32 protein-coding genes are annotated in these 43,217 nt (G+C 51.3%); 9 read left to right on the forward strand and 23 right to left on the reverse strand.

Features of this window, described 5'->3' with window-relative positions; genetic code table 11:
* Positions 1-349 precede the first annotated feature (349 nt).
* Both JOD20_RS24405 and JOD20_RS24410 read left to right on the forward strand, forming a co-directional pair.
* Positions 350-1,630, forward strand: a complete 1,281-nt coding sequence (locus tag JOD20_RS24405) for an FG-GAP repeat domain-containing protein (protein WP_204757785.1) — start codon at positions 350-352, stop codon at positions 1,628-1,630.
* A gap of 29 nt (positions 1,631-1,659) precedes the next feature.
* Positions 1,660-2,025, forward strand: coding sequence for a hypothetical protein (locus tag JOD20_RS24410; protein ID WP_204757786.1), 366 nt, complete (start codon positions 1,660-1,662; stop codon positions 2,023-2,025).
* Positions 2,026-2,374: 349 nt separating this feature from the next.
* Here the strand turns inward: JOD20_RS24410 and JOD20_RS24415 are convergent, their stop codons facing one another.
* The 11 genes from JOD20_RS24415 to JOD20_RS24465 all read right to left on the reverse strand — a co-directional run bounded on the left by JOD20_RS24415 (position 2,375) and on the right by JOD20_RS24465 (position 17,466).
* Positions 2,375-2,668 carry a DUF2218 domain-containing protein gene (locus JOD20_RS24415; protein ID WP_204757787.1) on the reverse strand — a complete coding sequence of 98 codons (294 nt, stop codon included), beginning with the start codon at positions 2,666-2,668 and terminating at the stop codon, positions 2,375-2,377.
* A 387-nt stretch (positions 2,669-3,055) separates the two neighbouring features.
* Entirely contained in the window at positions 3,056-3,868 is an 813-nt protein-coding gene (locus JOD20_RS24420) for an ABC transporter ATP-binding protein (protein WP_204757788.1), read from the reverse strand.
* Positions 3,865-4,968: a FecCD family ABC transporter permease gene (locus tag JOD20_RS24425; protein ID WP_204757789.1), complete on the reverse strand. Its 1,104-nt coding sequence runs from the start codon at positions 4,966-4,968 to the stop codon at positions 3,865-3,867. Before JOD20_RS24425 ends, JOD20_RS24420 begins: the two co-directional genes overlap by 4 nt.
* A 9-nt stretch (positions 4,969-4,977) precedes the next feature.
* Positions 4,978-5,988 (reverse strand): FecCD family ABC transporter permease, encoded by a 1,011-nt coding sequence (locus tag JOD20_RS24430; RefSeq protein WP_204757790.1) that lies wholly within the window; start codon positions 5,986-5,988, stop codon positions 4,978-4,980.
* Positions 5,989-6,729: 741 nt separating this feature from the next.
* Positions 6,730-7,806 (reverse strand): ABC transporter substrate-binding protein, encoded by a 1,077-nt coding sequence (locus JOD20_RS24435; protein WP_204757791.1) that lies wholly within the window; start codon positions 7,804-7,806, stop codon positions 6,730-6,732.
* A 29-nt stretch (positions 7,807-7,835) separates the two neighbouring features.
* Positions 7,836-12,077, reverse strand: coding sequence for a non-ribosomal peptide synthetase (locus JOD20_RS24440; RefSeq protein WP_204757792.1), 4,242 nt, complete (start codon positions 12,075-12,077; stop codon positions 7,836-7,838).
* Positions 12,070-12,927, reverse strand: a complete 858-nt coding sequence (locus JOD20_RS24445) for an isochorismatase family protein (RefSeq protein WP_204757793.1) — start codon at positions 12,925-12,927, stop codon at positions 12,070-12,072. Before JOD20_RS24445 ends, JOD20_RS24440 begins: the two co-directional genes overlap by 8 nt.
* Before the next feature lie 14 nt (positions 12,928-12,941).
* Positions 12,942-14,570 carry a (2,3-dihydroxybenzoyl)adenylate synthase gene (locus JOD20_RS24450; RefSeq protein WP_204757794.1) on the reverse strand — a complete coding sequence of 543 codons (1,629 nt, stop codon included), beginning with the start codon at positions 14,568-14,570 and terminating at the stop codon, positions 12,942-12,944.
* The gene (dhbC, locus tag JOD20_RS24455) at positions 14,570-15,757 is read right to left on the reverse strand and encodes an isochorismate synthase DhbC (protein WP_204757795.1); all 1,188 of its coding nucleotides are present in this window, start codon (positions 15,755-15,757) and stop codon (positions 14,570-14,572) included. The genes JOD20_RS24450 and dhbC overlap by 1 nt, the downstream gene beginning before the upstream one ends.
* A gap of 37 nt (positions 15,758-15,794) precedes the next feature.
* Positions 15,795-16,652, reverse strand: coding sequence for a 3-deoxy-7-phosphoheptulonate synthase (gene aroF, locus JOD20_RS24460; protein WP_204757796.1), 858 nt, complete (start codon positions 16,650-16,652; stop codon positions 15,795-15,797).
* A 19-nt stretch (positions 16,653-16,671) separates the two neighbouring features.
* On the reverse strand, positions 16,672-17,466 hold the full coding sequence (locus tag JOD20_RS24465) for a 2,3-dihydro-2,3-dihydroxybenzoate dehydrogenase (protein ID WP_204757797.1): 795 nt from the start codon (positions 17,464-17,466) through the stop codon (positions 16,672-16,674).
* A 474-nt stretch (positions 17,467-17,940) separates the two neighbouring features.
* Here JOD20_RS24465 and JOD20_RS24470 point away from each other — a divergent pair, with 474 nt between their 5' ends.
* Positions 17,941-20,025: a glycosyltransferase family 39 protein gene (locus JOD20_RS24470; RefSeq protein WP_204757798.1), complete on the forward strand. Its 2,085-nt coding sequence runs from the start codon at positions 17,941-17,943 to the stop codon at positions 20,023-20,025.
* Positions 20,026-20,042: 17 nt separating this feature from the next.
* Entirely contained in the window at positions 20,043-21,359 is a 1,317-nt protein-coding gene (locus JOD20_RS24475; protein WP_204757799.1) for a glycoside hydrolase 5 family protein, read from the forward strand.
* On the opposite strand, the gene JOD20_RS24480 is transcribed toward JOD20_RS24475, so the two are convergent.
* From JOD20_RS24480 to JOD20_RS24525, 10 genes are all read right to left on the reverse strand, one after another.
* Positions 21,343-23,214: a hypothetical protein gene (locus tag JOD20_RS24480; RefSeq protein ID WP_204757800.1), complete on the reverse strand. Its 1,872-nt coding sequence runs from the start codon at positions 23,212-23,214 to the stop codon at positions 21,343-21,345. The genes JOD20_RS24475 and JOD20_RS24480 overlap by 17 nt on opposite strands.
* A gap of 31 nt (positions 23,215-23,245) precedes the next feature.
* Positions 23,246-23,392 carry a hypothetical protein gene (locus JOD20_RS24485; protein ID WP_204757801.1) on the reverse strand — a complete coding sequence of 49 codons (147 nt, stop codon included), beginning with the start codon at positions 23,390-23,392 and terminating at the stop codon, positions 23,246-23,248.
* Positions 23,393-23,437: 45 nt separating this feature from the next.
* Complete coding sequence (locus JOD20_RS24490; protein WP_204757802.1) at positions 23,438-24,817, reverse strand: CAP domain-containing protein; 1,380 nt, start codon at positions 24,815-24,817, stop codon at positions 23,438-23,440.
* 31 nt (positions 24,818-24,848) lie between these two features.
* Positions 24,849-25,895, reverse strand: coding sequence for a L,D-transpeptidase (locus JOD20_RS24495; RefSeq protein ID WP_204757803.1), 1,047 nt, complete (start codon positions 25,893-25,895; stop codon positions 24,849-24,851).
* Between the two features lie 9 nt (positions 25,896-25,904).
* Positions 25,905-27,284, reverse strand: coding sequence for a hypothetical protein (locus tag JOD20_RS24500; protein ID WP_204757804.1), 1,380 nt, complete (start codon positions 27,282-27,284; stop codon positions 25,905-25,907).
* A gap of 116 nt (positions 27,285-27,400) precedes the next feature.
* Positions 27,401-28,384: a CAP domain-containing protein gene (locus JOD20_RS24505; RefSeq protein ID WP_204757805.1), complete on the reverse strand. Its 984-nt coding sequence runs from the start codon at positions 28,382-28,384 to the stop codon at positions 27,401-27,403.
* A gap of 20 nt (positions 28,385-28,404) precedes the next feature.
* A complete protein-coding gene (locus JOD20_RS24510) occupies positions 28,405-30,249 on the reverse strand; it encodes a hypothetical protein (RefSeq protein WP_204757806.1) in 1,845 nt (614 codons plus the stop codon).
* 66 nt (positions 30,250-30,315) lie between these two features.
* Positions 30,316-30,621: a hypothetical protein gene (locus JOD20_RS24515; RefSeq protein WP_204757807.1), complete on the reverse strand. Its 306-nt coding sequence runs from the start codon at positions 30,619-30,621 to the stop codon at positions 30,316-30,318.
* Positions 30,622-31,292: 671 nt separating this feature from the next.
* Positions 31,293-32,279 (reverse strand): aldo/keto reductase, encoded by a 987-nt coding sequence (locus tag JOD20_RS24520; RefSeq protein WP_204757808.1) that lies wholly within the window; start codon positions 32,277-32,279, stop codon positions 31,293-31,295.
* A 34-nt stretch (positions 32,280-32,313) separates the two neighbouring features.
* Positions 32,314-32,727 (reverse strand): hypothetical protein, encoded by a 414-nt coding sequence (locus JOD20_RS24525; RefSeq protein ID WP_204757809.1) that lies wholly within the window; start codon positions 32,725-32,727, stop codon positions 32,314-32,316.
* Positions 32,728-32,965: 238 nt separating this feature from the next.
* Here JOD20_RS24525 and JOD20_RS24530 point away from each other — a divergent pair, with 238 nt between their 5' ends.
* The 3 genes from JOD20_RS24530 (at position 32,966) to JOD20_RS24540 (ending at position 38,745) form a co-directional block, all read left to right on the forward strand.
* Positions 32,966-33,460 carry a hypothetical protein gene (locus JOD20_RS24530; protein ID WP_204757810.1) on the forward strand — a complete coding sequence of 165 codons (495 nt, stop codon included), beginning with the start codon at positions 32,966-32,968 and terminating at the stop codon, positions 33,458-33,460.
* 522 nt (positions 33,461-33,982) lie between these two features.
* Positions 33,983-37,075, forward strand: a complete 3,093-nt coding sequence (locus tag JOD20_RS24535; protein ID WP_204757811.1) for a type ISP restriction/modification enzyme — start codon at positions 33,983-33,985, stop codon at positions 37,073-37,075.
* A gap of 227 nt (positions 37,076-37,302) precedes the next feature.
* Positions 37,303-38,745 carry an NOL1/NOP2/sun family putative RNA methylase gene (locus JOD20_RS24540; protein WP_204757812.1) on the forward strand — a complete coding sequence of 481 codons (1,443 nt, stop codon included), beginning with the start codon at positions 37,303-37,305 and terminating at the stop codon, positions 38,743-38,745.
* Between the two features lie 385 nt (positions 38,746-39,130).
* Here JOD20_RS24540 and JOD20_RS24545 read toward each other — a convergent pair whose 3' ends face one another.
* On the reverse strand, positions 39,131-39,571 hold the full coding sequence (locus JOD20_RS24545) for a hypothetical protein (RefSeq protein ID WP_054533264.1): 441 nt from the start codon (positions 39,569-39,571) through the stop codon (positions 39,131-39,133).
* A gap of 212 nt (positions 39,572-39,783) precedes the next feature.
* Complete coding sequence (locus tag JOD20_RS24550) at positions 39,784-40,320, reverse strand: DinB family protein (RefSeq protein ID WP_204757813.1); 537 nt, start codon at positions 40,318-40,320, stop codon at positions 39,784-39,786.
* A 426-nt stretch (positions 40,321-40,746) separates the two neighbouring features.
* On the opposite strand from JOD20_RS24550, the gene JOD20_RS24555 reads away from it, so the two are divergent.
* On the forward strand, positions 40,747-41,394 hold the full coding sequence (locus JOD20_RS24555) for a TetR/AcrR family transcriptional regulator (RefSeq protein ID WP_204757814.1): 648 nt from the start codon (positions 40,747-40,749) through the stop codon (positions 41,392-41,394).
* Between the two features lie 29 nt (positions 41,395-41,423).
* Positions 41,424-42,788 carry a cytochrome P450 gene (locus JOD20_RS24560; RefSeq protein WP_204757815.1) on the forward strand — a complete coding sequence of 455 codons (1,365 nt, stop codon included), beginning with the start codon at positions 41,424-41,426 and terminating at the stop codon, positions 42,786-42,788.
* Positions 42,789-43,217: the final 429 nt, after the last annotated feature.

Consider the following 43,217-nt stretch of genomic DNA (forward strand, 5'->3'; position numbering starts at 1 on the left):
TGGGAGTCATGGTGGTCCTTTCCTTGGTCTGTTGCATTTCCAAGTATAGTCCACCTGGCTCTCGTTAATTTTGCACCACTTTCGTTATACCACCAATAATTCTGTCGGAACCTTTGAAGAACGACGTAAACTGCTCGCTCAACATCTGCAGGAATATAGCAAGCTCTATGAGCATTTTAGCGCTCAATCATATCAAACAGACATCCAAAATCAACACTTAACAGCTCCTTGGGATTTTGTAAGTGCTTGGGTGGCTATTTTTCGCCAAAGCGATCTCTACCAACGGATGCAAACATTGCACATGCCGCTGCCTTTGCATTGGGTGCGGTTAACAGGAGAAGATTGATCAATGAAAAGGTTTTCAAGCAACAAGCTGTGCGCAATTATTGGAATTGTGGGGATGCTCGTGGGCTGCGCATCCAACCAAACAGCTCTTTCGAATGCCAGCAATAGTAGCCCGACCACCCAACCAACAGAGCGTATATACCCAACCGCTTGGCCGACCTCAACTCCTTATATTCAAGCAACCAGCGCAACAGCAAAGCCAACAGCCTTGCCGAGCGACTGGCCGCTGCCACCAACCGCGCCAGTTTCAGTAACCGAATATGTCGATCTGCTGACCGATTTTGTCAATGCACAACCAAGCAATCGCGATCAATTAGGCGCGCTATTAACGGGATGGGCAGAACAAAGCCAATCAACCAACGCAGCTAAACTCATTGGCGAACAATATCGCACTGTTGATTTGAATAATGATGCCCAGGCCGAAATTTTGATTACGCTACCTGTTGGCTATCCAGATCTGCTCATCCTTTTAACTCTGGATGCGAATGGAGTTTATCAACCAAACTGGACATTATTAACTGATCAAGCCAATGGCTATCGGATTTGGCTGGTGCGCGATCTAACGAATGATGGCATGCCAGAAATTGTTGTGCATACTACTGGATGTGGGGCACATACATGCTCCGAATCGATTAATATTGTGCAATGGCAAGCAGCGGAGTTTCATTCAATTTTAGATCTGAATGCAACCAATCCAACCATGAATTGGGCCGATCTCAACGCAGATGGCACGCTGGAATTAATCGTCAATCGCGGCAAAGTTGGCTCAGATGGCGCGGGCATTCAGCGCAAGCAGCTCGAAATCTATGCATGGGATGGGGCGCAATATCAAATAAATTCAATTACCCCCGACCCAATTGATTCGCAGCATCCCTATTGGCTGTTGCTTGATGGATTTAGTGCCTTGGCAAATGCTGATCGGGTGCTCGCTCAAACCTTATTCATTGCTGCGGCCAATGCTCAAGCACCATTCCCAGCAATTGGCATCGAGGGCAGCGAGCTTGAGTTGACTATCGCAATCGCCCGTTTTCAAGCGTTGTACACAGCTTTATTAGCGGGCGATGAGGCAACAGCCCAAACTTTTTATGCTCAAACCCAAAAAAGTGCTGCTGATGATAAACAATGGGCTTCTGCATTTATGTCAACTTATCAACAAATTACTGATCTACAAGCAGCCTGCGCGGCGGCACAGGCCCAAGTTGAAGAAAACCAATATTTGACTGGGTTTAGCTATCAGCATCGCGCTTTACCAATTCGCTCATTGCTTTGTGGGCGCTTACCTTAAACTAAACTTCAGCAGATGAGAGGTGACAAATGGGGTATCAAGTTCCAACCAATAAGCTACGGCTTTGGCCAATGATTGCACGGGTTGTTTGCGTTTTTACAGTGGTTAGTATTGCAAATTTGATCGTGCTACCGTATGAAATATATCATTATCGTGAAACTATCCAGCGAGGAACGAGTTTTAGTCACTATATTCAAATGGAACCTGAAAACCTATATCTTATTCCCTTTATGCTGCTTACTCTGCTCTTTCTGGTAGCAATTATTCAAGATATTCGTCAAACCTTGCGGCGTAAGCAACCGCCTTGGACTTTGTACATTATTGGAGCTGTGATCATTGTACTTGGATTATGTGGTTATGGATTGTATGCTGTGCGATCTATTACACACGTTTAACACTACGATTGATCCACAAAGAGTATAAAAGGAATGGACTATAGGCTAGATATATTGGTTCATTGGATTGGCAATAAGGATTATTCCCTCACCCCCAACCCCGCTCCCACTCAACGCGGGCGAGGGGAGCACCAATGTTCACCACCAATCATGCAAAAACCACGGCGTTAAAGCCCCTCGCCCATCGGATGGGCGAGGGGTTGGGGTGAGGGGATCAGGCGGTGGTTAACCTGATGTACCATTACAGCTATTAACTATCGGAACAATTGTTGTCATTTCAACTCAATTTCCGATAGCCAATAGCCTGTAGCCATATGCTCTATGCTCTCTGTTCTATGCTCTTCATCCTTCAATTGAGGGTTTCGGCTGCTTGCCATTCGATTTTGAGCTTTTCGCGGAAGGCGAATTGTTCAAAATGTTCGTCCATGATGTGTTGGATGGCAGCGATGGCTTCGGGGGTTTCAGCGTTAATTACAAACATTAGTTGCTCAGCTTCAGCGTGCATGGCACACGTGCCCATGGCAAAATAGGCCATGCCTTGCTGATCGTCGTATTCGACCTTGATTTTGTGGGCGTAGTGTTTGCACAGTTTTTTGATGTAGCTTGAGCCAAGTGCGGTTGGAATCGTTGCTTGTGATTGCATGATATGCTCCTTAAAAAAATTGGTTGATTGATCCACGAAGGACACGAAGATACACGAAGGCAAGTAAGGCTTTGGGATTTTGATGGTTGCCTTCATTGCACATGATTTTATTTAGCTGTGATGCAGGTTTGCCTCCCTTCCGTCCCTCCGCTGGAGGGAGACGCAGGGGGTTTTCATCCCCCTGCACCCCCTAATAGTTGTCTGTTGGATTGTTTTTAAGGTTTCTTCACCCTAACCTTCGTGCGCTTCGTGTGCTTCGTGGATCAAACCTTCGCGTTCTTCGTGTTCTTCGCGGTTCCTCGTTGCTGCTCTGCGTCTCTGCGTTAAATCTAGCCCCTGAATCCTGACCCCTATGCTCTATGCTCTATGCTCTATGTTCTCCCTCTCTCATTCTTCTAATTTTTCGATGCTGCGTTGGACACCCACGATAATTGGTGTTCCACTCACAGGATCGGGAATTAATCGGCAGTGAACGCCATAGAGTTGATGAATTAACTCGGGGGTAACGATGGTTTTAGGTGCGCCAGCAGCGATGATCGTGCCAGTTCGCATGGCAATCAGATGATCGGCGTAGCGACAAGCACTGGCCAAATCGTGCACCACCATCACCACAGTTTTGCCCTCGGATGCTAATTGGCGAATCAGTTCGAAAACTTCGATTTGATGACCAAGATCGAGCGCAGCGGTTGGCTCATCGAGCAGCAGCAATGGCGTAGCTTGAGCCAGCGCCATGGCAATCCAAGCCCGTTGGCGTTGGCCACCAGAGAGCGTCGTCAGCGGACGATCGGCCATGCTGCTCAGATCGGCAGTGGCAATCGCCTCGACGACAGCCTGTTGATCATCTTTTGACCATTGGCGCAATAAACCAGTATGTGGATGGCGACCAAAACGCACTAAATCGGCAACAGTCATGCCATCGGGAGCAACCCCATCTTGGGGCAGCAAGGCTAATGATTGGGCCATCTCACGCGGCGAAAGGCGGGCAATATCACGCCCATCAAGCAAAATCTGGCCCTGCTTAGCCGGATGCAATTTAGCCAACCCTGCTAACAAGGTCGATTTGCCACAGCCATTTGGGCCGATAATTGCCGTAACTTGGCCATGAGGAATTTCAGTATTCAGCTGGTCGATAATCGTTGTGCGTTGATAGCCCAAGACCAAATTTTGGGTTTGCAAAGCCGCTGGGGGAAAAACACTCATAATTGTTTGCCTCTCGGGGTTCGCAACAGGAACCATAATAAGTATGGGCCGCCAACCAAGGCGGTTACGATGCCCACCGGAATTTCAGTTGGGCTGAACAAGGTGCGCCCAAGCAAATCGGCGAGCATGGTAAAACATGCACCAGCCAAGGCCGCTGGCACAATCGGCACGGTGCGCGGGCCAGCCAAACGCCGACCCAATTCGGGCGCTGCCAAGCCGATCATGCCAACTGGGCCAGCAACCGCAACTGCAAGCCCGGTCAGACTGCCAGCCAATACAATTGTAAAGAAGCGCAGGCGATTGACCCGCACGCCCAAACTTTGGGCCACCGCGTCGGGCAAGCGCACCAAATTCAGGCGTTTGCCCACAATCACGGCCAGCGGCAGCATCACTACCACGCCCCACGCCAGCAAGTTTACAAATACGCCCGAACGATTATTCAGGCTGCCAACTGTCCAAGGAAAGGCGGTGTTAGCCGCATCGATGGGCGCTCGCGCGAGCATCAAGTTAGTGGCAGCGCCGCAGATTGAGCCTAAGCCAAGCCCGGTAATCAGGAAACGATAGCCACGCGTGCCGGCCCCGCCACTCAAGGCAAACGTCAATGAGAGCATCGTAATCGCGCCAGTTAATGCCATGGCCGAAGGGGCGAGGGTTGTGCTGACTGCCACGACCGAGGCAACCGCAAAGGCCGTTGCCGCATTATCGATCCCAATTGTATCGGGGTTGGCGAGGCGATTGCGGCTGAGCGTTTGCAACAAACAACCAGCCATGCCTAAGGCAGCGCCAGCCATCCCACCGCCCAAAACCCGCGTCAGGCGTAAATCGCGTACAATAAAAATAGTTTTGGTTTCGCCTTGATTGAATAGTGCCGCCAAAGCCTCAAAGGGTGCAATTTTGACCGTGCCACTGCCAAGGCTCAGGCCAACCAAAACAATTGTGGCCAGCAGCAACAGCAAACTCGCCAGCCACGCCCGCCGATCCAACAAGAGGCTGAAACGACCAAAGCGCAGCACCCACAAGCCTGCTGGCCGTCCATTGAATAGTATTGGTGCTGAAACATCGTGAGCAGCACTCGTTGAGGTCATTGAAAGTCGATCCATGACGTTCTCCTAGAGTGCTGGTAAGCGTTGGCTACGCACAATCAAAACCAAAATTGGCGCACCAATCAGGGCTGAAATCACGCCCAGCGGGGTTTCAGTAGGTCGGGCGACAATCCGCGAAAGCACATCAGCCAGCAAAACAAAACTTGGGCCAAGCAATACCGCCACAATCAAGGCGCGCCGAATATCCGGCCCAACAATTGCCCGCGCGGCAATCGGCACAACCAGCCCAACAAAGCCAATCGGGCCAGCCATAGCCGTGGCCGAACCAACTAATAAGGCTACACTAATCATCACGCCTGTTCGCACTAATTTTGGGCGTTGGCCAAGCCCGCTGGCAACTTTTTCGCCCAAAGCGAGCGCTGCCAATGGTCGCGCCAACAGCAAGGCAACCGCCAAACCCAATAATAATACAGGAATCGCAGGCTGGATGCTGCTCAAGTTGCGACCAGCAATCGCGCCAATTGTCCAAAAGCGCACTTCATCGGCAGTTCGTTGATCGGTCAAAAGAATCACCGATGAAACTGCTGCCAACATACTGCTCAAGGCCGCGCCGGCGAGCACCAAACGAATTGGATCATCGCCAAGGCCGCTCATTCGGGCTACGCCTAAGGCTACGCTACAGCCAAGCAACGCCCCAACAATTGCAATCCAAACTTGCAAATTATCGAGGCTTGCGCCAAGCGCAATTGAAATGACGACCGCTGTTGCTGAGCCAGCGCTTACGCCCAACAAACCAGGTTCGGCCAAGGGATTGCGCGCCGCCGATTGCAAGAGCGCGCCAGCAGCGCCAAGCGCAACTCCGACAAAACAGCCAATAATTGTGCGTGGCACACGTAAATCAAGCACAGTCATACGCGATTGATCATCGCCTGCGCCTTGGAGCACCGCCAACACTTGCGCAAAACCAATTGTGTTATCTGAGCCAACGCCGAGGCTCAATAAAACAACAATTGCCAGCAAGCCTAGGGCTGCCAGCACTCCAATGAGCATACGTCGCGAGAGAAAAGTCGTAGCCATGTATCAGTTTCCCAATTTAAATGGGGCAAGAAGAACATAGAGCATAGATGTACTGGTGCATTGTGTTAACGACGGTTGCCCCCTCACTCCCTAGCCCCCTCTCCCGTGGACGGGAGAGGGGGAACCACGAAAACAGTGCTCCCCTCGCCCGCGTTCAGTGGGAGAGGGGCTGGGGGTGAGGGCATGAATCTCGTTGGGAATCGCCGATCGAACCGATCCCCAATCCCCAACAATCACATCTCCAGCAAAGGTTTTCCACCCTTCCGTCCCGCCAGCGGGAGACGCAGGGGGTTTTCATCCCCCTGCACCCCCTAATATTTACATTGAGGATTGTTGCTGTGCATCGCAATCCCCCAGCCTTCTCTTCTTCGCGTGCTTCGCGGTTTCGGCTCTCTAGTCTTTTATTTTCCACCCTTCCGTCCCGCCAGCGGGAGACGCAGGGGGTTTTTATCCCCCTGCACCCCCTAATATTTACATCGAGGATTGTTATCGAACCGATCCCCAATCCCTAACAATCACCATCTCCAGCAAGGGATTTTCCACCCTTCCGTCCCGCCAGCGGGAGACGCAGGGGGTTTTCATCCCCCTGCACCCCCTAATATTTACATTGAGGATTATTTTTGTTTAGCACAATCCCCAATATTTGTACCTTTTACGGTTTCTCGCTCCTGATCATCAACCTTCGTGTTCTCCGCTGTTCCTGTTCTCCTGAACCCTAACCCCTAGCCCCTGATCCCTTGCTTATTGTGCAGCAGGAACGTTGGCTACAATGTCGCTCAAAATGGCATCGGCGGCCAATGGGCCGAACGCGCTGCTCCAGAGTTGAGCATTGACAGCAACAACTTGCTTAGCTTTTTCGGCTTTCAATTGGCTGAATGCTGCTTGGCTGCGAGCGCCAGCCAAAGCGGTGTCGCCTTCGGCATTGAACGTGGCTACAAACAACCAATCGGTATCAACGGTTGCCAATTGTTCCAAGCTCAACACATCGGTGTGCGGTGCGTCGGTGCCCAAGTCGATTGAAACTTGGGGCAAGGTCAAGCCCAATTCTTCAATCAAAACAACGGCTGGCAACAAGCGACCCATCACCAATGGGCCTTGGGGCATCCAGCGAATAACTGCGCCAGTTGTGCCTTCTTTGATTGCCAATTTGGTTTTGGCATCAGCAACTTTAACATCGAACGCTTTCAACCATGCTTCGAGTTCGCTGGTTTTGCCCAACGCTTCGGCATATTCGCCAGCTGCATCTTTCCAAGCGCCGATGCCGTTGGTTGGCACGATGGTTGGAGCAATTGCGCTCAATTTTTTGTAGGTTTCTTCGTCGATGCGGTTGTGGGTCAAAATCAAGTCGGGGGTTGCAGCAATCACTGCTTCGAAGTTGATTTCGCCAGGGTTGCCGACGATTGCAATTCCAGGCACTTTATCGGCGATGTATGGCGCAACGCCATCGCTCAAGCGTGAGCTAATGCCACCAACTGGGATGACACCCAAGGCCACAGCGGTATCCAACGCGCCTTCATCAAGCGTCACCAACCGAGCAGGAGTTGCTGGCACTTCGACCGTGCCATAGCGAGTTTCAATGCTGCGAGTGTCGCTAGCACTGGTTTCTGTAGTTGCTTCGGCGGTTGGCGCTTCGGTTGCAGCAGGAGCCTCGGTCGCAGCTGGGGCTTCGGTTGCTGCCGGAGCCGTAGTTGCCGCAGAAGCTTCGGTAGCCGCTGGGGCAGTGGTGGCGGTTGGAGCCGAGGTCGAGCCACAAGCAGCCAAGGTCACAAGCGCGAGTAAGGCCAATAACGAACGGAAACGAACTGAAAGGGATGTCATTGGTGTAATTCCTTTGTATGCTAAAAATTTTAGCGAATACCAATACTAGTCTGGCGTAAATCGGGTGCGGGCAGTAAGCCCGTTCGAATACACCGCTCAAGATAGCCAAAGAAGCGCTCGCGGTCGATCACAGGCACGGCGATGCCATGCGCTGCCAGCGTTTGCAGCAAGCGTTTGTTTTCAATCGTACCAATTGCGCTCGGCAGTTCCCCGCCATCAGCCTGGCGCTCAAAGAAAGTCAGCGTTGCCTGACTCATCGCATCGTCAGCGTTACGCAACGCTTGGTACCATTGCTCAACACTACACAATTGCACGGCATAGCCATAATCTGCCACCCAGCCCAAAAGTTGGGTAAAGCTCAGCGGCGCGTTGGGTGCAAGGTTATACACTCGCACCCCGCGATGATTACGGCTCAATTGCACGATTGTTTGGGCAGCAAAATCAACTGGATTCCAGATTTCCTCGACAGGCAGGCTGGGCAACAAGCCACGTGGCACACCTGCTTGGACAATCCGCCAGAATAAATCATCTTGATTGACGAAATTGCTTTGAACTGGGCCAACAACGCGGCCCAAGCGATAGACCGCCACTGGCAAACCACGAGTGGCCGCTTGTTCGAGCAAGCGCTCGGCAACCCATTTGCTTTGGCTATAGCCATCGCGCAGGCCAGCATGCGCCGCCACAAAATCTTCGGGAACCCGATGGATCACCCTTTGCGGTGGCGAAACCGCCAAGGTTGAAACGTAATGCACCGGCGTGCAACGCACCGCTGCCAAGCGCACAATTTCGCTGGTCGCGTTGACGTTGACCGCCCGTAAGCTGCTATATTCGCGCACTACGCTGACGACTGCTGCATTGTGATAAATCAAATCGCAGCGGTCAATCAAGCCTTGCCATTGCTGATTATCAAGCCCAAATTGAGGCTTGGACAAATCGCCTTGCCAGGCTTCAACCCGCTCAGCAAGCTGGTCGGTTGTTAATTCGTAGTGATTCAAGCTGGCTCGCAAGCGCTCAAACGCCGCCGCGTTCGAATCAGCCCGCACCAAACAAATCACTTTGGCAATGGTTGTGCTCAGCAATTCGGCTAGCAAATGCGCGCCAACAAAGCCAGTTGCCCCAGTCAAGAGCACGGTTTGAATTGGTCGAGGTTGGGCGGCAAGTTGCTTGGGCACAATTTGCTCAGACAAGTTGGCATCGCTCAAAAATTGCGGCGCTGCCACGCTTGCTTGCGCAAATTCAGGGTCGAGCGCTTGCGCCAAGCCAGCAATCGTGGGATAGCGGAAGATCAAGGCGGCGGTTACTTCGCGGCCCAAGGCCATGCCCAAGCGATTGGCAACCTGAATCGTCTGCAACGATTGGCCGCCCAACGCGAAGAAATCGGCCTCATCGTTTAATTCAGTTTGGCCTAACACTTCGGCCCAAACTTGGCGAATTAATGCTGCGGTATCGTTGACAGCAACCGTGCTGATAACTGGCGCTGGAGCTATGGCCGCCACAGCTTTACGATCAATCTTGCCTGCGCTGCTGCGCGGTAAGCGTTCGACAATGCTAATTGCTGCCGGAATGACCGCTGCTGGCAGATAGTTACTAGCATGATTGCGCAATTCAGCCACACCCAAACTTGGATCGCTAACCACAACCGCCGCAAACAAACGCTTGCTAGCATTACCAAGCTGCTGTCCAATCACCGCAACTTCGCGTACAGCCTCGTGACGCAAAAAGACCGATTCAATCTCGGCGGGCGTAACCCGCTGGCCGCTAATTTTGAATTCGTCGTCGCTACGGCCAACAAACTGCAACTGACCAGCGAGCAAGCGCACCCGATCGCCAGTGCGATAGGCGCGTGGAGCGTTGGGCAATTGGCTCAACTTGCCAAAATTCAGCGCATCCAAATCGGGGCGTTGATAGTAGCCCGTTGCCAAGCCATTGCCCAGCAAATACAAATCGCCAACATCGCCAGCAAAAATCGGTTGCTGGTCGCTGCCGAAAATCGCCGCTTGCACACCAGCCAACGGTTGGCCAATCGTAATTGGTTGGTCAGGGTCGCTCAATTCGGCGACGGTTGCGACCACGGTAGCCTCGGTCGGACCATAGGTGTTGAACAAACGCACGCTTGGCTCAACGACATTCAACCAGCCACGAACCCGCTCTGGCAGTGCTGCCTCGCCGCCGATAATCACCACCCGCAGGCAATTGGGCAATTGCACCACGCCTTGGGCCACGCTATCAGCTAATTCATGCCAGAAAGCGGTCGGTAAATCGAGCACGCTAATCGCATGCTCTTGGCAAGCCGCCACAAAACGCTGCAACGATTCGAGCATGGCATCGTTGCGCAGCACCAAGGTTGCGCCTTGGCAAAGCGTCACGAAAATTTCCTCGACGCTAGCATCAAAAGCAAACGGGGCAAATTGCAGCACCCGATCAGCTTCATTAATCGCGTAGCGCTCAGCCGCCGCCTGCACAAAACCAGCCAAAGCTTGGTGGCTAATCACCACGCCTTTTGGCTCACCAGTCGAGCCAGAGGTATACATGATGTAGGCAGGTTGGGCCAAATCGACCCGCGCCTCGAACCATGCATTCGATTTGCCAAGTTGCTCAACCAGCACCAAATTCGGCACATCAAAAGCTTGTTGGGCCAACACCAAAGTTGGTTGGGCTTGGGCGACGACACTCGCCAAGCGGCTTGCGGGCCATTGTGGGTCAAGTGGCAGGTAGGCAGCGCCACAACAGAGCGTCGCCAACATAGCCACAATCGCCTCGCGGCTCCGGGGCAAGGCCACACCAACCACGCTGCCAGCAGTTACGCCACGCTGCACCAATTGCCCAGCCCACGCATGAACTTGGCTCGCCAACTCGGCATAACTCACTTGTTCGTTATCAGTCACCAAGGCCAAAGCATAGGGTTGCTGCTTGGCGTTGCTCAAAATTTGCTCAATCACGCTGGTCAGTGGCAAGCGCAATTCACCGCCATCAAGCACGATTGGCGCAGGCAAAACTTGGTGCTCAGCTACGGTCTTGGTTGGTTCTGCCAACCAAGTATTCAATAATTGCTGAATCGCAGCAAAATGATAATCAAGCGCTGCTTGGCTGTAGCAAGCGGGATTGGCCTCAAGAGTCAGATACAGCTGATTGCCCCGCAAAATCACGTTGAAAGCCAAATCTTCGACTGGGCCAGCGGTGAGCGTGGTGCTCTGGGCTTGGCACTCGCCAAAATTCAGCGGGTGATCGAAGGGCATAATATTGACGACTGGGCCGAATAAACGCCGCCCAGCGCCGACAAAGCCCAAATCGCGGCGCAACTGCTCGTAGCGATAGCGGCCATGCTTGCGGAAGGCATTGCGTTCGGCTGCAACCACCGCAGTCAATTGGCCTAAATCGTGGTCGGCAGCAACGTTGAGGCACAATGGCACAATATTCATCGCCATACACGGCACGCGCAACGCCACCGAACCCAAACGGCTCATCAAGGGCATGCCCAAAACCACACTCTCGCTGTTATTCCAGCGGGCGAGATAGGCTGCCACCACCGCCATCAAGGCATCAGGCCACGTGCTGCGGCTTGGCTTGGCAATTGCGGTTAATTGTTCGATCAAATCGCTGGCTAAGGCTGTGCTTAAACGAATGCTGCGCGGTTGCGATAAACCAGTTTGCTGGGTCAAGCTAATGATCTGCGGATTTGAGGCAAAGCGATTGACCCAAAATTCGCGATCAAGCGTGGCCTGAATCGAGGCTTGATAGGCTTGATCTTCAGCAATGACTGGCGCTAATGCACCAAAACTTGGGCTTAGCGCAGCCTTGGTTTGCAGCGCCGAGTAAATTTCGGCAACCCGCTTGGTGAGCAAGGCAAAACTATAGCCATCTAAGGCGATGTGATGCGCCCGCAAATACCACCAGACCTGATCATCGGCAATGTGGAAGATTGCGGTTTTGAACAATGGGCCGGTCACCATATCAACCACATTGCTCAAATCGGTCTGCATCCACGCCAAAGCTTGCGCTTCTGCATCTGGCTGAGCGCGCCAATCGTGCAACGCCAAATCAATTGGCTGTGGCTCAATCATGGCATATGGTTGCGCATCTTCAACGCCAAAACGCAAATGCAGGGTTTCGGCTTCGGCAAAGGCCTGCTGAATCGCCACAGTTAAATTGGCTAGCTCAACTGCGCCGCGCAAGCTCACATATTCGGCTGTGTTATACAGCGGACTACTTGGATCAAGCTGTTGACCCAGCCAAATGCCTTGTTGCGCCGCCGATAGCGCCAGCTTAGCCATGAGTTTGCTCCAGGTTTTGAGCGGCGAAACGGCGTTGCCACCATTCGGCTAAGGTTGGGGTTTCGGCCAATTCGGCAAAGCCAACTTCGTAGCCAGCAGCGCGCCAGCGCTCAGCCAAAGTCATCAAGCGCACTGAATCCAAGCCCCAATCGAGCAAGTTATCATCAGCGCCGATGCTCTCAACATCATCAAGTAAATCGTGCAACTCGCTGCGCAACTGGTTGTAGCCCAATTCGCGTACCAATTGCTCGGTCGTCGTGACCACAGCGCAACGCCCAGCAGCATAGTGCAAGGCCATGCGATGCTCATCGAGGCTAAAATCGGCAACTGCATCGGCCACAAAAAATGGCTGAATATCTTGCATAAAGGCATCGCAGGCGGTCAGCAAACAGCCAAGGTGAGCATAAACCCCACACACAATCAGTTGATCGCGGCCAGCTTCACGCAACAATTCGCGTAATGGTGTGCGTTGAAATGCGCTATACCGCCATTTGGTAATCACCTGATCGCCAGCACGCGGCGCGAGTTGAGTGACAATCTCTGGTGGCGTGCCAGTGCTCAAGCCTTTGCCCCAGAACGTGCTCAACAAGCCGCGATCTTCGGGCGTTTGGTCGCCTGGTTGGGCTGAATAAAACACCGGAATGCCCAAGGCATGAGCTTGATCGCGCAAGGTTGCAATCGAACGCAAAACGCTGCTAATTGGCTCTGCGCCAGCAGGAAACGCATCGATAAAATAATTCTGCAAATCGTGAATCAACAAGGCGACGCGCTGCGGCTCGGCGGCCCAAGTGGCGCGGTTAGTTGGTAATTCAGTTGGAATTGCATAGGCTGCAATTGATGGTAACGCCATGGCTCTGTATCCTTCTAGGCTGGCACACGACCAGCACTTAATTGCTCACGTAACAGCCGTTTGTTGATCTTGCCAACGCCAGTTTTGGGCAAACTCGCCACGATTTCGACCCGATCTGGCAATTTGTAGTCGGCAAGTCCCCGGCTGCGCAAAAATTGCACCACCTCGCGGCGGTTGATAGTCGTGCCGTTGCTGACGATCACAGCACACGTGCGTTCGCCCAAGAAACGGTCGGGCAAGCCCACCAGTGCTACATCGTGAATCGCTGGATGATTGAGCAAATGTTGCTCGATCTCTTCGGCAGCAACTTTTTCGCCGCCACGATTGATTTGATCTTTGGCGCGGCCTTCGACCGAGACATAGCCAGCAGCATTCAAGCGAGCCAAATCGCCAGTGCGATAAAAGCCATCGCTGGTGAAGGCGCGTTGATTATGCTCAGCTGCTTGGTAGTAGCCGCGAATCGTGTAGGGGCCACGGGTAATCAGGTGGCCAAGCTCACCAATTGGCAGATCGTTATCTTCATCATCGACGATCCGCACTTCGTCCAAGGGCGAAATTGGGCGGCCTTGAGTGAGGCAAATCAGCTCATTAGGATCATCAAGCCGCGTGTAATTGACCAAGCCCTCAGCCATGCCATAGACTTGCTGCAATTGGCAACCAAGCTCGGGCCGCACGCGGCGGGCTGTATCGGCTCCAAATGGCGCACCACCAACCAAAATTTGCTTGAGGCTGGTCAATTCTGCTTGGCGTTTGGCCCCTGCATCGAGCCACAGCAAAGCCAGCGGCGGCACCATGCCGGTGATCGTTACGCCTTCGCGGGCAATCAGCGGAAAGGCCACATCGGGGCTTGGTTGCGGCGCAAGCACCACCGTGCCGCCCGCGGCCAAGGTTCCCAACGTGCCAGGCGAACTCATTGGAAAGTTGTGAGCCATCGGTAGCACGCACAAATAGACGCTGCTGGCATCCAGCTCGCAGATTTCAGCGCTGGCCCGCACCGAATACAAATAATCGTCGTGGGTGCGAGCAATCAATTTGGGCACGCCGGTGCTGCCGCCAGAAAGCTGAAACAAGGCCACCTCGGCGGGATCAAGCACGGGAAATTGGCGTGGCTCGGCATTAACATCCGCCAAAGCAGTAAACGGCCCAGCCTCGCCAACTACCAACACATGTTCCAGCCTTGGCGCAACCGCTTTGACCTCAGCAGCCAAATTGCGATAATCGAAACTACCAACTTTATCGGCAATCACATAGGCCACCGCCTCGCTGTGCTGGCAAAAATAGCCAATTTCGGCCAAGCGATGGGCTGGCAGCGCCATCAACGGAATTGCGCCAACTCGAAAGAGCGCAAAACAAACCACAAACCACTCAGCACAATTGGGCAATTGCACAACCACCCGTTGTTTGGGTTGGATGCCAAGCTGTTGCAAGCCCGCCGCCAAGCGATCAACCCGTTGATCAAGCTCGCGATAGCTCCAACGACGTTCGCCACACACCACCGCAGTTGCCTCGCCAGAGCGTTGCGCCCACTCGCGGAGGGCCTCGCCAAACGTCTGACCAACCCAGTAGCCAGCCTTGCGATAGCGCTCAGCAAATTCGGCAGGCCATGCGGTCGTGCCAGCGAGGCCAAGCGTTTGCTCAGCCATTAGGCCACCTCGCCTTCGCTATCGAGGCCCATCGCCAACAACATCGTGCGGAATTTCGCGCCAGTTTCGGCCAACTCGGCTTCAGGTGTTGAGCCAAGCACCACCCCAGCGCCAGCAAATAAACGCAACGATTGATCCACAACTTCGGCGCAGCGAATCGTCACAATCCATTCGCCATCACCTTGGGCGTTGCACCAACCAACCATCCCCGTGAAAAAGCCACGATCAAACGGCTCGATTTCGCGGATAGCGGCGCGGGCGGCCTCGGTAGGCGTGCCACACACCGCTGGAGTTGGGTGCAACGCCAATGCCAGACCTAAAGACGAAGGTGCATCAGCGTTTAATTCGCCAACCAAGGTCGTCGAAAGATGCCACATCGTCGCCGTAGAAATAACGGTTGGAGCTGGAACTTCGAGGCTCGTGCAGAAAGGCGCTAACGCCGCTGCCACAGCATCAACCACAACCTTGTGTTCGTGTAAATCTTTGGACGATACCAACAAGCCTGCCGCTCGGCGCGCATCTTCCTCAGGGTCGTTGCTGCGTGGAATCGAGCCAGCCAACGGATTAGCGATCACGTGATTGCCATTGCGCGCCAGCAACAACTCAGGGCTTGCCCCCACCAAAGCGCGGCGGGTTGGCAATGGCACGGCAAAGGTATAGCCAGTTTTGTTGTTGCGGGCTAGGCTTGCCAAAATCAAGTTGACATCAAGCGGCGCATCGGCGGTCAATTGCAACGAGCGCGAGAGCACAACTTTTTGCAAATCGCCAGCCTGCATTTTAGCCAAAGCTTGGGCTACGCCATGTTTGTAGTGCTCAGGGGCAGGCATTGGCTCGATGGTGCAATGCGGCAAGCGTTGGTTATGCCAATAGGGCTGAGTTTCGGCGTGCAACGGGCCAGCCCAAGCCACCCGCGATGGCAGCGCCAAATAGGCCGCAGCATCGGGAGCAAAAGGCAACGCGCCAACCACAACCGGATTAACTTCGCCGCTACGTTCAGCTCGTTGCAAGGCCTCGTGCACCCGTTGCTCAATCTCAGTCAGCGAGGTTTGGCTAATCAAATCGACATAGCTTAATTGCGCCAACAAGGTATGGTTGGGCGAGGCAAAGAAAAAGGCCGATTCTGCTTGATAGTTGTCTAGCAATTGCCACGCCGATTCGCGTAGCCGTTCTTGTTCAAAACTGCTCATGATCGTCATCCTTAATTGCTTGCTACTCGATGGCGGCTTAGTTCAGACCTACTTCGCGCGCCACTGGTTGGGCAGCTTGCTGATTGATTTTTTGCATCAAATCAGCAAAGTGTTCGTGGTTCAACGATTGCGGGCCATCAGAGCTAGCGTGATCAGGATCATGGTGGACTTCGATCATCAAGCCATCGCCACCAACCGCCAAGCCAGCCAAGGCCAAGGGTGCAACCAAATACCATTTGCCAGTGCCATGGCTTGGGTCAACGATCACCGGCAGGTGGCTGCGATGTTTGGCCATCGCCACGGCATTCAAATCAAGCGTGTTGCGGGTAGCATTTTCAAACGTCCGAATGCCACGCTCGCACAAAATCACGTTGGGATTGCCCGTTGCGAGCACATATTCAGCAGCCAGCAACCATTCTTCAATCGTGCCAGCAGGGCCACGTTTGACCATAACTGGGCGGCCAGTGCGGCCAGCAGCTTCAAGCAAAGCAAAATTTTGCATATTGCGAGCGCCAATTTGAATCACATCGGTGTATTCAGCCACCAATTCGACATCGGCGGTATTGAGGGCTTCGGTGATAATCGGCAAGCCAGTTTCGGCGCGGGCTTTGGCCAAAATCTTCAAGCCTGCTTCGCCCAAGCCACGGAAGGCATACGGTGAGGTGCGGGGCTTGAAAGCACCGCCACGCAGCATATGCGCGCCAGCTTCGGCCACAGCATAGGCCGTGTTCAACAATTGGCTTTCCGATTCGACCGAGCATGGGCCAGCCATTACAACTGGTTGACCGCCGCCAATCTTGACCGAGCCAAGATCGACAATTGTGGTTTGAGTGGCATCGCTGCGAGCAGCAAGGCGATACGGCGCGGGCTTGGTCGATGCGTTTGCATTGCTCATGAGCAAAAGATCCTTGTATTTAAGCATCAAGCGTTGCGCCACCATCAATGCGCAAATCGTGCATGGTGATGTGGCGAGCACGCTCGGAGAGTAAAAAAACAACAGCGTTGGCAATATCGGCAGGCTCGGCAATCCGCCCAAGCGGAATCCCCAAGCGAAATGTTTCCAATGAGCCAGCAATCACTCGTTGCGGGCCGGTTTCGTCGTGCCACAACATGCGTTGCATGGCGGTGTCGGTCGAGCCAGGTGAAACGACATTACAGCGAATCTTATGTTGCGCTAATTCAAGGCCCAAGCACATGGTAAAGGCGGTTGCGGCAGCTTTCGAGGCAGCGTAGGCTGCCATCTGCATGCGTGGCACGCCAGCGGCGTTCGAGCCAACCGTCACGATGCTGCCAGCCTGGCGCGGAACCATACGCCGAGCAACCGCCCGCGTCAGGTTGAACACTCCAGTTGCATTGACATCAAGGCTGGTTGCCCAATCGTCGTCGCTTAATTCAACTACGGGAGCCATGCGCAAAATGCCAGCAACATTTACCAGCAGGCCAATCGGCCCCGTCTGATTTTCGATAGCATCGACCATTGCTTCAACTGCTTGGGCATTGCGCACATCAATCACGCGCGGCGTGAGTTGGCCTGCGCCAAGCTCCAAGCGATCTTGCAATGTTTGTAAGCCAGCCGCTTGCACATCTAAAGCAACCACATGCACGCCATGGCGACATAATTCCTCGGCAACTGCGGCTCCAATGCCTTGCGCAGCGCCAGTTACCAGTGCCACTTGGTTTTTCAGTTCGGGGTATTCTGAAAAATGCACACACGCTCCCTAACCGATCAGGCTTTGCCTGCAGTTTGAATGGCAACAACTGACGATGACAGTCGCTATTTTTAACCCATCTGTTGGGCAAAAATTAGGCTCGATCTATCACCATTAATTGAATTATGTCATTAACACAATTTAGTCGGATATAACTGTTTTTATTCAAGGCGCAGTATACGCAACAGGCTGCTATTTGTCAAACGCAGATTAATAGCGGACAGGGATCAGGATTCAAGGATCAGTTGGTGGGGCTAGGAATCGGGTTTTAAGCAGAACAAAGAGCATACCGTGAGGGATCAGGATTCAAGAGCTAGGGATCAGGTTTTGGAAATAGGAGCCTTCGTGCTCTTCGTAGATCGTTTTATAGCATTCCTGGTCAAAAAAATGAGGCCGATCGCATCTAAATCACTATACTATAATCGCTATGAGACAAATGCCATTTTTTAGAAACATTTAATCCAGCGAGGGTGTATGGGCAAAGTCGCTTGGATCACGTCAATTGATCAAGTACGGAGCAAGATAGCTGCAATTAAATGGCAGCAATATCGCCTATCAGGCAGCATTTTTATTGCAGTCTTTATGCTTCGCTGCTACAAGTTGGCAGCGCAAAGCCTCTGGTTTGATGAACTGAGCACATGGTGGGCTGTTTCACAGATGAGTTGGCTTGCTGGGTTTAAGCAACTTTGGGTTCCTCAAGCAGGCTATCCTTTATATCAACTCTTGCTTAAAATATGGATCTCACTGCTTGGCGACAATGAATGGGCATTACGCAGTTTTTCTGCCCTATCAGGCACGGTTGCTGTCATGATTATCACTCAAATCGGGCACCGATTAAGCTTATCACGTTCATTCGTTTTCGGTTTAGTTGTGGTTGCACCATTGCCTTTATGGTATGCCCAAGAAAGCACAGCGTATAGTTTATTCTTTTGTAGCGCAGCCCTACTTGTGTTAAGCCTTATGCGGCTACTTGAAACACCAACAGCGCTTAAACTTGCGCAATCGCTTGGCGCTGGCTTGATCTGCCTGAGTAGTCATCGGCTTGGTAGCCTGCTAGGTATTGGTTGTCTTGTAGCAGGGTTGCTACGCTGGAGTCAACTCAATCGATTGCAAGCATTCAATAGACCAACAAGCAGCTATTGGCTAAACGGCGCGATCGTTGGGCTTAGTTTTTGCACCATCGGATTAATCGGCTATGGAGTCAAAATCTTTAGATTTGATAATCCCTTGGTTAGCCAATCGCATCGCCAAGCCACCCTTATTGATGCCCTTGAAATGACCATCTGGAGCTTTTCTACTAATCAAAATCCAGGGGCGTTTTCATGGGTTTGGCTGTTGCCAAGCCTTGGGCTTTTGAGTTGGGGTTTTATCAAACTACTACTGGATTGTCGAAACCATTGGCAAGCACAAACCTTGCTCTGTTTGATAATCGTGCCACTTGGCTTATTTGCAATCCTATTAGGTTGGACAAAACTCTATGAACCACGCTATATGCTTGGCCTCTACCCACTATGGATTCTCATCCTCGCGTATCCCTCGGTTAATCATTCAAAAAAGCAAAATAACGCTTCAGCAGTGGCTTTGAGCCTGCTTCAACGGGTGCAAGCACGCCAAATGCGCCTGCTGTACTCTAGCCTTGCGCTTGGTGTAATCGGGGTTAATATAGTGATGTTAATTGCACCAAAAACCGGATTATGGAGTAATAATCCAGTCCGCGAACAATATCGCGAAGCGATTGACTATCTAGCCCATCAAATCCATCAAGATGATATTTTTATGGTACATCCAGGGTATTTAGGCTTGGCTTGGTTTTATTATGCCCCAAGGCTTAGCCCTGATCCGCTACCGCATCCATTAACATTTACTGAATTTGACCACCATACAACAACTGCTGCCAACATTGATGGTTATTTGCAAACATTTGGTCAGCAACGGTCTTTTTTGTTGATTGGGCCATTCCACGCCCGCACCATCGATCCATCTACAAACGATCAAGCATATGGAACAGTTGGCAGCTTTTATCAATCAGTCAATTATTCATGGCAACCCTGTGGCCAACGCGATTTCTTAGGGGTTGCGATTCTTTGTAGCATCCAACCAGCCAGCAATCCAACCAATAGCAGTCTAGCAAGCCATTCTCCCGTAACCTTCGGCCACCAGATCGTGTTACACAACTACCAGATAAAACCATTTGCAGGCACATTCAAGGCTGGCGGAAGCGTCCCAATCACACTCTTTTGGCAGTATAGCCAAGCGTTCTCCGAGCCTCACCAGTTAACGTTAGCACTGCGCCGAGTTGGATCTAACGATTTACAGGCATTTGAATGGGGCCTATTGGCTCCAGCCGAATCACACAATCAACGATTGCTTGATCGACGGACAATCACTTTGTCTGATTATCGAAATGGGCAGCCATTAACCGCAGGTCGCTATGAAATTGTATTAATGATTCAACAAGCAACTATTGCACCTAATCCGATCTGGCTTACAGCCCAAAATGCCAATGGAATCCCAACGAACCAAGTCATTCTCGCGACGATCGATGTGAGTAATCCGTGATCAGAAAGAAGCTAAGGATGAAAAAAGTTTTTGCTAGTCTTGGGATTATGCTGCTCCTCCTTGGTATGCAAGCACGATTTTCAAGCATACAAACAGCGCCAGATCTACCAATGCAGGCATTCAAACAACCAAACTTCTGTCAGCCAGCAACGCCATCAACATGTGGTCAATTACGGATCGATGGTTCAGGATTCTATGATCAGTATGGCCCGTGGGTCATGCATGGGGTGCAGTTTTTCCTGCCGCAATATGGGATTAATGGACGAACATTTTGGGATGCTGAATACAACCAAGCAACCCAAAATAGTTCGCTTGATTATTGGCTTGGAAGAAGCCAACAAGCGCTGTATGCCAATTTGCTGCGAATTTTTGTTGATTTACCAGTCGCTACGAGCCAGCAGGTGGTTACCCCAACGAGCTATGCGACACTCTACGATTTTGCCAGTCGGGCGAATGCTCGTGGCATGCGGTTGGGCATATCAATCCACAATAGCGATGAATGGATATTAACCAGCATCCAACAACAGTGGATTGAAGGCATGCTTTCCTATTTTTTAGAACGCGATAGCCTAGCTATGGTGGCGTATATTAACCTTGATAATGAAATCAATAATTATTGCGATCCACAGCATCGACGTGATTGCCTCGCAAATCCAAATCAGGCATATCTTAATCAAGCCATCGATTGGATTCGCCAAACCAGAGCGCTAATCAAAGCGCGTACACCGCAAATGCTTATCACTGTTGGAATGTCGACCGAACTAACAGCAATAGCACCCAAAGGTGGGGTTGCTAATTATTTTCTGCGCGATCAGCATAGTGTTAGTTTGGCAAGTTTGATCGATTTTTTAGCACCGCACAATTATGGTGGCCGCGGTATTGAATTACTCTCCAGCATTCGTGAGTACGGCTATCGTGGCCCGGTTGTGCTCGAAGAATATGGCTTTCCAACCGATCCCTTTCCTGGCAGTGTCCATTGGACAGAAGGGCCTGCCATTTGTCGAATTAATCCACTGCTTGCAGCCTGCTTTGAAACCGCCCCCTTCTATGTCGAAACCAATCTCAATGCCTTGCGCCAAGCTGATTATGCAGGAGGAGTTGCTTGGATGCTTGCTGATATTCAAGAAAAGGAACTTCCAACTGCGTGTGATGGGCATTCAATTCCATCAGATTTATGGACTGGATTGTTTGCGGTTGGCGGCCAGTATTGCAATGGCGGAACGCTGACACACGAATTTGGTCGGCCTAAAGCAACCGCAACGCGCGTCTGCTTTTATCACATAAATAATCTTGAACTTTGTTTGCAGCATGGAGCGTTTACAATCCAACCTTAAAAGCCGCCCAATAGGGCAGAAGTGTACTAATCAAGGCCATACTTGCAAACAACCCTATAAAAACACTCAGCCCAACCAAGCCTTGGCGGCGGAGATGTGGTGGGAGCAAGCTACCCAATCCCACCACCAATATGATCACTGATGGAACAACCGCAACAAACGTATAACGCCCAAAACTCCAGATAAACGCCCCTTGAATCGGTTGTAAATGCACTCGCAGAAAGGCCATACTCCAGCCCAACCCTACAGCCCAGCAACCCATCCACCAAGCCAAACGCTGGATCTGATCGCGATCGCTTGGAATTCGCCTAGCGAATTGATAGCTTTGGCGGATAGCGCCGGCTAAACCAAACCCAACCAATAAGCCAATTGCCGTAAACCAGCCTGCTGAAACACTGATTTCCCCCCAGCCAAAGATGCCCCAAAAGCCTTGAAATAGGGCTAGCCCTTGGCGTGGATAGACAGCCCTAATCCATTGTGGGTTAACCGCTTTTTCCATCATGCGATCAATATTTTGAGCATTAACATGGCGCGCCGTTATCCCACTAATCGCGCTTGGCACACGCGGAATTAGCAACTCTGCATCGCTATTGCGTAAAAAGTTTTGCGGCACGCCTTGGTCAAGCAGGGCTTTTTCAAGCTCGCCATCAGGAATGCTATCGTCGCCCGGAGCATAGCCTACAATCAGCGCCAGCGAATCATAAAAGACGGTAGCTTGACTCAATGGCCCACTTAAGCGCACAGCAAGATAGGTGGTATTGGTTGGGATGCGTGTCGTAATTGAGACATATTTCCACGTTGTTCCAAAATAGATGCTATCTTGCACGACCGTTTGGTTATATTGGAGGGCTGGTGTAAAGCCGAGGATTTCCTCGCGATCAGTGCGCATCCAGCCACTCAACGTCAGCACTTGACCAGCAAGCTCTTTTCGTAAGAACGGCGCAATCTCTTGTTCGAGCATTGGGCCAGGCCCATCAACAGGCCGAGCAAGCTGAAAAGCAGCAGCCCCGCGCCGAACAATAGTTGTCGATTGCAGCTCAAAGCCTGGTTCTGAATTCGCTGCAACGCTTGTCCAAGCAGCTAATTTACTAGGCAGAACCCGACTTGCCCCATAGCAACTAAGCCCCAAACCAACCGCCAACGCAGCCCCGATCCGCCAACGAGAGGGCGGCGGCAAACTCATCAGCCAGCCTAACGGCACAATCAGGGCAAATGGAACAAGCATTCGTTTAACATTCCATGCTAACAGCATCAAACCAAGCCCAACCAACAGCCAGCGCCAACTTGGCCGTTGGGCAAAACGTAGGCTCGCCGCAAATAGCCAAACTGCCACCAGATTGGCCAAAACATCGCTATTAACGCTACTCATCGTATCAGCAAGGGCTGGGTTAAAGGCCAAACTAGCAAGGATTGCCCACCGAACTTCACTAGCAAGTTGCAGCATGGAAACAAGCCGAATACCGCTATAAAAAAAGAGGGTTGCCAACAGCACACTAAGCATGCGAACAGCGCGTAATTGATCAACCACCGGTTTTGATTGGAAGGGCTGCGTGAGAGTTGCTGCAAGCCAATAATAGAACGCAGGATGGGTTCGTTCATTAAAGCCAAGCGATAATTCAGGATCATCAAGCTCAAACGGTTCAAGCTCAGTCCGCGGCGAGGCAAAAAAGCCCTCTTCAAGCATTGAAGCAGCAATTGCCTGCCGCAGGCCACGATCGTGTACATCTAGACTCGGGATTTGGCCAAGCTCGCGAATAAGTGCTATATACTCAAAATGGGTTGGCTCGTCATAGTGTTGCCAGGGTGGAGCAAGAATCGCATAGAGTAATACATGCCCCACCCAAAGCAGCAACATGAGCGCATCGATGTATTTACGCATAGCCAGTTTATTTAAATGAGATTGGTAGATAGGCGTAATAGCGACTCAAAACTGGTTCAATTGGAGTGACGAAAAAAACAATTGCCACCAAGATCGTTACCATCAACAATGAAAACCACCAGCGCCGGACAAATCGATCAATAATTGCAGCCATAGATTCTCCTTGCAATACCACCATTCACGCAATCCAAAGTTAAGCCTAGCGGCGACTGGTTGTAAATGTCCAACGGCTATCGAACGGGATATTCTCATAGCTTCCAGTAACCTGCACCGTAATTCGGCTGTTTGCTGGCAACGGATTGGTCGGCAACAAAAGTACCCCTTTATGCCCAGCAGGCAGATCCGTGCTTGCAGAATGGGCAATTTGAACTCCATTGCTCGTTTCAATTTTCGTGCTGCTGATAATTGGATTGTCCCCAAAGTAGCGCCAACTTAGGGTAATTGGATACTTGCTTGGCGGAATAAAGCGCTCAGTATCAGCAGGATAGCGAATTGGCCAACCAGCGTACGTTTCATCTGCATCCATTGCGGTGCGTGAAAGCACATCAAGGCCTGCTGCCGAGGTTCCATTTTCAGCCCGATAGAAACCAAAGCCAAAAACCGGTGTTGTTGGGTAGAGCAACCACAGTCGATGCCCAGGTGAGGACATCCAACCCTCAACCGAATCAACTTCCGTCCAGCCTGCGCCACTGCCAAGCCAAGCGTTGCCATTGCTGCCACAAATTTGGCCAGCAGGCGAGGCCCATGGCAAACTTGGGTCTTGATCATGGGTCAGGTGACGATTTTCGGCCATATAGCGGGCATGCTGAAAACAATTGTCATTGAGCACCGTATCTTCGGCAACTGGCGCTAAACCTGCATTGGCCCGATAGAAATTGACAGCCTCAAGCCAGCCTTGGGGTTGAGGCGGCGGTGGCCCCAAAATTTCACTGCCGAGCAAGCCAAGCAAAACCTTAAATTGATCAGCATTATTGGGATGCCACTCAAAACGAGCACGCTCAAACCACTGGGTCACTACCGTATCGCCACTGGCATTGGTTTCCATTTTTGGTTCAGTCAGTGGCAAGCCAAACAGTTGCAACGAGCGCTCATAGGCATTTAAGCCAGCAATGGTGAGACCATGGTTCTCCCAGTAGCTGCGAAAGCCCAGGCCTGCTTGTTGGTCGCAAAGATTATGCCCAGTTTGTTCAAACCATAAGCATCCATCACGTGGGCCTGCTTCACGGCCTTCGGCAAATGGGTCACGGCCAAGTTGCTGCAAGCGATCTTTGCCAAGCAGCCCCAGCAAAATCACATACGGCGTTCCTGCGTTCTCAGGATGCCATTCCAACCGATTGCGCTCAAACCATTGGGTAAGATACTGTTGGCCAGTATCAGCATTGGTTTCGTTATCAGCCCATGTAATTGGGTATCCAAACACCGCAAGTCCACCGTTGGTTTCCCAATAGGCGTTAAAACTTGCATCAATACAATAGGCCGATTGTTCTGAGGGGAAGCATTGTTCCCGGGCAGCAACTGCCTGAATTGGCCACAAGCTTAAACTAAACAAGCAGATTAATCCCCAGCGTAGCTTCTGCATTATCTACTCCTTCTGATCAATCCATAACGATTTATGGATCAACGATTACCGCTGTGCCAGTGCGATCAGTCCAGTTATAGAGCCATTCAGCTTCGGCTAAAGCAAGGTTGATACAGCCATGCGAGCGACGAGTGCCAAAATCTGCATGCCAATAGGTGCCATGAATCGCCCAATCGCGGTAGAAAAATTGGACAAATGGCACAGCGCTCGTATTCCACGATTCACCACGCTCGCTGCTTTGCATATCTTTTTCCCACCATTTTTGATACACCAGAAAGCTGCCACTGACGGTCTCAAAGCCTGGTTTGCCAATCGCAATTGGGGCAGTCAAGACCTTCAAATCGGCTTCGTAGGCTTCAAGCGTATAGTTCGTCAACGAGACCTTGATCGTTTGGGGCCAAAGCTGAGGCGACCACGTAGGCACCGCTTGACGCTGTGGCACTGCGTCGAGCATCAGGCCATTGAGCTGAGCCACTTGGCGGCCAACCGCACTCGGAATAATTTCATATAACGGATCAAGATCGATCGCCTTAAGTTGCGCATAGGCTAGCCACAATGGTTTTAAGGCTTCTGGATGATATTCTAAGCGGCCTCGTTCAAACCATTGAACAAGCATTCCAGCTTCATTGGTTGGCTCTGCAATCGGATAGCCAAGGAATTGAAGCCCTGCAGAACGCTGCCAAAATTCGCGAAATTCACCCTGTAGCGTATGGCCAGTTTCAGGAATAGCGATCACACTTGGATCAGCGCTGACCGCAACCGGCGGCGTAGCCATGCCTAGCTCGCGACCTAAAAGCCCAAGCAATACCTGATTGTGCTCAGCATGAAATTCAAGCCGAGCGCGTTCAAAATATTGCACAGGGCGATTATGCTCAATAATTTGTTCCGTAATTGGATAGCCAAGCCGTGTTACTTGACCATGCGCACGCCAGTAGCTCAAGAATCCAAACTGATCATCAACATGATGGCCAGTTTGCGCAAAATAAACAGCTTGAACTGATGGTTCCACCGCATAAGCCGAGCGATTAATCAAGAGCAGTGCGATCAGGAGCAGCAAACGAGGAATCAACAAGCGCATTGGAACCTCCTATGGGCGTAGCATTCGTTGAAGTTCGTGATCATAAATCTGGCCCAATGGAATGAGGAAGGTGCCTTGCTGGGCATTCCAAGCGATCATAGCACGTTCTGTCAACACAATAATATAGCCATCAATCCCATTTTGATCAACACGTTGATTGGGAATGTTGCGCAGCACATACTGTTGCATCGTTGCTTGCGACAGCCAGATTTCTTGGGTCAAAACGTTGCCAAATACCGCAAGAAAATGTTGCTCAGAGCCAAAACTTGCAATAACCCACTCGCGAATACCATTAACCAAAACAGTCTTTTCCCATGGGCGAATGGTTCCGGTGGGCAAGATTCCTGCTGCTTCCAAATCGTAGCCCATCCGCGTGCCCAATAAAGCGAGGGTAATTGGCCCAGCCTCAACCCGTTCATAATGAACATAGGTTCCTGGTAAAACAACTTTGGTTAGCTGTTGATCGTGCCAGCGAAAGGGTTGGCCAAGCACTTCGCCCCATTGCAGATAGTCGCGGCCAAAGGCCTTGCGCGCAGCGTTCAAATACGGCCCGCCAAGCCGATTCGCCACATAGGGCGCGGTTCGGGTAGCAAATTGATACCGCTGATGATCAACGATGCTGCCCGCTTCAGCACTGACCACAATCACGCTATTAAACCCCCGCAACCAGTCTGCAAAGGTATCCAGCGTAAGCGCAAATGGATAACCAACTAAACCATCAAGAATAATGACTTGCTGCGGCGTATTTGGGTCGACAAAGACTGCGACCTCGTGATAGGGATAGAGCATCGTAACGGTTTCATTGGTTTCGGGAACAACAATGTTCCGTGCATTGCGCCTATACTCACGGGGGGTAATCCAAGCATGGGCGAATGAAGCATGTGGATTTTTCAGCAGCTGATCAACGATACTTTGGGCGAAACTATAATCACGCTGATCTGGTTCGGCCATGAGCAGCAGTGCGTTATAGCCAAGCGCTTGATAGACTCCAATAAAGGCAGCGGCGGCAGCACCAAGATTATCGATCGAGAAGCGCTGATCTGAGCCATTTGGGCCTTTTAAGGTATAAAAACCTTCATAATAATCGCGTGGGCTTTGGGAAATCATGGTGCGTGCAGTCGCATAGGCTGCGTCACCAGCTCCCCCAATATTTTGAATGCCATTTCTGAGCGCAATAAAATCACAATTACTATCGTTGCCTTGCAATCGAATATCATATGTTTGCTGCATTGCCGATGGCGCTATACCAGGTGGTTGAAAGGTCGGGCCATAAATCGCTTGGCGTTTCACAAGGCTCAGATCGTTCAATTGAGCGGAATCAGGTTGTGGTGTTGCAGAAATATTCATGGTAATGGCAAGCCAGCAGATCAAGAATGCAGAAAATCGCATGAACATTGCACCCTCCTAGCGTAGTGATTCCAAAGCTCAGATCAGCAATGGAGAGTAATGCAGCACAGCGCTGAATCAAGCAGCAGCTACCTTCAGCACTGTGCTGCGAGCACTATTTACTGGCGAGCAAACACTTGAGTCCAATAGTGAAAATATGGGCCATTAGCACATGTGCCATCATCAAAGCAAATATTGCCTTGATCGTTGGCTTGATAGTAGTAGCCAATCCCGGTTTGGGTAAAGTTGCAGTTTAAAATATTGGCCCGATGACCAGGACTATTCATCCAACTATTAACAGCTGCCTGTGGAGAGTTATTACCAGCAGCAATATTCTCTCCCCATCTCACCCAAGGATAGCCTTGAGCAGTGATCCGTTGAGGAACAGTTGAGCCATTCGAACCAGTATGGCTAAAGAAGTTGTTAATCGCCATATCTTGGCTATGCAGCCAAGCAGCAGTTCGCAAGCGCGAATCAACCGTGAGTGCGCCACAACCAGCTTGAGCACGCTCTTGATTGACCAAGGTTAGTACTTGGGCCTCAAAATCAGCTGGATTTGGGGTTGCCGTCGGTGTACGGGTTGGCGTGCGGGTACTCGTCGCGGTTGCCGTCGGCGTGCTGGTTGGCGTGCGGGTACTCGTCGCGGTTGCCGTTGGCGGTAGGTTGGTCGCAGTTACCGTCGGCGTGCGGGTTGGCGTGCGGGTATTCGTCGCAGTTGCCGTTGGCGTGCTGGTTGGCGTGTTGGTATTCGTTGCAGTTGCCAAGGGTGTGCGAGTTGGCGTTTGGGTGTTGGTCGCGGTTGGCGTAGGGTAGACTGGTGGCTGCGAATAGCCCAAGGTAAGCGGTAGCCAAACTCCTGGTAGGACTGTGGCCGCAGGAATGATAAAGCCACCGTTCAAGGTATAGACCCCACCATTCAGCTGGCCTGCATCTGGTTGGCCGATGCTACCGCTGAGCGCATACGCCCCACCCTGCGCACTACCACCACCAGCATCGATCGAAAACCAACGCAGATCATAATTGGATGGTGCGGCGCGCAAAGAACTATAGCCAAGCAGCATTACGCCAATCAAACAGCATTTAAGCCAATGTTTCCGTAGCATAATCACAATCCTTTACATCACTAACGGCGTTCCAATTTACGCTGGAGTTCTTGCTCCAATTCCTGTGCTGGTGCCGCCGGAATATCGATGGTAGGAATGCTTGGTGGGTTCTTGATCGTGCTGCGATAGCGGGCATCAACTCCTTTGGCTGCTTGTGCAGAGCTTTCAGGAGCCAAATAGGTTCCTTGCTCGGTTAATGGCTTGGTTACTTCTACTTGCAGCGGGTTGGCAACCGCATAAGGATCATGGCGAATGCCAGTAACTTGCCATGAAACTTTACTGCCAGCGATGCCGCCAGCAATCGTAAATTGGTTTTGCTTAATTTCGGCAGCAATATATAAACCTGGGCCGGGGGCATTGAGTGCAGTAAGTTGATAGCGGAAATCGCCATTCAGCGCTTCAAACCAATCAGGCAGGTTAACCACAGCTTTGCCATCGCGGTCAAGCACGGCTACGCCATCATAAATGGTCTTCATTGCATCGCTTTCGACCGAAGCATGTTGCAAATATTGGTTTGCAGGATCAAGTGGGTGATCGATGCGGAAATTTTTAACCGCAGCATTAATTGCCCCAGTCACATTAACTGAGCCATAGAACATGCCAGCATAGCCACTTTGGCTGCTCCCAACAATCCCATTGCCACTAATCGCAATCCCTTCAACCCCGCTGCCAGTGCCTGACCCATTTTGCTGGCCCTTAACAGCGGGATTACTGCTACCAGTAAAGCCCCAAATGCTCGGATAATTACCGCCGCTTACCCCTATAATTCCACTGCCATTTTCGCTTTGGCCCCAAACTCCAGTATTATCGGTGCTAAATCCACGCATACCGCCATTCGGGCCAAAACCTTGCACCCCTACTTCTACCCCACTCACACCATTAACTCCATAATTATTTGAGCTATATCCATAAACGCCATTGCCTGAGGTGCTAAAGCCAAAAATCCCATTACTTGAGCCACTTGAACCAGAAACCCCACTACTTGAGCTACTCGAACCATAAACTCCATTACCGGTGCTACTATTGCCAGAAACCCCAGTCCCTGAGCTTGTGTTGCCAACCACACCATAACCACTGGTACTTAACCCCCAAACGCCATAGGCACCTGTTCCACCATTAGCAATCCCATGAATGCCATTACCACCAGCATGGGTTGATTCACCAACAACCCCATCATAGCCAGAGCTAAGGCCATGCACCCCAATCCCAGTGCCATTGTTGCGGCCATAGACCGCACTAGCAGATGTTGAGCTTGAGCCGGTGGTGCCATAAACCCCGTAGGTTTCATTGCTTTGGCTTGTGCCTTCGCCATAAACCCCACTTGTCGCCCCGTATCCTACTAAGCCATTGCCGGACGTGCCAAGATTACTCGCAGTAAAGATTGAATTAACTGGTTCGGCGCTACGCACAACCGCGCCTGGCTTGAGGCTCAATGCATAGGGCGCTGCTGTAATCTTCTGACGGGGATTAAGCGCGGTATAGCTGCCAGTACCTGCCGGGCAGCGAACAGCAATACCCAGCCAGCGGTCACCACCAGTAAACGCTTCGCCAAAAGGGCCACTTACGCCAGCATCAAGCTCAACACTAAACCGACCCTTTTGCACATTCACATTCAATGCTGTCTGGGTCGAGCCAAGCTGGCTGCCGCCACTGGCAACACTATAGAGACTAAATTGAAAATCACACACATTATTAATCGCAGTGCCACTGCTAACCAACTCGCCTTGATAGGTAAATGTGCCAGCATACAACGTGGATGGCCCCGCTGGATTATTCGCCGATTGAGCGGTTGTCTGTTGGGTCGTGATTCCACCAAGCACAAAAATAACGAAGCCAAGCACGCCATATCCAATCCTTGAACGCATAGCGACCTCCTCATGGTGTAGAATCATTGATGCACGAGAACCTTCCCCACTCAGATCTCACTCTAATTAGGCGCAGCCAGCACCGGAAATAGTGCTATTGCCACTAACCGAGACTGTCGAGTAACTTCCAGCTACGCCTGAATACACCACCGTTGACATTCCACCACCAAGGTTTATATATTTAATAACAGGGCTAGCCGCCAAGCGATTGAATGTCACTTGCACGCTGCCGCTCCCACCAAGACTAACCCAAGCGCCATTGCCACATGAGGCGTAAATATTGGCACTGCCTGCGGCCCAAGTTGTGGTAGGCAGCATAGCTAAAACCAATAAACCTAAGCCAACCAATCGAATCAAACTGCTTTTCATCATTCCTCCTAGAACAATAACCAAAGTTTCATAGCTAATATGATGCGAAAGGCTTAGATTTTTTCAGTCGATACATAGCTTAAATATAGTGCGCCTGTCTGGACCGACTATAACAAAATAGGCCTCGATGGCATAGGCACAATCCATGGGGAGCTTAACACTCTTCATGAGGGGCTTTGGCTGATTAAAAAGACTTGATAGCTTTTTCAAGCAGGTTTATAAAAATTTGGTGAAAGGGGGTCGGGAGTCAGGAGTCGGAGGTCAGGGGTCAGGGGTCAGGGGTCAGGAGTCGGAGGTCAGGGGTCGGGGGTCAGGGGTCAGGCTATTGGCTATGTGTACTGGTTCATAGCATTAACAACCGCCTGCTCCCCTCACCCCAACCCCGCTCCCGTGGCGCGGGCGCGGGGCTTTAATGTCATGGTTTTTGTGCAATGTATCGGTAAAACGGGGACTCCCCTCGCCCGCGTTTAGTGGGAGCGGGACTAGGGATTGGGCTATAGTCTGATGGCTATAGGCTATCGGGGATTTGTTGAAATGGCAATGGTCTGATAGCCCAAAGCCTAGAGCCAAAAGCCACATCCCCTTCGCGCGCTTCGCGTCCTTCGCGGTTTCGTCGCTTCGTGCTCTTCGTGGATCATGGATTGTGATCCACGAAGAACTCTAACCCCCAAGCTCTACCAACGCTCATGCACCAACGGACGAATGAGGCGTTCGTAAATCGCCTGCGCCTCGGCCATCGTCGCTGCATCAAGCGGCGCAAGCGCGGCAGCATCGGCGTTGGCACGCATTTGGGCTGGCGTTTTGGCCCCAGGAATCGCCGTCGTCACTGCATCGAACATTAAAATCCAGCGTAAGGCAAATTGGGCCATGCTGGCATCGATTGGCACTAAAGTGCGTAATTCCTCGACCGCTTGCAAACCAGTCGCATAATCCACGCCCGCAAAGGTTTCGCCTTGGTCGAAGGCTTCGCCATGGCGATTGTAATTGCGATGATCGTTGGCCTCGAAATTGGTAGCTGCCGTAATTTTGCCCGATAATAAGCCGCTGGCCAACGGCACCCGCGCCAAAATGCCAACTCGCTTGGCTTGCGCCGCAGCAAAAAACTGATCAATCGGCTTGTGGCGAAACAGATTGAAAATAATTTGCACGCTTTGCACATTGGGAAATTCAATTGCTGTCAGCGCTTCGTCAACTCGCTCGACGCTTACGCCGTAGTAGCGCACTTTACCAGCTCGCACCAAATCATCAAGCACTTCAAAAACTTCGGGCATGGCATAAACTTCACTTGGCGGGCAGTGGAGTTGCAGCAAATCTAGCGCTTCTGTATTGAGATTGTGCAAACTGCGTTCAACAAAGGCGGTTAAATTTTCGCGATTGTAGCCAGCAGCCGTATGCGGGTTCAAGCGTCGCCCAGCTTTGGTTGCCACAATAATCTCGCCTGGGCGTTCGCGCAGCACTTGGGCAATGAGGCGCTCAGAGTGGCCATCGCCATACACATCGGCGGTATCAATAAAATTCACGCCTGCATCAATGGCCGCATGAATCGTCGCCAGCGAGGTGGCATCGTCGGTTTTGCCCCACGCATCGCCGCCAATCGCCCACGCCCCAAAGCCGATCGATGAAATCTTCCAGCCAGTTCGGCCTAGTTCTCGATAATCCATAGAAACTCCTCGAATTGCTAGGTGTAGCTCGTGATTATTGCTCAATTCGTTGCAGCAGGTGGGTTTGCATTACGCCTTGCTGGTTCAACATGACTAAGCTCAGCTGCTCGGCACTCAAGGCATAGGTCGCGGTTTGTTGCTTGCCATCAGCGCTGGTTAAGCGCAATTCGGTCGCACTCAACACGTCGTAGCGCAGCGGCTCGCTCGCTAAGCCAGTGACCATGCCATCGGACTGAAACTCCACTACTTGGCTGGCCATTTGCCAACGCCCTTGCACCGTCGGCGCATCATTGGCAAATAAATGCCACACGCCCCAAATGAGCAAGCCAAGCACGACCAACGTCAAAACACTATAAATTGTGCGAATCGAACGCACTCGCGGCGCTAAAATTGTCATACTGACCTCGAAGTTAATCCGCTGCCATTTTAGCAGCAAGTTGCGGTTCATGATCCAGCAATTGATCCACGAAGGACACGAAGCCACACGAAGCACGGAAACCGCGAAGGGCGCGAAGAACACGAAGGACGTTTTTTAGCCACAGATTGACACAGATTATTATTTTTCATCGCCCATAGCCCACAGCTCATCGCCCCCGATTACTTATTAATTCACTTTAGCGGCTTGGAACAAATACTTTAGCCTGCACGTTCTTGCTAGAACTAGGCTAGCTTACAAGGAGCAATCGATGAGTAGATTTGGATGGATATTGATTTTAATCCTAACGTCTGGATGCAGCATTAACGCAGCGAGTAATGCTCCAACACCGATTCCAACCCACACCGCAACCGTCTCTTCCGACTGGATTAGTATTAATATGATCGGTTATGAGCTAACGTGCTTGAATGATCCAACAGTATCGATTCAAACCGCTGATGGTTGGAAACAGGTAGAATATTTTATTATGCAACCTCATTATCTTGATGGTCAATTTGAATGGGTTGCCGCAATGTGCGATTATGTTGTATGCAACCGAATATCTGAACAGAGCATTCGTTTACCGCTCTATGAGTACATTGGCCAGCGTTCATACTTGCTTGATCGTGAAGGCGCAATCCATATGATTCCAGCCTACAAGACAGTTCTCCCGCCTCAAACCCTTAGCTTGAGCGGAAGCTATTTTCTTGACCAAGATTGTACCCAACAGCAAACTTATAGCACAACTATCGATCTCTCAAAGTAAATACGATCCTTAATTAATAATCTACGAAGGATACGAAGCCACACGAAGAACGGAAACCGCGAAGGGCGCGAAGAGTGCGAAGGACGTTTTTTCGCCACAGATTGGTACAGATTGGATTGATCCCCTCACCCCCTAGCCCTCTCTCGCGCCCGCGAGGCGAGGGGGAACCGCGCGGTTAGTGCTCCCCCTCTCCCGCGTTCAGTGGGAGCAGGGCTGGGGGTGAGGGAATGAACCTGCTAGCCCAAAGCCTCATCTGCTCTTCACCGCTGCGGTAACATTTCCTGATCCCTATTTGTGCCCTTCGTGCTCTTCGTGGTTAAGACAGCTTTTTGCCTTTTGCCTTTTGCCTTTTGCCTTTTGCCTTTTGCTTTTTGCCTTTTGCTTTTTGCCTTTTGCTTTTTGCCTTTTGCCTTCTGACTTCTGACTTCTGACTTTGCTCTATGCTCTATGTTCTTTTTGCCTTCTCCATGCTTCTCGCGTACAATAGTGCTACTTTTTCCGCTGTGTGTGAGGGTAGAACCAATGCTGTCGATTAAGCCGAATCATAAGGCGGTGCGCGAATATTATGCCAGTTTGCGCAGTTTGGCCGAGGCCCGTGCCCAACACGAGGGCGCAGTTGCTCCGGCCTTTGCGGCTTTGCTCCGCGCTTGCGCTAGCCAGATGGGCTGGACATTGGTCGAACAGTATTCAATCCGCTTGAAAAAAAACTCGATTCGCACCGACGGCGCGTTGCTCGATAGTTTTACCCTGATTCGCGGTGTGTGGGAAGCCAAAGATAGTAGCGACGATTTGGCCACCGAGGTGCGCAAAAAGTTCGCCGCTGGCTATCCCGCCGATAATATTCTGTTTCAGGCTCCGCAACGGATTATCCTCTGGCAAGACCAACGCCAAGTGCTCGATGTGGATATTAGTCAGCCTGAGGCCTTGATCGATGCGCTGCTGCTGTTTTTCAATTATCAACCACCCCAATATCTGCAATGGGATCACGCGGTGGTCGAGTTTCGCGAGCGCGTGCCCGAATTGGCCCAAGGCGTGTTGCGCCTGATCGAACGCGAAATTAACGAGAAGAATCAGCGTTTTATCGCTGCCCTCGATCGCTTTATGGCCTTGGTGCGCGAGGCCATCAATCCCAATATTTCAATCTCGGCGGTCGAGGAGATGTTGATTCAGCACTTGTTGACTGAACGCATTTTTCGCAAGGTGTTTAATAATCCCGATTTTGTCAATCGCAATGTGATTGCCCGCGAAATTGAAACGGTGATTCAGGCATTAACTTCGCGTTCGTTCAATCGTAACGATTTTCTGCGCGAACTCGACCGTTTTTATGGCGCAATCGAAACAACCGCCGCCACGATTGAGAATTTTAGCCATAAGCAAGATTTCTTGAACACGGTTTACGAGAATTTCTTCCAAGGTTTTTCGATTAAGGTTGCCGATACTCACGGCATTGTCTACACGCCGCAGCCGATTGTCGATTTTATGGTGCGCTCGGTCGAGGAATTGTTGCGCCGCGAATTCAATACCTCGCTCGGCAACCCCGGCGTGCATGTGCTCGACCCGTTTGTCGGCACTGGCAACTTTTTGCTGCGCGTGATGCACGAAATTCCGCTGACGAAGTTGCGCCAAAAATATGCCGACGAATTGCACTGCAACGAGGTGATGTTGCTGCCCTACTACATCGCGTCGATGAATATTGAGCATTTGTATTATGAATTGACCAAAAGTTACGCCGAATTCAATGGCATTTGTTTGGTCGATACCTTTGAATTGGCCCAAGTTGGCGCAGGCCAGCAATTGGGCATGTTTGTGGCCGAAAACACCGAGCGCGTGCTGAAACAGCAACAACAAGATATTTTTGTGATTATCGGCAATCCGCCCTACAATGCTCGCCAAGTTAACGAGAATGATAATAATAAAAATCGCAAGTATGAAATTATCGATCAGCGCGTTGCCATGACCTATAGCCGCGATTCACAAGCAACCAACAAAAATGCCTTATCAGATCCCTATGTCAAAGCTTTTCGCTGGGCTGCTGATCGGATAACCCGTAATGGTGATGAGGGTATTGTCGCCTTTGTCACCAATGGCAGTTTTATTGATGATTTATCGTTTGATGGAATGCGCAAACATTTGGCTCAAGATTTTGATGCAATTTATGTGCTAGATCTTGGCGGCAATGTACGCAAAAACCCTAAACTTTCTGGCACAACCCACAATGTTTTTGGAATTCAAGTTGGGGTCAGTATTATCTTTTTGATAAAAAAACGTGGCTCAAGTAAAGCAACCAATGCAACAATCTGGTATGCGCGAACTGGCGAAATGTGGAAAAAACAAGAGAAATTTGATTTGCTCAATCAATCGGAAACTATCTCGAAGATTGAATGGAAAGAAATAAAACCAAATCAAGGACATACATGGCTTACAACAGATCTTCAAGATGATTTTGATACGTTTCTTCCAATGGGAAACAAAGATTCAAAACAAGGAAATAATAATTCTGCAATCTTTACAATGTATAGTAGAGGATTGGAAACAGCTCGTGACAGTTGGACATACAATTTTCATCGATCTGAATTAGAACAAAATATTCGAAAAACTATTGATTCTTACAATAGTGAGCGAATACGCTGGCTAACCAGAAGTAATAGAAATATTGAACTTGATACATTTTTAATAAATGACGAGAAGTTAATTAAGTGGAGTAGTAGCCTTAAAAGCTATTTACAACAAAATAAGCCAATTATTTTTAATCAAAATCATATTAGGAATGCTATTTACCGGCCATTTTCAAAACAATATACTTACTTTGATGACAATCTCAACCATCGTAGAGGTCGTTTTCAGTATATCATTCCTAATGCTAGCACGATAGAAAATCGCGTGATCTGCGTTGTTAATGAAGCGCAAATTCCATTCTCAGCTCAAATGACGAATGTGATTCCTTGTTTGCACTATGGCGGGCGGCAAACCCAATGCTTCCCATATTATGTCTACGACGAAGATGGCAGCAACCAGCGCGAAAACATCAGCGATTGGGCGCTAGCGCACTTCCGCAGCCAGCTTGGCGAGCAAAGCATCAGCAAATGGGACATCTTTTATTATGTTTATGGGCTGCTGCATGCGCCGCAATATCGCGAACGCTACGCCGCCAATTTGCGCCGCGAACTGCCGCGGATCCCAATTGTGGGCTTGGCCGATTTTCAGGCCTTTGCCAAAGCTGGGCGCGAGCTAGCCGAGCTACACATCAACTACGAAAGCCAGCCAGAATACCCATTGCAATGGCTCGAAAACCGCGACGAGCCGCTGAATTGGCGGGTTGAAAGCATGAAACTCAGCAAAGATCGCACGAGTTTGCGCTACAATAATTTTCTGAGCTTGGCTGGCATTCCGGCCCAAGCCTTCGAATACAAGCTGGGCAATCGCTCGGCCCTTGATTGGGTGATTGACCAATATCGAGTTAGCACCGATGCGCGCTCTGGCATTAGCAACGATCCCAATCGCCACGACGATCCCGAGTATATTGTGCGCCTGATTGGCAAAATTATCACCGTCAGCCTAGAAACCGTGAAGATTGTGGCCGAGCTGAGCAGCAAGAGCATAGAGCAAGGAACATAGAGCTTTTTTAACCACGAAGGACACGAAGGGCACGAAGGGCACGAATGTTGATTTTATGGTACGAAAGGATTGCTTGGCAATGTAGGCAATTGCTCACCCCATCTTCCTTATCTACCTTCCTTCGCGTTCTTCGCGTGCTTCGCGGTTTCCGTGCTTCGCGTTCTTGGCAGTTTTGGCCTTCGTGCTCTTCGTGGATCGGTACATTGATCCCACATAAAGGAATAATAATGACCCGTCAAATACCGCGCCAGCTTGAAGCGTATCGCGATTTACTGAATGAAACCGAACTCAACCAACTGCTTGAGAGCATGAATCAGCCCTTGCCGAGTGGTTTGCGCGTCAACCCGCTCAAGGCCGATGCGGCTAGCCCCAAAGCGTGGCAACAAGCCTATGGCTGGCAGCTTGAACAAGTGCCGTTCTGCCCAACTGGCTGGCAGCTTGGCAACGAAGCCAGCAACTTAAGCCGCACGGTCGAGCATCAAATGGGCCATTACTACATTCAAGATGCAGCTTCGATGTTGCCCGTCGAGCTATTTGAATTTAAGCCCGATGCTGAGCCAAGCGTGCTCGACATGACTGCTGCGCCTGGTGGCAAAACCACCCATCTCATCTCGCAGCTTGGTGATCGCGGGCTAGTGGTGGCCAACGATAGCAATTTGCAACGCATTTCCGGCCTCAAGGGCAATCTGCAACGTTGGGGCAGCACCTCGGCGGTCATCACCAACCAACCAGGCGAGCGCATGGGCCGTTGGCTGCCAGAGCAATTTGATTATGTCTTGTTGGATGCGCCATGTAGTGGCGAGGCCCTGCGCACCAGCGAACGCCACACCAGCCGCTTAGTTTCGAGCCACGAACGCAACACCCTGCAACAACGCCAAATTAAATTGCTCGAAAGTGCGCTGCAAGCGGCTCGCCCCAACGGCCAAGTGGTCTACTCAACCTGTAGCCTTGCCCCCGAGGAAGATGAGGCCGTGCTTGATGCGCTGCTCAAGCGCTACCCTGAGCAAATCGAAATTCGGCCAATTCCGCAGCGCGTGCCAATTCACGCCCCGGGCTTATTGGCGGCAGGCGCGCAAGCATACGCTGAAGAGGTTAGCAAAGCCTTGCGCCTCTGGCCGCATCTTTATAATACGGCGGGCTTTTTCGCAGCGCTGATTGTCAAGCGCGATCAGATTGCCACGCCAAGCCTCGAGCGCCCGCAACAGACGCTTGCCAAAGCTGGCTACAAAGCCGTGACCAATGACGAGCAACAGCAGATTATCAGCAGCTTACAGAATTATGGCTTCAATTTGCCCGCGCTCCTAGCCAGCCAAGGCCTCAGTTTATGGCGCAATGGCAAGAGCATTCAGGCGATTCCTGAGCGCTGGCTGAGCAATTTCGAGCATTTCCCGTTTGTCAGTGCAGGCATTCACATTGGCAAACTATCGCGCCATGGCTTTCAGCCAGCCCACGATTTGGCCTCACGCTATGCAGCCCAATTCAGCCAGCAGCGCCTCACAATCAGCGATCAGCAGATCGACGAATGGTTGGCACGCCGCGATTTGCCAATTAAACAGCGGGCATATCCTGATGGCAGCATCGTGGTAGTCGAAGATCAACAGCAACGCTACCTTGGTTTAGGCCAAATCAACGCCAACATCCTAGAAAATTTGCTGCCGCATTGGCAATAAATAGAGGGGTCAGGGGTCAGGGGTCAGCAATCCCGAAACCGCAAAGGACGCGAAGATCACGAAGCGTGGCTAAAAGAAGCAATAATCACAATCCACAACATCCATATTAGGGGTGCAGGGGATGAAAACCCCTGCGTCTCCCGCCTTGAGGCGGGACGGAAGGGTGGTGAACGAGGAGTGAGGGGCCAACAATTCTAAACCGCAAAGGACGCGAAGAGCACGCAGGGGAGAAGGCGCTTGGCTATCAGCCAATCATCGGGGTTGGCAACAGAGGGTAGCACACCACAGGATACTGATCCCCAGCCCCTGACCCCCGACCCCTCGTACAAAAACCCCCGCGCCCACTTAATGCAGGCGCAGGGTTGAAGTTAACAAACAGAACTACTTACTTTTTGCTAACAACTAACTCAGGCCGCCCCATTTCCTTCAAGAGCCGTGGATACATCTCATACATTGGAGTAACTGCTGGCAGCAGCTTGATAATTTTGGGAATCGGGCCTTTGGCCACAATTTGGCGGCGAGTCAGGGCAGCCATCAAATTGATTGTGCCATGCCAAAATTGGTGAGCAATATCGGCCTTCATCGACATCACAACATCGGGCTTCAACCCAGCAACTTCACCCCAAACCACATCGAAAAATGCACCCTCTTGGGTTGGCTGACGATCAGCCAAAATGCTCACAATCCCTGCGGGATCGTCGTAGCGATACTGAATTGAGAGGCCAGATTGCTTGATTTTGGGCGCAATTTCAGGATCGCACTTGGCTTCATCATACAACGCACCAAGATACTTGATCAGTTCTTCTGAATCTTTGAATACCGACATGGGTGATGCTCCTCACGTATACAGGCGGTTCGGAGACGTGACGAGGGGAAAGTGCTTCGTCGCGCTTTTTGGCGATTATAAAGGCCATGCTGCACTTGCGTCAAGCCCAATTCAAGCACACTCTGCATCTATTGGGTTGAGCATTTAACCAAAAGCCGCCGATCAAGCATGATCGACGGCTAGCTTCATTAGATCATAATTTTGCAGCGTATTTAGCTGGTTTCAATGCCATGCGCACGCTCGAAGGCAATCCGTAGGCCACCAATTTGGCTACGATGTTCTGCTTCGTGCTGGCATAAATGGTGCAACACCCATTCTGGGGTCACGATATAACGCTCAAGTTCGCGTGGCCGCAGAAATTCGGCCAAACTCATCTCGTTAAAGGTTTCTAACAACAATTCACGAATTTTTGCGAGGCGGGCGCTATGGTGGGCAATAGTTTCGCCAAAGACTGGGGTCAAGAGGCCTTGCTTCGTCCGATGCGGGTGAGGCAACAGGCTGGAGGCTGGCTCGGGATAGGCATCCAGCCCAAGCACTTCGTCGTACAGCCAATCTGCTTCAATCAAGGCAACATGATAGAGCACGCTGCCAATCGTGCTATCGCAATGGGGTGGCTGCCAATCGATCATGGCTTCGCTCAATTGGGCAATTTCTTCGTTCGTTCGTCGCCGTGCATCTTCCAGCGCCCAAAGCCAGACACCGATTTCTGCAACAGGGTGAGCATGGTCAACAATTTTTTGTTCGCGCAAAGGCGTTCTCCTTAAGTAAGAATCTCCTGAAGTATGCCCAATAATCGCCAACTTTACCTCATTCTTAAGCACGATCAATCGCCGTGCATTGATTATGCATGCCCTCACCCCAACCCCTCTCCCATGCGCGGGTGAGGGGCTTTTCATGGTGTGGTTCTTGGATAATTCTTTGGGAAACAAGGTTGGCTCCCCCTCACCCGCGTTTTCGTGGGCGAGGGGGCTGGGGGGTGAGGGAATGTGCCAAACCACCACCAATTCAAACCTACCCTTGAAAGGCTGGGGAGTGAGGGAACCCTCAACCATTGCGCATCCACAATGAACAACGTAGGCTTGACAGAACCGGAGTGATGCTCCATCATGACTTATCGGTCATAAATTATGACTATCAAGTCAATAAATATGAATCCTAAGTTCAAGGACATGCAAATGGAGCAAAAAACCCCAGCAACGCCGCTGCCAATGCGTTCGCTCCGCGAGCGCCAACGGGAAGAACGAGCAGCCTTAATTCTGGAGGTTGCCCAGCAACTTTTCAGCGAAAAAGGCTATGTCGAGGCCTCGATCGATGAAATTGCCGCCCGCACTGGGATTGCCAAAGGCACAGTGTATTTACACTTTGCTAGCAAAGAAGAGCTGGTGGTGGCGCTTTTTGAACAACAATTCAATCAATTTTTGCGCCAAATTGAACAAGTATTTGCTGAAACGTTGCCAGCACGGGTGCGGCTCGAACATTTGCTGCTCGATGTCTACACCCGCATTCAAGCCCAAGGCAACCAAGTGCTGCTTGATCTCAATCCGCGGCTTGGCTTAACCACCAACGTCATCAATAAACGCCCAGACTTGGCGGCCTATAGTGCCAAAGCTATGGAATTGATCACCGCCTTGATGGCTGAAGGTCAAGCCAACGCTGAATTTGATCCATCAATCCCGACTGCAGTGCTGGTCGCGACGCTGGTCAATATGCTTGCACCCAATAGCTATGAACGCCTGCTTGCCAATGGCCAAATTAGCCCAGCAGAGTTGGCGGGCTATCTGAGTCGCTCGTTTTTCCCTAATCTTGCGAGTGCGCAAGCCTAAATCATTGCAGCAATCGAAGGAGTTTTTCTATGCCAACCGCCGTTCGTTCGGTTCCGCATCGGCGTAGCCGTTTGGCGCTCGATATTGCGCTTGAGGTCAAACGCCAAGGGACACTGCAATTTTTTGAATCAACATGGCGACGCTATGGCGATCTTGCCCATCTGCAACTTGGCTCGCAAGATATGTTTTTAATTGTGCACCCTGATCATGTTAAGCGCGTGCTGGTTGAGCAACGCGACACCTATTCGAAAAAAGCCAGCTATGAAGGTGTGCGCAAACTCTTATTGGGCGATGGCTTGGTGGCAAGCACTGGCAGCTTGTGGCGGCGGCAGCGCAAACTAATGGCTCCGTTTTTCACACCCCGCTCAATCGAAACCTATTTGCCAATTATGGTTGATGATGGGGTTTGGTTTCGCGAGCGCTGGACAGCAGCCGCCAAACAGGGCCAGCCGCTCGATATTTTGACCGAAATGTCGGTGCTGACGGCATCGATTATTCTCAAAAGTATGTTTAGCCTCGAAGCCGATGAAACAATTGCGTGGGTCAAGCATGCCGTCGAAACCATGATTGGTTTTGCTTCAATCCGCCAAATGAACCCGTTGCATGCGCCACTCTGGATGCCAACACCCAAAAATCGCGCCTACTTGGAGGCTCGCAAACGAGTTCACGATTATATTCAGGGCATCATCGTTGAGCGCCAACGCCAAGCACCAGAGCACTGGCCCAACGATTTGCTCACCCGCATGATGCAAGCCCGCGATGAAGAAACCGGCGAGCCAATGTCAACAATCTTGTTGCGCGATGAAGCAATTACGGTCTTTTTCGCAGGCCACGAAACCACTGCCCGCACATTGTCGTTCCTGTGGTATGCCTTGGCCAATAATCCCGCGGTTGCTGAGCGCATGCAGGCCGAAATTGATAGCGTGCTTGGCGATAATCCACCAACGCTGGAGCTGCTCAAGCAATTGCCCTACACCTTGCAAGTTATCAAAGAAACCTTGCGGCTCTATCCTGCTGCGCCGATGTATGCCCGCGATGCAGTTGCAACCGATGAATTTGCTGGCATCAAGGTGCCGATTGGTTCACGAATGACCGTCATGCCCTATCTGACCCATCGCCATCCCGATTTCTGGGATGATCCGCTGCGCTTTGACCCTGATCGTTGGTTGCCAGAGCGCGAAGCTCAGCGCCATCCCTTTGCGTATCATCCATTCGCCGCAGGCCAACGGATTTGCATCGGCAATAATTTCTCGTTATTTGAATCGCATGTGATTGTAGCCATGCTGGCCCGCCATTTTGCCTTGCGCAACGTCCCTGGCCACAGCCCCCAAATTTGGATGGACGGCACGCTCGGCTCACGCAATGGCTTGCCAATGTTCATCACCCAACGCTAGAATGCTGGGGTTTCGGGATGGGAGAGTGATTTGGACTACAAGGGTCGGTTGTTAAGATCCCCTCACCCCAATCCCTCTCCCGTGCGCGGGCGAGGAGCTTTTTGAATGGCGGTTTTATCAATGATGGTCGGTTCTCCAATCGTGCTCCCCCTCGCCCGCGTTCAAATGATGGTCGGTTCTCCAATCGTGCTCCCCTCGCCCGGGTTCAGCGGTTTTATCCATGATGGTCGGTTCTCCAATCGTGCTCCCCCTCGCCCACGTTCAGTGGGAGAGTGATTTGGACTACAAGGGTCGGTTGTTAAGATCCCCTCACCCCAACCCCTCTCCCGTGCGCGGGTTTAAGGGCGGACAGGTTGAGGAATAGCTATCAATAGATGTTAGGCCATTTCCAAGCCCAGTCGTCTGCCCCGCATCACCGTCGTTGCCCAG

Source organism: Herpetosiphon giganteus (assembly GCF_016907925.1).
Lineage (GTDB): Bacteria > Chloroflexota > Chloroflexia > Chloroflexales > Herpetosiphonaceae > Herpetosiphon > Herpetosiphon giganteus.

Coding starts and splice junctions, on each gene's coding strand:
- JOD20_RS24405 (WP_204757785.1), top strand. CDS start 350: ATGAAAAGGTTTTCAAGCAACAAGCTGTGCGCAATTATTGGAATTGTG.
- JOD20_RS24410 (WP_204757786.1), top strand. CDS start 1,660: ATGGGGTATCAAGTTCCAACCAATAAGCTACGGCTTTGGCCAATGATT.
- JOD20_RS24415 (WP_204757787.1), bottom strand. CDS start 2,668: ATGCAATCACAAGCAACGATTCCAACCGCACTTGGCTCAAGCTACATC.
- JOD20_RS24420 (WP_204757788.1), bottom strand. CDS start 3,868: ATGAGTGTTTTTCCCCCAGCGGCTTTGCAAACCCAAAATTTGGTCTTG.
- JOD20_RS24425 (WP_204757789.1), bottom strand. CDS start 4,968: ATGGATCGACTTTCAATGACCTCAACGAGTGCTGCTCACGATGTTTCA.
- JOD20_RS24430 (WP_204757790.1), bottom strand. CDS start 5,988: ATGGCTACGACTTTTCTCTCGCGACGTATGCTCATTGGAGTGCTGGCA.
- JOD20_RS24435 (WP_204757791.1), bottom strand. CDS start 7,806: ATGACATCCCTTTCAGTTCGTTTCCGTTCGTTATTGGCCTTACTCGCG.
- JOD20_RS24440 (WP_204757792.1), bottom strand. CDS start 12,077: ATGGCTAAGCTGGCGCTATCGGCGGCGCAACAAGGCATTTGGCTGGGT.
- JOD20_RS24445 (WP_204757793.1), bottom strand. CDS start 12,927: ATGGCGTTACCATCAATTGCAGCCTATGCAATTCCAACTGAATTACCA.
- JOD20_RS24450 (WP_204757794.1), bottom strand. CDS start 14,570: ATGGCTGAGCAAACGCTTGGCCTCGCTGGCACGACCGCATGGCCTGCC.
- dhbC (WP_204757795.1), bottom strand. CDS start 15,757: ATGAGCAGTTTTGAACAAGAACGGCTACGCGAATCGGCGTGGCAATTG.
- aroF (WP_204757796.1), bottom strand. CDS start 16,652: ATGAGCAATGCAAACGCATCGACCAAGCCCGCGCCGTATCGCCTTGCT.
- JOD20_RS24470 (WP_204757798.1), top strand. CDS start 17,941: ATGGGCAAAGTCGCTTGGATCACGTCAATTGATCAAGTACGGAGCAAG.
- JOD20_RS24475 (WP_204757799.1), top strand. CDS start 20,043: ATGAAAAAAGTTTTTGCTAGTCTTGGGATTATGCTGCTCCTCCTTGGT.
- JOD20_RS24480 (WP_204757800.1), bottom strand. CDS start 23,214: ATGTTGCTGCTTTGGGTGGGGCATGTATTACTCTATGCGATTCTTGCT.
- JOD20_RS24485 (WP_204757801.1), bottom strand. CDS start 23,392: ATGGCTGCAATTATTGATCGATTTGTCCGGCGCTGGTGGTTTTCATTG.
- JOD20_RS24490 (WP_204757802.1), bottom strand. CDS start 24,817: ATGCAGAAGCTACGCTGGGGATTAATCTGCTTGTTTAGTTTAAGCTTG.
- JOD20_RS24495 (WP_204757803.1), bottom strand. CDS start 25,895: ATGCGCTTGTTGATTCCTCGTTTGCTGCTCCTGATCGCACTGCTCTTG.
- JOD20_RS24500 (WP_204757804.1), bottom strand. CDS start 27,284: ATGCGATTTTCTGCATTCTTGATCTGCTGGCTTGCCATTACCATGAAT.
- JOD20_RS24505 (WP_204757805.1), bottom strand. CDS start 28,384: ATGCTACGGAAACATTGGCTTAAATGCTGTTTGATTGGCGTAATGCTG.
- JOD20_RS24510 (WP_204757806.1), bottom strand. CDS start 30,249: ATGCGTTCAAGGATTGGATATGGCGTGCTTGGCTTCGTTATTTTTGTG.
- JOD20_RS24515 (WP_204757807.1), bottom strand. CDS start 30,621: ATGATGAAAAGCAGTTTGATTCGATTGGTTGGCTTAGGTTTATTGGTT.
- JOD20_RS24520 (WP_204757808.1), bottom strand. CDS start 32,279: ATGGATTATCGAGAACTAGGCCGAACTGGCTGGAAGATTTCATCGATC.
- JOD20_RS24525 (WP_204757809.1), bottom strand. CDS start 32,727: ATGAACCGCAACTTGCTGCTAAAATGGCAGCGGATTAACTTCGAGGTC.
- JOD20_RS24530 (WP_204757810.1), top strand. CDS start 32,966: ATGAGTAGATTTGGATGGATATTGATTTTAATCCTAACGTCTGGATGC.
- JOD20_RS24535 (WP_204757811.1), top strand. CDS start 33,983: ATGCTGTCGATTAAGCCGAATCATAAGGCGGTGCGCGAATATTATGCC.
- JOD20_RS24540 (WP_204757812.1), top strand. CDS start 37,303: ATGACCCGTCAAATACCGCGCCAGCTTGAAGCGTATCGCGATTTACTG.
- JOD20_RS24545 (WP_054533264.1), bottom strand. CDS start 39,571: ATGTCGGTATTCAAAGATTCAGAAGAACTGATCAAGTATCTTGGTGCG.
- JOD20_RS24555 (WP_204757814.1), top strand. CDS start 40,747: ATGGAGCAAAAAACCCCAGCAACGCCGCTGCCAATGCGTTCGCTCCGC.
- JOD20_RS24560 (WP_204757815.1), top strand. CDS start 41,424: ATGCCAACCGCCGTTCGTTCGGTTCCGCATCGGCGTAGCCGTTTGGCG.